Origin of the sequence: Bifidobacterium sp. UTCIF-38 (assembly GCF_006454495.1) — a bacterium.
In the GTDB taxonomy this organism is placed as follows: domain Bacteria; phylum Actinomycetota; class Actinomycetes; order Actinomycetales; family Bifidobacteriaceae; genus Bifidobacterium; species Bifidobacterium callitrichos.
Window position 1 is genome coordinate 1 of record NZ_JFAL01000029.1, and the last position, 42,010, is coordinate 42,010.

At 64.2% G+C, this 42,010-nt stretch carries 29 protein-coding genes; 23 read left to right on the top strand and 6 right to left on the bottom strand.

The features are described 5' to 3' along the window. Window positions 1-100 precede the first annotated feature (100 nt). The 6 genes from metG to BW11_RS10300 all read left to right on the top strand — a co-directional run bounded on the left by metG (window position 101) and on the right by BW11_RS10300 (window position 11,067). On the top strand, window positions 101-1,999 hold the full coding sequence (metG, locus tag BW11_RS10275) for a methionine--tRNA ligase (protein WP_140445674.1): 1,899 nt from the start codon (window positions 101-103) through the stop codon (window positions 1,997-1,999). Window positions 2,000-2,842: 843 nt separating this feature from the next. Then, a complete protein-coding gene (locus BW11_RS10280) occupies window positions 2,843-4,702 on the top strand; it encodes an ABC transporter ATP-binding protein (protein WP_181162599.1) in 1,860 nt (619 codons plus the stop codon). Window positions 4,703-4,719: 17 nt separating this feature from the next. Continuing rightward, complete coding sequence (locus BW11_RS10285; protein ID WP_140445673.1) at window positions 4,720-6,507, top strand: ABC transporter ATP-binding protein; 1,788 nt, start codon at window positions 4,720-4,722, stop codon at window positions 6,505-6,507. Window positions 6,508-6,833: 326 nt separating this feature from the next. Beyond that, window positions 6,834-9,065: a glycoside hydrolase family 127 protein gene (locus BW11_RS10290; RefSeq protein ID WP_140445672.1), complete on the top strand. Its 2,232-nt coding sequence runs from the start codon at window positions 6,834-6,836 to the stop codon at window positions 9,063-9,065. A 33-nt stretch (window positions 9,066-9,098) separates the two neighbouring features. Next, window positions 9,099-9,947 carry a hypothetical protein gene (locus BW11_RS10295; protein WP_140445671.1) on the top strand — a complete coding sequence of 283 codons (849 nt, stop codon included), beginning with the start codon at window positions 9,099-9,101 and terminating at the stop codon, window positions 9,945-9,947. Between the two features lie 10 nt (window positions 9,948-9,957). Next, window positions 9,958-11,067: a LacI family DNA-binding transcriptional regulator gene (locus tag BW11_RS10300; protein ID WP_140445670.1), complete on the top strand. Its 1,110-nt coding sequence runs from the start codon at window positions 9,958-9,960 to the stop codon at window positions 11,065-11,067. Here BW11_RS10300 and BW11_RS10305 read toward each other — a convergent pair. Beyond that, on the bottom strand, window positions 11,031-11,276 hold the full coding sequence (locus BW11_RS10305) for a hypothetical protein (protein WP_140445669.1): 246 nt from the start codon (window positions 11,274-11,276) through the stop codon (window positions 11,031-11,033). The genes BW11_RS10300 and BW11_RS10305 overlap by 37 nt on opposite strands. A gap of 246 nt (window positions 11,277-11,522) precedes the next feature. Here BW11_RS10305 and BW11_RS10310 point away from each other — a divergent pair, with 246 nt between their 5' ends. Next, a complete protein-coding gene (locus BW11_RS10310; protein ID WP_140445668.1) occupies window positions 11,523-13,649 on the top strand; it encodes a beta-galactosidase in 2,127 nt (708 codons plus the stop codon). Window positions 13,650-14,314: 665 nt separating this feature from the next. Here the strand turns inward: BW11_RS10310 and BW11_RS10315 are convergent. Continuing rightward, window positions 14,315-15,820 carry an alpha-L-fucosidase gene (locus BW11_RS10315; RefSeq protein WP_181162597.1) on the bottom strand — a complete coding sequence of 502 codons (1,506 nt, stop codon included), beginning with the start codon at window positions 15,818-15,820 and terminating at the stop codon, window positions 14,315-14,317. 199 nt (window positions 15,821-16,019) lie between these two features. On the opposite strand from BW11_RS10315, the gene BW11_RS10320 reads away from it, so the two are divergent. Continuing rightward, window positions 16,020-16,526, top strand: coding sequence for a hypothetical protein (locus BW11_RS10320; protein WP_140445667.1), 507 nt, complete (start codon window positions 16,020-16,022; stop codon window positions 16,524-16,526). A 223-nt stretch (window positions 16,527-16,749) separates the two neighbouring features. On the opposite strand, the gene BW11_RS10325 is transcribed toward BW11_RS10320, so the two are convergent. Next, complete coding sequence (locus tag BW11_RS10325) at window positions 16,750-17,838, bottom strand: Fic family protein (protein WP_140445666.1); 1,089 nt, start codon at window positions 17,836-17,838, stop codon at window positions 16,750-16,752. A gap of 487 nt (window positions 17,839-18,325) precedes the next feature. Here BW11_RS10325 and BW11_RS10330 point away from each other — a divergent pair, with 487 nt between their 5' ends. After that, a complete protein-coding gene (locus tag BW11_RS10330; protein WP_140445665.1) occupies window positions 18,326-19,216 on the top strand; it encodes a DUF4143 domain-containing protein in 891 nt (296 codons plus the stop codon). 11 nt (window positions 19,217-19,227) lie between these two features. Here the strand turns inward: BW11_RS10330 and BW11_RS10335 are convergent, their stop codons facing one another. After that, window positions 19,228-20,277 carry a LacI family DNA-binding transcriptional regulator gene (locus BW11_RS10335; protein ID WP_140445664.1) on the bottom strand — a complete coding sequence of 350 codons (1,050 nt, stop codon included), beginning with the start codon at window positions 20,275-20,277 and terminating at the stop codon, window positions 19,228-19,230. A 458-nt stretch (window positions 20,278-20,735) separates the two neighbouring features. Here BW11_RS10335 and BW11_RS10340 point away from each other — a divergent pair, with 458 nt between their 5' ends. From BW11_RS10340 to BW11_RS10385, 10 genes are all read left to right on the top strand, one after another. Beyond that, complete coding sequence (locus BW11_RS10340) at window positions 20,736-22,325, top strand: extracellular solute-binding protein (protein WP_181162596.1); 1,590 nt, start codon at window positions 20,736-20,738, stop codon at window positions 22,323-22,325. 92 nt (window positions 22,326-22,417) lie between these two features. Then, window positions 22,418-23,422, top strand: coding sequence for a sugar ABC transporter permease (locus tag BW11_RS10345; RefSeq protein ID WP_140445662.1), 1,005 nt, complete (start codon window positions 22,418-22,420; stop codon window positions 23,420-23,422). 16 nt (window positions 23,423-23,438) lie between these two features. Continuing rightward, a complete protein-coding gene (locus tag BW11_RS10350; protein WP_140445661.1) occupies window positions 23,439-24,404 on the top strand; it encodes a carbohydrate ABC transporter permease in 966 nt (321 codons plus the stop codon). Window positions 24,405-24,426: 22 nt separating this feature from the next. Then, entirely contained in the window at window positions 24,427-25,545 is a 1,119-nt protein-coding gene (locus tag BW11_RS10355) for a glycoside hydrolase family 43 protein (RefSeq protein WP_140445660.1), read from the top strand. Window positions 25,546-25,632: 87 nt separating this feature from the next. After that, the gene (locus BW11_RS10360; protein WP_258184669.1) at window positions 25,633-26,340 is read left to right on the top strand and encodes a YesL family protein; all 708 of its coding nucleotides are present in this window, start codon (window positions 25,633-25,635) and stop codon (window positions 26,338-26,340) included. Continuing rightward, entirely contained in the window at window positions 26,333-27,940 is a 1,608-nt protein-coding gene (locus BW11_RS10365) for an alpha-N-arabinofuranosidase (RefSeq protein ID WP_181162595.1), read from the top strand. Before BW11_RS10360 ends, BW11_RS10365 begins: the two co-directional genes overlap by 8 nt. Before the next feature lie 84 nt (window positions 27,941-28,024). Beyond that, window positions 28,025-29,170: a glycoside hydrolase family 43 protein gene (locus BW11_RS10370; protein ID WP_140445659.1), complete on the top strand. Its 1,146-nt coding sequence runs from the start codon at window positions 28,025-28,027 to the stop codon at window positions 29,168-29,170. 33 nt (window positions 29,171-29,203) lie between these two features. Continuing rightward, window positions 29,204-32,149, top strand: coding sequence for a family 78 glycoside hydrolase catalytic domain (locus tag BW11_RS10375; protein WP_140445658.1), 2,946 nt, complete (start codon window positions 29,204-29,206; stop codon window positions 32,147-32,149). Between the two features lie 183 nt (window positions 32,150-32,332). Further along, window positions 32,333-34,522 carry a glycoside hydrolase family 31 protein gene (locus BW11_RS10380; protein WP_258184668.1) on the top strand — a complete coding sequence of 730 codons (2,190 nt, stop codon included), beginning with the start codon at window positions 32,333-32,335 and terminating at the stop codon, window positions 34,520-34,522. Window positions 34,523-34,558: 36 nt separating this feature from the next. Then, window positions 34,559-35,659 carry a LacI family DNA-binding transcriptional regulator gene (locus BW11_RS10385; RefSeq protein ID WP_140445657.1) on the top strand — a complete coding sequence of 367 codons (1,101 nt, stop codon included), beginning with the start codon at window positions 34,559-34,561 and terminating at the stop codon, window positions 35,657-35,659. A gap of 121 nt (window positions 35,660-35,780) precedes the next feature. Here BW11_RS10385 and BW11_RS10390 read toward each other — a convergent pair whose 3' ends face one another. Further along, window positions 35,781-36,815 (bottom strand): LacI family DNA-binding transcriptional regulator, encoded by a 1,035-nt coding sequence (locus tag BW11_RS10390; RefSeq protein WP_181162594.1) that lies wholly within the window; start codon window positions 36,813-36,815, stop codon window positions 35,781-35,783. Between the two features lie 255 nt (window positions 36,816-37,070). Here BW11_RS10390 and BW11_RS10395 point away from each other — a divergent pair, with 255 nt between their 5' ends. The 4 genes from BW11_RS10395 (at window position 37,071) to BW11_RS10410 (ending at window position 41,471) form a co-directional block, all read left to right on the top strand. Continuing rightward, window positions 37,071-38,321, top strand: a complete 1,251-nt coding sequence (locus BW11_RS10395; protein ID WP_107042314.1) for an ABC transporter substrate-binding protein — start codon at window positions 37,071-37,073, stop codon at window positions 38,319-38,321. A 217-nt stretch (window positions 38,322-38,538) separates the two neighbouring features. Continuing rightward, window positions 38,539-39,492 carry a carbohydrate ABC transporter permease gene (locus BW11_RS10400; protein ID WP_140445655.1) on the top strand — a complete coding sequence of 318 codons (954 nt, stop codon included), beginning with the start codon at window positions 38,539-38,541 and terminating at the stop codon, window positions 39,490-39,492. A gap of 41 nt (window positions 39,493-39,533) precedes the next feature. Continuing rightward, window positions 39,534-40,367 carry a carbohydrate ABC transporter permease gene (locus BW11_RS10405; protein WP_181166144.1) on the top strand — a complete coding sequence of 278 codons (834 nt, stop codon included), beginning with the start codon at window positions 39,534-39,536 and terminating at the stop codon, window positions 40,365-40,367. A gap of 129 nt (window positions 40,368-40,496) precedes the next feature. Beyond that, the gene (locus BW11_RS10410) at window positions 40,497-41,471 is read left to right on the top strand and encodes a family 43 glycosylhydrolase (RefSeq protein ID WP_140476369.1); all 975 of its coding nucleotides are present in this window, start codon (window positions 40,497-40,499) and stop codon (window positions 41,469-41,471) included. Here the strand turns inward: BW11_RS10410 and BW11_RS10415 are convergent. Beyond that, the coding region (locus tag BW11_RS10415) for a DUF4143 domain-containing protein (RefSeq protein WP_140476370.1) at window positions 41,447-42,010 on the bottom strand (564 nt) is incomplete at its 5' end. The two genes, BW11_RS10410 and BW11_RS10415, sit on opposite strands and share 25 nt — an antisense overlap.

The window sequence follows — 42,010 nt, forward strand, 5'->3', positions numbered from 1 at the left end:
TTTTCATTTTGCGTTTGCCGGGTGATCGTGGCTGTGTGGCGTGAAGATGCGGGACATGCGCCGTCGGACACTTCCACAGCCGCGGTTAGTATCGAGCCTTATGAGTCATATTTTGGTCAATGTTGCATGGCCGTACGCGAACGGCCCCCGCCATATCGGTCACGTGGCCGGTTTCGGCGTTCCGTCGGACGTGTACGCGCGCTACGAACGCATGAAGGGCAACGACGTGCTGATGGTCTCCGGCACGGACGAGCACGGCACCCCGATCCTCGTCGAGGCGGAGAAGGAGGGCGTCACCGCGCAGGAGCTGGCGAACCGCTACAATCGCGTCATCGCCAAGGATCTGTGCGATCTCGGCCTGAGCTACGACCTGTTCACCCGCACCACCACGGGCAACCACGAACACGTCGTCCAGGAGCTGTTCAAGCAGTGCCTGAAGAACGGCTACATCTACAAGGGCACGCAGAAGGTCGCGATCTCCCCGTCGACCGGCCGCACCCTGCCCGACCGCTACATCGAGGGCGAATGCCCGATCTGCCACACCGAGGGCGCGCGCGGCGACCAGTGCGACGCCTGCGGCAACGAGCTCGACCCGGACGAGCTGATCAACCCCGTCTCCAAGATCAACGGCGAAACCCCGCGCTTCGAGGAGACCGAGCACTTCTTCCTCGACCTGCCGGCGCTCGCCGAGGCGAACCTCGCGTGGCTCAACACCCGCGAGGGCTGGCGCACCAACGTCATCAACTTCTCCAAGGGCCTGTTCAAGGAGGTCAAGCCGCGCGCCATCACGCGTGACATCGACTGGGGCATCCCGGTTCCGGTCGCCGGCTGGATCGACAACCCGAACAAGAAGCTGTACGTGTGGTTCGACGCCGTGATCGGCTACCTGTCGGCCTCGATCGAATGGGCCCGCCGCAAGGGCGACCCGGAGGCGTGGCGCGCATGGTGGAACGACCCGAAGACCCCGGGCTACTACTTCATGGGCAAGGACAACATCACGTTCCACTCCCAGATCTGGCCCTCCGAGATGCTGGCCTACAACGGCCAGGGCTCCAAGGGCGGCGAGACCGGCGAGCTCGGCCCGCTGAACCTGCCCGAGCAGGTCGTCGCCTCCGAGTTCATGACGATGGAGGGCAAGAAGTTCTCCTCCTCGCGCGGCATCGTCATCTACGTCAAGGACATCCTCTCGCGCTACCCGGTGGACGCGGTGCGCTACTACATCTCCATCGCCGGTCCGGAGAGCTCCGACTCCGACTTCACGTGGGCCGAGTTCGTGCGCCACAACAACGAGGAGCTCGCCTCCTCCTGGGGCAACCTGGTCAACCGCGTCGCCAACCTCATCGCCAAGAACTTCGGTCAGATCCCGGCGCTCGACGAGGATTCGATGACCGACGAGGACCGCGCGCTCCTGACGGAGACCCGCGGCGCCTTCGACTCGGTCGGCGGCTTCATCGAGAACCATCACCAGAAGGGCGCTCTCCTCGAGGCGATGCGCGTCGTCGGCGACATCAACAAGTACATCTCCGCCGAGGAGCCGTGGAAGATCAAGGACGACGACAAGCGTCTGGCCACCGTGCTGCACGTGGCCGCGCAGGCCGTCTCCGACGCGAACCACCTGCTCGCCCCGTTCCTGCCCCACTCCGCGCAGAAGGTGTGGGAGGCCCTGGGCGGCAAGGGCACGTTCTCGCCGCTGCCGCGTCTCGAGGAGGTCGAGGATCTCGACAAGCCGGGCTTCCACTACCCGATCATCACCGGCGACTACGTGATGGGCGAGACCGTCCACCCGTGGGAGAGCGAGCCGATCGAGGTCGGCGCGCCCATCGCCAAGCCGACGCCGATCTTCGCGAAGATCCCGAAGGAGGCCGTCGAGGAGGAGCTGGCTCGCTTCGACGAGGCGCTCGCCGCCCGTCGCGCCGCCGAGGCCGAGCGTCTCGCGGCGGCCAAGGCCGAGCTCGCGGATTCCGCAGACAAGGCCGAGGACAAGGCTGAGGACAAGTAGTTACAAACCTGTCACACAGTGTTGAGAGTTCTTTCAGGAACGCGCATCGTTCCTCTAAGAAACGGGCGGTTAACTAAAGACTGTCGGCGGATGAAGTTGAACCGCAGGCGAGGTTCTTCCGGACCCCATAACTGAACCCTTCTTCTCTCTTCTCTCTCACCCGGCGGCTTCTCACCGCCGGGTTTCTTTTTGCCCGTTTGCCCGTGTACGCGGCAACGGAGGCCGATTGCCGCGCGATGTAATGTGGCACCCCGATGTGGTGTCCCCGATGTGGTGTCCCATGGCGCAGTTGTCGGTGCCATCGCGCGGTGACTTTTACATGAAGTAGTGAAATCCCCATGACGCGGTGACGCAAAACGGCGGAATCATGCGGTTTGCAGAAAACGGCTCACCGCGTCATGGGAAAGTCACCGCGCGATGTGTACGCAGCCCGCGCGATGGAGAGGCATCGGAACCTCGCGGAGATGCATATGTCGCCGGAAGCCCGGCGTGTGCCGTTACGAACACCCCGAAACCTCCCCTCGGGCGCATCCCGGTTGCGTTTGTGGCGTCCCTTGTCGGCGAAACACGCGGAGGTTCGCGGATTGCGAACGGGGGAAGGCTGTCTAGACTGGTATGCGTTTGCGAAACGCGATGCGTTTGAGGGTGCGGGGCCGGTAAGGTTCCGCACGCCCAGCCGGTGAAGGAGAGCACCGGTCGGGCGCCGGCGATCGGAGGGTCAATCCGTCGGCGATGCCGGACGCGGGTGGTCGTGAATCGTGGCGGCAACGAATGCCGCGCGCGGCGATGGAGAGCGCCGTGCCAACCACAGGCAAACAATCCGAAGAAACGGTGACTTCCCCCATGTACGTCGATCCGGGAACCAACCAACAAGCCGGCAACATCCGCTGGATCCTGCCCTACTGCAAACCCGACCTGCCGCGCGTCATCGGCGCGCTGCTGCTGTTCATCGCGAACAACGCGATGGCCCTGACCATCCCCATCATCTCCGGTCTGATCGTCGACCGCGTCATCGTCGGCGGACACACCGACGAGCTGCTCAAGTTCTGCGGTCTGATGATCGCGATGACCGTCATCCGCGTCGGCGCGCGATACGGCTACCAGATGTGGATGGAGCGATTCGGCCAGAACTCCGTATACCGCCTCGTCTCCGACGAGTACGAGAAGCTGCACGAACTCGACTTTACCTACTTCAACCACACGCGCACCGGCGACATCATGAGCCGCCTGACCTCCGACACCGACGCGATCCGCCACTTCCTGAGCTGGGTGAGCTACCAGATCGCCGACTGCGTGGTCATGTTCATCGGCGCCCTGTGCGTGATGTTCGCGATCGACTGGCGACTGGCGATCGCGCTCGCCTGCGTCACCCCGTTCATCTTCATCCTCACGCGCGGACTGTCGACGCACGCGCACCCGCTGTTCTTCGCGATCCGCAACTCGCTGGCCGCGTTGAACTCGATGGTCGAGGAGAACATCGAAGGCAACCGCGTGGTCAAGGCGTTCGTCCGCGAACCCTACGAGACCAAACGATTCGACGAGCACAACGACGACTACATGCGCCGCAACATGGCGCTCGCCTACAACTCGCGCCGGTACATGCCCTGGCTCGACGGCCTCGGCTTCTCGCTGCAGCTCATCACGCTCGGCTTCGGCGGTTTCCTCGTCATCAAGGGGTACATGACGCTCGGCAACCTCGTGAGCTTCAACTCGTTCCTGTGGATGATCGACGGTCCGGTGCGCGCCTCCGGATGGCTCATCAACGACTGGCAGCGATTCAACGCCAGCTGCATCAAGATCAGGAGGCTGCTGACCGAGAAGTCACGCATCGTGGAGAAGCCCGACGCCGAACAGGCGGTCGCCGACGCGACTGCCGCATCGCCCGCAGCGCACATCAGGGGCGACATCCGCTTCGACCACGTCTCCTTCTCCTTCCCCGACGATCCCGCCACGCCGATCCTCGCCGACCTCGACTTCCACGTGCCCGCCGGCACGAAGCTCGGCATCCTCGGTGAGACCGGCGCCGGCAAATCCACGCTCGTCAGCCTCATCTCGCGCTTCTACGACCCGACCTCGGGCCGTGTGCTCATCGACGGCGTCGACGCGCGCGACTGGCCGCTGGCCACGCTGCGCTCGCAGGTGTGCATCGTCGCGCAGGACACGTTCCTGTTCTCCGACACGATCAGGGGCAACATCGGCTTCGGCGCCAATCGCCTTGAAAACGACGGCGACGGACGCCCGCGCACCGGATCCGGCGACGGTGCCGACGACGAGTTCATCCGTCGCATGGCGCAGATCGCCGGCGCCGACGGCTTCATCCGCTCGCTGCCCGACGGCTACGGCACGATCGTGGGCGAGCGCGGCGTCGGCCTGTCCGGCGGCCAGAAGCAGCGTCTGAGTCTGGCGCGTGCGCTGGCCGACGATCCGTCGATCCTCATCATGGACGACACGACCTCGGCCGTCGACATGGAGACCGAGGCGGAGATCCAGCGTCATCTGCGCGAGATGGACGGCGACAAGACGATCGTCACCATCGCGCATCGCATCTCGTCGGTGAAGGACTCCGACCTGATTCTCGTGCTCGAGCGCGGGCGGATCGTCGAGCGCGGCACGCACGCCGAGCTCGTGGCCGCGCACGGGCGCTACTGGAGCATCTACTCGAAGCAGCTCGGCGCCCAGTCCGGCGCCGCGCAGGGGTTCTAAAAGGGACTTAGGTTACCATGGCACAACGTAATACGTTCCGCGAGGATGAGGAACTCGAGGAAACCATCAACCTGCGCGACATCGCGCGCGTGGGCAAGTATCTCAAACCGTATCTGCCGCGTGTGGTGCGCATTCTGGCGGTCGTCATCTCGATGAGCTGCATCGTCGTGAGCGTGCCGTACCTGACCAAGATCATGATCGACGAGGCGATCCCGAACAAGGATCTGACCAAGCTGGGGCTGCTCGCCGGCGCGCTGGCGTGCCTGATCGTGCTCTACGAGCTGGCGCTGCGTTATCGCACCGTGTCGATCACGCGCGTCGGCCAGATGATGTTGAAGGACATGCGCCGCGATCTGTTCACGCACATCCAGACGCTGCCGTTCAGCTACTTCGACTCGCGTCCGCACGGCAAGATCCTGATCCGCGTGGTCAACTACGTGAACACCCTGTCGGACACGCTCTCGTCGGGTCTGATCAGCGTGTTCGCCGACGTGTTCACGTTCTTCGTCACGCTGATCGTGATGTTCGTCATCGACTGGCAGCTGGCGCTGTGGAGCCTCGTGCTCTTCCCGGTGCTGATCCTGTGGGTGCGCGTGCTGCAGCATTTCCAGCGCAAGGCGTATCAGAAGCTGTCGAACAAGCAGAGCAACCTGAACGCGTTCATCCACGAGTCGATCGCCGGCGTCAAGACCACGCAGACGTTCGCGCGCGAGAAGACCCAGTTCATGACGTTCCAGCAGCAGCAGGACGACGTGCGTACCGCGTGGATGGCGGCCAAGCACATCGAGTTCCTCATGTGGCCGGGCGTGCAGACGATCTCCGTGATGACGATCTCGTTCATCTACTTCGTCGGCATCACGGGCTTCGGAGGCGTGGACGTGACCACCGGCATGCTGATCGCGTTCGTCGGCTACGCGAACAACTTCTGGAACCCGGTCATCAACATCGGCAACTTCTACAACCAGCTGGTCACCTGCTCGGCGTACCTCGAGCGCATCTTCGAGACGCTCGACGTGGTCCCCGAGATCGAGGACAGGCCGGGCGCGCGCGATCTGCCGCAGATCGCCGGCCGCGTAGACTTCAACGACGTCGTCTTCCGCTACGAGGAGGGCGGGCGCAACATCCTCAATCTGGTCGACTTCCACGTCGAGCCGGGGCGCACGATCGCGCTCGTCGGTCCGACCGGCGCCGGCAAGACCACGATCGTGAGCCTGCTGTCGCGCTTCTATGACGTGTCCGAGGGATCGGTCGAGATCGACGGCCACGACGTGCGCGACGTGACGCTCGCCTCGCTGCGCCGGCAGATGGGCGTGATGCTGCAGGATACGTTCATCTTCTCCGGCAACGTGCGCGAGAACATCCGCTACGGACGGCTCGACGCGACGGACGAACAGATCGAGGCGGCGGCCCGCGCCGTGCATGCGCACGAGTTCATCATGGAGCTGCCCGACGGCTATGACACGGTGGTCGAGGAGCGCGGTTCGACGCTGTCGGCCGGCCAGAGGCAGCTCATCGCGTTCGCGCGCGTGCTGCTCGCCGACCCGCGCATCCTGATCCTCGACGAGGCGACCTCGAACATCGACACGCGTACCGAGGAGGCGCTGCAGGCGGGTCTGCGGCACCTGCTCAAGGGGCGCACGTCGTTCATCATCGCTCACCGTCTGTCGACGATCGAGAACGCGGACGAGATCTTCTACATCGACCACGGCCGGATCGTCGAGCACGGTTCGCACGCCGAGCTGCTGGCCGCGCGCGGCGCGTACTGGCGCCTCTACGAGTCGCAGTACGCGGCGATTCGCGCGTAGGGTGCGCGGGATCCGGGGGATCCGAGGGACTCAGCGTCGATTTCGTGTGTATTTGCGTTGAGTCCCGCGGATTCGTGGGACTCAGCGCGACTTCCCGCGATTTGCGCGTTGAGTCCCACTGGATCCCACCGAGTCCCGCGGCAGGCGCCGTTGTTCGCGCTCCGCGTGTCATGGATAAAAGTAGGTTAACGTTAAACATAAATGATGTGAGCGGTAACAAACCGCATCCGCCTACTGCGATCCTGTGGCGTCGTGCCGTGGGGTCGCTGGTCGGCGCGGTCCCCACGCACATGCGATTTTCATGGATGTCAAAGGAGCATACGAACATGACCGATTCCGCAACGACGCCCGAAGCCGTGCGCCACAGCACGCCGCTCAAGCTCAGGGACGTGACCGTCACCGACGCGTTCTGGCACGCCGAGCAGGAGCTCGTGCGCACGGCGGTGCTGCCGTTCCAGTGGAACGCCCTGAACGACAACGTGCCGGGCGCGGCCCCCAGCTACTGCATGCACAACTTCAAGGCCGCGGCCGCGCAGAACGCGCGCAAGGACACGGAAGGCAAGCAGTTCGTGCCGCCGGCCTACTCCTACCGCGGTTTCGAGTCCAAGCCGGAGGACCCGGCCCGCCCCGATCCGGACAAGTTCTACGGATTCGTGTTCCAGGACACCGACTTCTCCAAGTGGGTGGAGGCGGTCGGCTACAGCCTCGCGCATCACCCGGACGCCGAACTCGAGGCCACCGCCGACAAGGCGATCGACATCGTGTGCGCCGCCCAGCTCGACAACGGCTACCTCGACACCTACTACATCCTCAACGGCATGGACCGCGCGTTCCACAACCTGCGCTGGCACCACGAGCTGTACTGCCTCGGCCACCTCATCGAAGGCGCGATCGCCTACTACGAGGGCACCGGCAAGGACAAGCTGCTCAAGGCCGCCGAGCGCTTCGCCGACTACACCGCCGAATACTTCGGCCCGAACGAGGGCCAGTGCAAGGGCTACCCGGGCCACGAGATCGCCGAGATGGCGCTCGCCCGCCTCGCCGGAGTCACCGGCGATCGCAAGTACCTGGACCTCGCGAAGTTCTTCATCGACGAGCGCGGCACCGAGCCCAACTACTTCCGCTACGAGGGCGAGCGCGACAAGAAGGACGGCAGCGCCGACACCGACTGGCGGTTCGACTATCCGTACGCGCAGGCCCACGAGCCGGTGCGCGAGCAGACCGAGGCGGTCGGCCACGCGGTGCGCGCCGGATACCTGTACTCCGGCATGGCGGCCGTAGCGCGCATGACCGACGACTCGACGCTCGCCAAGGCGTGCGAGAACCTGTGGCGCAACATCGTCGACAAGAAGCTGTACGTGACCGGCGGCATCGGCGGCACGCGCGAGGGCGAGGCGTTCTCCTACAACTACGACCTGCCGAACGACTCCGCATACTCCGAATCCTGCGCGGCGATCTCGCTCGCGTTCTTCGCCCGTCGCATGCTCGAACTCGACCCGAAGGCCGAGTACGCGGACGTGATGGAGCTTGCCCTGTACAACACCACGCTCGCGGGCATGGCCCTCGACGGCAAGAGCTTCTTCTACGTGAATCCGCTGGAGGTCAACCCGTACGCCTGCCACAAGGATCGCAGACTCGGCCACGTCAAGCCGGTGCGCCAGAAGTGGTTCGGCTGCGCCTGCTGCCCGCCGAACATCGCCCGCATCGTCGAATCGGTGCAGGAGTATGCGTACACGGTCTCCGACGACGCGTCCACGCTGTACACGCACCTGTACATGGGCGGTGAGGCGAAGGCCGAGCTCGGCGGAGTGCCGGTGCGGCTGAGCGTCGACGCCGACCTGCCGTGGCACGGCGACGGCTCGGTGGTCGTGCACCTCGGCGAGGACTCGGACGGCGTGTCCGGCCGATTCACGCTCGCCTTCCGTCTGCCCGGCTGGGCCGGCGCGCAGGAGGCGACCGCCGCCGCGATCTCGGCGACCGGCGAATCGCCCGAAGCCGACGGATCGCCCCGCATCACGCGCGACGTGCGCGACGGCTACCTGTACCTCACCGGCGAATGGCGCGACGGCGACATCGTCTCCTTCGACTTCCTGATGCCGGTGCGCATGCTCAAGGCCAACCCGCTCGTGCGCGAGGACGTGGGCAAGGTCGCGTTCACGCGCGGTCCGATCACGTTCTGCGCCGAGGAGCGCGACAACGGCGCGAACCTGCACCTGCTGCACGCCGACGTGGACGCGATCCTCGCCGATCCTGGCTCTATCAAGGTCGAGGACTTCGACTTCCAGTCCGGCGCCGAGGGCATCGACGATCAGGGCCAGGGCGAGGTCGATCAGGTGACCCGTCACATGGTCAGGCTCGAAGTGCCCGCATGGCGCGAGGTCGTGCCCGCGGCGGTCGCCGACGCTCCGGCGGGCGATTCCGCGGACGCGCCCGCGTTCTCCCCGCTGTACGCGCAGTACGCGCCGGCCGAACGCGAGTCCGTCACCGCGACCCTCATCCCGTACTTCGCATGGGCCAACCGCGGCGAAAACGAGATGACCGTCTTCCTGCACGACTGATCGCTCGACTCCATTCCGACTAGACTGACCCGTATGACCGATGATCAGCAGAGTCAGACGAACGGCGGCGGAGCGCTGAGCGACGAGCAGCAAAGCTCGATCGCGGCGCTCGCCGCCGAGAACACCTATGTGAAGCAGTCGAAGTGGACGACGTTGCGTGAACTGCCGGCCGCCGACAAGTGGCCGTTCTTCGTGCAGCATTTCCTCGTCGGCACGATCGCGGTGGTGGTGGCGATCGCATTCGTCGTCTCGCTGGCGGTCACGTGGCTCACTAGGCCGCCGCAGACGGAACTGTCTGTCGCCGGCATCGGCATGGGGGAGTACTCCGCCCAGCTGGACGAGCTCAGGACCGGATTCGTCAAGGCGGAGAAGATCGACGACGACCGTCTGATCGACATCGACGGGTCGTTCACGCTCGCGGTGCAGGGCGGTTCGGGCACCGCCTCTCCGACCGGCTCGTCGAACGGCTCGACCAACTCGTACACGGACGACTCCTCGAAACTCATGACGATGGTCTCCGCCGGCGACGTCAACATGATCATCGCCGACAAGGCCACGTTCGCCGAACTCGTGCATCGCGGGCTGATCGGCAAGGTCTCCGACGTCGAGAAGGGCGATGCCGCGCTCGGCAAGCTGGCCGACGCCGGCGCGCTGGTCGACAAGAAGGGCGAGCCGATCGCGGGTGCGTCCTCTTCGGATGACGCCGCCGCGGCCGGCAAGGCGTACGGCCTTGCCTTGTCCAAGTCCGCCACATGGTCCGGTGCTGGTGTCGCAGGCGTCAAGGGCTTGCCCGACGACGCCGTCATCGGCTTCTCCAACGTGGTCGACGCCACCCACGCCTCCCGCGCCCGCGACTTCGTCACCTACCTCCGTTTCGAGTGACGGGCTGCACATGAGCAACAAGGGAAGGGTCACTGGCGGCAGGACGACGCTGCGGGACGTGGCGGCGGCGGCCGGCGTCTCCCCGATGACCGCGTCGAACGCACTGCACGGCAAGCCCGGCGTCAGGGAATCGACCCGGACCAAGGTGCTCGCCACCGCCGAGAGACTCGGCTACCGCATCAACCTGACGGCGAGCATGCTCAAATCGGGGCGCAGCAACATCATCCACATCATCGTCAACGCGTTCGACGCGCCGTTCTACTCGAAATTCGTGCAGTCGCTGACCGTCGCGACCGCCGAACGCGGGCTCACGCCGTTCGTCGAACAGACGCACTATTCGCCGGCCGAGGGACAGCGGGCACTCGCCTCCAACCCGTTCTCCGGGCAGCTGTTCGACGGGGAGATCATCAACGCGGCAGGCCTGGACGCGCCCGGGCTCGAATCGACGGGACTCGGTGCAGGCGCATCGCATCACGGTCGTCCGATCGTGCTCATCGAGGGCTGCGAGGAGACGCCCAGCGTCGACTCGGTGAACTTCCCCAACGAGGACGGTGCGCGCGCCGCCATACGCCATTTGATCGATCGCGGATGCCGGCGCATCGCCATCGCCGTGGGATGCGGGTACCTGTCTCGCGCGGATCTGACGCATGCCGAGGATCCGCAGCAGCTGCGACTGCGCGGAGCCGGCGCCGCGCTGCTCGACGCCGGACTGCCATGCGACGAGACGACAGTGTTCACCGCCTACAACGCCGCGACCGGCATCGAGGCGGGCCACGCCATCGCCGATGCGTCCGATTCGTCCGACTCATCTCAGGTGTTCGACGGCGTGTTCGCGGCCACCGACTATGCGGCGTTCGGCGTGCTGCGCGGTCTCGCCGATCGCGGGGTGCGCGTGCCTGACGACGTGAAGGTCATCGGCTTCGACGGCGTCACGGCCGGCGCGTACTGCGTGCCGACCCTGAGCACCATCCAGGTCGATTTCGACCAGCTCTCCCGGTTCGCCCTCGACATGATCGCCCGCCGTATCGAGGAACGCGGCGATTCGTCCACGCCCGCCGCGCCCCCGGAACGCGTCACCGTAGGCTACACGCTCGTCGCCCGCGAATCCACGGAGGTGTAGAGCGAGAAGCGATGCTCGCCGGTCTCCAGTGTGGTTCCGGCGGTGACGGCCTCATGCGTATCCTCATCGACGGTGCCGCCATCAAGCTCGCCAAGGCCGGGATCGAGGATCGCGCGCACACCCTCCGGCACGGTCACGACGAGGCTGCCAGCGTGCGGAGTCGGTGCCGGGGCCGACGGCGCGTGCGGGGCGATCGGTCCATCTGTCATGAGGTTCCCTTTCCGCTTCGGCCGTCAGTGGCCGTTGCAGAGACCTAGGTGTATGTAACGATACATATTGTACTGCGCAATCAGCAAAAGAGATAGTGAAGAAATGCCGTGTTGCATGTGGTTATGACTTCAATTACGATATGTATCGGTACATATAACAATGCTGTTCGTATACATATCAATGACTGGGATCCATGGATGGTCGGGACCCGTGGCGAACGGCGATGGAACGAAAGCGAGAGACATATGTCCGAGAACGCGTCAGCGTCCGCCGCATCCATCGATCGCATCCTGTTCGGATGCGCCTACTACGACGAATACATGCCCTACGACCGTCTCGACAGGGACATCGAGATGATGAAGGCCGCGCACATCAACGTCGTGCGCATCGCCGAATCGACCTGGTCCACCGAGGAACCGCAGCCGGGCGAATTCGACTTCCACCACGTCGACCGCGTGCTCGACGCCACCGAGCGCGCCGACATCAAGGTGATCATCGGCACGCCCACCTACGCCGTGCCTTCGTGGCTCGTCCGCCTCGACCCCACCGTGCTCGCCGACACCCCGAACGGCCACCGCGGCTACGGTCCGCGCCAGATCATGGACATCACCAACGCCACGTACCGATACTACGGCGAGCGCATCATCCGCCGGCTCGTCGCCCACGTCGCCGATCGCCCGAACGTCATCGGCTATCAGGTCGACAACGAAACCAAGTACTACGACGTCGTCTCGCCGAACGTGCGCCAGATGTTCGTGCGTCACGTGCGCGAGCTGTTCGACGGCGATCTCGACGCGCTCAACCGCGCGTGGGGACTCGACTACTGGTCGAACCGCATCGACGCGTGGGAGGACTTCCCCGACCCGACCAACTCGATCAACGGGTCGATGCGCGGCGAGTTCGACGCGTTCCGCCGTGGGCTCGTCAGCGAATACCTTGCCTGGCAGGCGTCGATCGTACGCGAATACGCGCGCTACGACCAGTTCGTCACCCAGAACTTCGACTTCGGCTGGAAGGGCGGATCGTACGGCGTGCAGCCGGCCGTCGACCACTTCGAGGCGGCCCGCGCGCTCGACATCGCCGGCGCCGACGTGTACTTCCCGACGCAGGACGAGCTCGACGGGCGGCGCATCGCGTTCGCCGGCGACCTGACCCGCGGACTCAAGGGCGGACGCAACTATCTGACGCTCGAAACCGAGGCGCAGGGCAACATGGGCTGGCTGCCGTACCCCGGCCAGCTGCGATTGCAGGCGTACGGCAACCTCGCCTCAGGCTCCGATTCGGTCATGTACTGGCATTGGCATTCGATCCACAACTCGTGGGAGACGTACTGGAAGGGCATTCTCTCGCACGATTTCGAGCCCGGTCGCACGTATCGCGACGTCGCGGCGATCGGCGCCGAACTCGAGGCGCACGGCGATCGGCTGCTGCATCTGACGAAGCGCAATCGTGCGGCCGTGATCGTGAGCAATCGGTCGCTCACCGCGCTCGAGCAGTTCTCGCTGGAAGGCGGATTCCGCCGCGGCGGATCCCAGACCGATTACAACGACGTGGTGCGATGGATGTACGACGCGCTCTACGAGCTCAACATCGAATGCGACGTGATCGACGGCGACCGGCTGGGGGAGAGCGGCGTCACCTCCAGCGGACGGGCGCTGAACGAATACGACCTCGTGCTGGTCCCGGCCATGTACTGCGCGTCCGATGCCGCGCTGGAGGCGCTGCGCGCGTACGTCGACGGCGGCGGTCATCTGGTCGCCTCGTTCAAGTCGTTCTTCGCCGACCCGCAGATGAAGGTGCGGTGTGATCGCCAGCCGCACGCCATGACCGACGTGTTCGGCATGTGGTACAACGAATTCACTCCGCCGCACAACGTGGGCCTCGACTTCGCGCAGGCGGCAGCCTCTTACGTCGACGCTGACGCTGAATCCCAAGTGTTCATGGAACTGCTCATGCCCGTGTCCGCAGACGCGTCCGCAGGCACCGAGATCCTCGCGCGCTACCGTCACCCCGCATGGGGCGACTACGCTGCGATCACGCGTCACATGTTCGGAGGCAACGGCGGCTGGGCGGAATACATCGGCACGATGACCTCGCCCGAGGTCATGCGCGGCCTCATCGATGAGGCGGCCGACGCTGCCGGACTGACCGGCGCCGACGACTGGCCACGCGCGCTCGCCGGCACGGTTGACGTGCGCCGCGGCGTCAACGCCACAGGCGAACGCATCGACTACTTCCTCAACTACTCCGCCGACCCGGTGACGTTCACCCTGCCCGTATCCGGCGAGGACGTATTGTCCGGAGACGCCCATTCCGCCGGATCGCAGGTCACTCTGGCTCCCTGGGATCTCCTCATCCTCGCCGAGTCGTGAAGATGAGGTCGACCTCTAGCATCTCGCGCCGTTAATTCGTTTGTCCCACTCTCGGCTCCCTCCTTGTCGGGGGAGCTGGCGATGGCGAAGCCGAGTCTAGATACTCGGTTGCGCCGCCGCAGACCGACTCGATTGCGTTGCCTGGCTGTGCGCCTTAGCCGTGTTGCTCGGCTGTGTGCCACTCAACGCAATTTTCGGCGATTTTGGCGTTGAGTGGCACGACGATGCGTCATCACCGCCTTGCCGTCTTTTTGACATGTTGTCAAAAGGGCCATTTTCCAACGATTCTGCGATAGTCGATATTGCAAGGGCTGTCCCTGCCGACGATGTGTCTGCCACTCAACGCGAAAAATCACCAAAAACGCGTTGAGTGGCGCGGTTTTCTGCCACTCGGCGAACACCAAACGATTGACATGCGCTGAGTGGCAGACTCGTCACGCTGCCATCCCCGATCCGCCCCGATCACCGTATCGGATCCTACGGGATCGGATGTTTTTCGCAACCTCGCAACCCCCAATAACGTTGGATCCTACGGGATCGAACGTAATGGAACGAGAAATGGGGGTTCTCGTAGTGGATCCTATAGGATCGGACGCAATGTGCCTAGACCGGGGCTAGACACTCAGGTCTGATTTGTTTAGCGAGCGGATAGTTGAAGTCGGTCGTTAGCCGATGACGATGCGGAAGGTGATCGGGGCGTCGCCCGGGACGGCAGGCGCGTGGACCTCGAGCGCGTGCTCGTCACGCGTCCACTTCAGGCCCTCGCCCTCGCCATCGCCATCGGTCGGCCCGCCCAGCAGGTCGATGCGGCTGATGAAGCCGTGGAAGTCCGCGTTGTGTGCGGCATCGCCCTTCCTGAGCCGTTCGAACCGGTACACGCCGTCGTCCGACGGGCGCATGACGATGGCGTACAGGTTGCCGCCGTTGACCGTGTAGCGTACGTCGCGCGAGGTGAAACCCTTCTTCGTGCCGTCCGTGAACTGGCCTTCGACGATCTGCGTGGGGCCTTCGCCGAAGCGCTTCCACGGCTTCGACCCGTAGATCGCCTCGCCGTTGGCCTTGAGCCAGTCGCCGATCGCGGTCAGCACCGCGCGATCCTCGTCGCCGATCGTGCCGTCCGGCTTCGGGCCGACGTTGAGCAGCAGATTGCCGTTCTTGCTGATGATGTCGACCATGTCCTGCAGGATCTCGCCGGCCGGACGGTAGCGGTTGTTCTCGGTGTAGCCCCACGAGTTCAGTGCGATCGCCGTGTCCGTCTGCCAGTGGTACGGCTTGGCCTCGGCGAGCTGGCCTCGTTCGACGTCCGGCACGGCGGTGCCGAACATCATCGAATCCTGCTTGTAGCAGACCGTGACCTCCTCGCCCCATTCGTCGGCGCGGTCGTAGTAGTAGGCGACGAATCGCCTGAGATACGGCTGGACCGCCTCATGCAGGATCCACCAGTCGAAGTACAGCACCTTCGGGCGGTAGCGGTCCACGATCTCGCAGCAACGCAGCAGCCAGTCATCGAGGTACTCGTGGGTGGGCTCGGGCTTGCTGTGCTGGTCCCAGTGATCCGGTTCGGGCATGGCCGGCCAGTAGAAGTCGCCGCGTTTGAGCGGCTCGTGGATGTCGCTGTCGAAATCCTTGCCGTGCCCCATGAAGAACCAGTGCTCGACGCGATGCGAGGAGGCGCCGTTGACGAGCCCGCGGCGGTGGAACGCCTTGGTCAGCTCGCCGAGCACGTCGCGCTTCGGCCCCATCTCGGCCGCGTTCCAGTGCGACAGGCGACTGGCGTACATCTGGAATCCGTCGTGATGCTCGGCGACGGGCACGACGTACCGGGCTCCGGCGTGCGCGAACAGGTCCGCCCACGCGTCCGGATCGAATCGTTCGGCCTTGAACATGGGGATGAAGTCCTTGTATCCGAAGTCCTTCTGCGGACCATAGGTCTTCACGTGATGCTCGAATTCGGGCGATCCCTGGACGTACATGTTGCGCGAGTACCATTCGCTGCCGAACGCCGGCACCGAGTACACGCCCCAGTGGATGAAGATGCCGAACTTGGCCTCCTCGAACCATCGCGGCGTGCGATGCTGCTGCAGCGACTCCCAATCCGGTTTGAACCGCCCTCGTTCGATCACCTCGTCGATCGCCGCGAGATCGCGTCGCATATCCTCATCGGTCTCCATCGTCCCGTTCCTTTCACTGTGCCGTGCGGCCTTCCGCACGCGTCGTACGTCGGTACGCTGTCCACGATACGACGGCCGGGCACACTACACGACGACATGAGGCGGCGTGAGGTTGTGGTGCGTCGCCGTTTGCGGGACACTGGGAATACACAGGGAAGTGGGGGCGATGGTGCGTGATTCAGGACAGGTTCCATTCGATATGACGCCGGTCGAGGAGCCGGATCTCGCCCGATACCATATCGGCGGATTGACCAAGCCGGCCGAGTGCTCGGAGGATCTGGTGCTGCCGGGGCGGTCGCGTGCCGACGAGCAGACGCTGCGCGATGATATCGCCCGATTGCGGACCAGTCTGAATGAAGCCGTTCAGGCCGAGCAGGCAGCGAGCCAGACCGAGGAGGCCGATCGGTCCGTCGAACAGCAGAACGTCGAGGAGGAAGAGGAGGACTCCACAGGTCAGGCCGGCATCCTCAGCAGGATGGGCTATATGAAAATAGAGGCTTCCTTGTTGTTGGATGGCGATTCATTGCATCCGGCTCCGAACACCCCGGCAAGGGCCCGGTTGCAGGCTGCATACGACAAAGCCGTAGCGGCGGGCAAGACCGGCGAGCGGGATGTGGTGTTCATCGAGGAGCTTGAGAACGCCTATGTCGCGTATTTCGGCGATCGTTATCCGGGCAAGCAGCCGACGCTACGGAAATGGGATTGAGTCCTCCGTCTCAGCGGCCCGCGGGGGACTCAGCGCGGTCAAGGCCGATTCCGGCGTTGAGTCCCGCGAATCTGTGGGACTCAACACGAATCCCCACGTTTTTCACGCTGAGTCCCCCGCGAGTCAGGCGGACAAGGCGAACAGGAGGCGCGACAGGGACGGGCAGCTCAAGGAACTCTTGCGTTGGTATGCGCCATCGTCCACGACGTACGGATGCTGCCGCTCAGCGGATGCGGACGTAACGCGTGGCGCGTCCGGAACCGATCTTGCGGATGGTGCCGTCGTTCTGCAACGTCTTGAGTGCGCGTTCGATGGTGGTCAGGCTGATGTCCGGCAGCTTGGCGTGGACGTCGGCCTTGGATATCGGCACAAGTGTGTCGTTGAACAGAGAGGCGATGCGCTGCGCTTTGGTCGCCCGTTCGCGGGTCGTCACGGTGCCGTCACCGCTCGGGCCTGTCTCTCCGACTACGTATCCGATGCGGTCGTCGAAGTCCCTGTACGCGGTGAGGATCATGCCGAGCAGGTAGTTCGTGAACGGCTCGTAGTCGTTCTCTCCCTCGTTCCATCCGACGGTGCTCGCCGCCAGGGCGTCGTAGTAGGTGTCCTTGCTGCCTTCGATGAGATGTTCGATGCTCACGTATTTGCCCACTTGGTAGTCGTTGCGGTAGAGCAGCAGCAGTGTCAGCAGTCGACTCATGCGCCCGTTGCCGTCGTTGAATGGGTGGATGCAGGTGAAGTCGAGTGTGAACATGGCGATGGTGAGCAGAGGATCGGTATGCCCATCCTGAATCGCCTCCGCGTATGCGTTGCAGATGCGCCCCACCAGTTCCGGCGTGGCCAGTGCCGATGGCGGGGCGAAACGTACGCGCCGATTGCTGTCGGTGTCCCGCTCGATGATGACGTTGTCGCTGTCCTTGAAGCGTCCGCCGAAGGTCAGCGGCGTGTGGCGGAACAGATCCCGATGCAGTTGGAGTATGACGTTGGGCGTGGGCGGGATGTAATCGTGGCTTTCGTGGATGATGGCGAGCACGTCGCGATATCCGGCGATCTCCTCTTCGGCGCGATTGCGCGGGGTGGCCTTTTCGGCGACCAATGCGTTGAGTCGTTTGTCACTGGTCGCGATGCCCTCGATGCGATTCGAGGCGTCGGTGCTTTGAATGCGCGCGATGTTCGTCAGCGTGGTGAGTACGTCCGGCCGGATGCCGGTTCTGGCGTTCTGCCGTCCTCGTTCCTCGTGGATGGCGGTGAGTAGGCTCGTCGTGCGTGTGGTGAGCAGCCCGCCCGCCGAGGCGATGTAATCGAAGTCCCGCATGCGGCGCCTTCCTTCTGCATCATCGGCTTTATCTGCATCATGTTTTCTGCATCATATGATACCAAAATGATGCAGAAAACAGGGGGGCGAAAATCGAGAAGGACAAGACTGATCCCGTCCGTATCCCACCGTATCCCGCTGGGGAAGGTCAACTTCTTGCGGGAATCGGACACTGACCGTGCGCTGGGCGTCTGATCCCTGATAATAGAGGGCGATTTCCGGCGAGAAACGGACCCTAACAACGCGAATCGCGTCCGATGCCCGCGAGGAGTTCGGTTGCTCTATCGGCTAACGGACGCCGGGATGCCGGGATGCCGGAGCGTGCGACTTACCGCGGGCGATGCAGAACCTCGATGGTCATGGTGCCAAGTGTGGTTCGAAGAGGTCTCTCCGCACGCTGACCGTTGATTTTGTGAGTATCGAGGTCTTTGTAACTGTTGATTTTGTGATTTTAGACTAGACTGTAACCGTTGAGTTCCTTTGGGCGATGGGTGAGGAGCCATTGTCCCGTGCGATCGCGGATTCGTATGCGCGGCTGCGGCCGCTGCCGGATTCCCTGCATCGCAAGGCGATGCGTTTGTTCCGGGAATACATGCTTGTTGGAGGCATGCCCCAGGCGGTCGAGACGTATATCCGTACTCGTGACTTTCACCGAGTGGATGAAGTCAAACGGGACATTCTGAAGCTATATCGCGACGATATCGCCAAGCATGCCGGTTCGGCCCGACGTCGTGTCACGCTGTTGTTTGATGGGCTGGTTTCGCAGCTGTCGCAGCATGAGAAGAAATACCGTGTGTCGTCGTTGGAGCCTAACGCGCGGATGCGTGAATACGATGAGGCGTTCTTCTGGCTTGCCGATGCGTGTGTCGTCAATGATTGCGTCAACTCGACTGATCCGACTGTAGGCTTGAGCGCCTATGCGGATCGGGCGACGATCAAATGCTACATGGTGGATACCGGGCTGCTGGTCACTCAGGCGCTCGCCGATTCGAACGTCACCGAGGATGACATCTATCGGGATGTCCTGTTGGGGAAAATCTCCATCAACGAGGGAATGCTGACCGAGAACGTCGTGGCGCAGCTCCTTCATTCCAGTGGACATGCCCTGTACTTCTATTCTCGCAATGACCGTGATGACGCCTCGAGGACCATGGAAATCGACTTCCTGATCGTTTCCCGTTACCCGAATGCGGCGATGAAGCCGCGCGTCAGTCCGATTGAGGTCAAATCGAGCAACCGATACCGTACGTCGTCCCTTGACAAGTTCAAGGAACGGTTTTCCGGGCGTGTGGGGCTGGAGTACGTGCTCCACCCAAAGCCATTGGAAGTCAGAGGTGACAGGCGCTATCTGCCGTTGTATATGGCGGGATTGCTGTGACGGTGCCTCGCTCACCGCACGGCGGTGGATTCGCGTTCGATGAGGGTGAATCCGACGGTCGTGGTGGTGGGCGTGGGGCGATCGTCGTCGTCTGCGTCGATCTGCTGTCGCAGGTTCATCACGGCGAGCGCGGCGAGCTGATCCATGTCCACGCTGATCGTGGAGACCGAGGGTACGGTGAACGCGCCGACGCCCACGCCGTCGAAGCCGATGACCTTGACGTCCTCCGGCACGCGCAGGCCCACGTCGGCGAGTCCGCGGATGGTGCCGATGGCCGTCGAGTCGTTGAGGCAGAACAGGCCGTCGAACGGCAGCCCGTCGCGGCCGCGCGAGCTGATGGTCTCGCGGGCGTACTCCTCGTTCATGCCCTTGAGCGGGATGACGATCGACTCGTCGTACGGCAGTCCCAGGTTGATCAGCGCCGACTTCGCGCCAAGCAGGCGCAGCTTGCGCGGGGTGAGCGTGGTGAGCAGGTCGTCGTTGTCCATGAACGGCGGGCCGACGATGCCGATGTGCGTGCAGCCGCGCGACGCGAGGTGCTGGATCGCCGCCCGCGCGCCGGACTCGTTGGGGAACATGACGCTGGAGACCAGCATCTTCCTTTCGACGGTGTCGATGAACAGCGCCGGCCGCCCGTGCTTGATCGAGTCGACGAGCTCGCCGGTCAGGCCGGAGGCGTGGATGATGACGCCGTCGGCCAGCGTGCCGGAGAACAGCGAGTTCGACAGGGCCGTGGCCGCGCTTTCCGGCAGGTACTTGGTCTGCTGGAGGAACGGCACCATGCCGTGCGAGACGACCGCGTTGGACAGCGCGTCGATGAGCTTCGAGTAGAACGGGACGTCGTATTCGTTGACGATGATCTGGATGATCCCGCTTCGGCCCGACTTGAGCATGCTGGCCGACGCGTTGGCGGTGTAGCCCATCTCCTTGGCGATGGCGATCACGCGCTCGCGTGTGGCCTCGCTGACGCCGGGGGCGTTGCGCATCGCCTTTGACGCGGTCATGGCCGAGACGCCTGCGGAGGCGGCGATGTCCTTGAGCGTTACGGCTGATTTCTTCATGGGGCTCCTTTGATGCTGCTTGACGAGCATACACGGTAACTCGGCGCCGGGTTACCGTTCACTATTGCTTATCGTTAATTATATTCGAGAGTTAGATGTTTGCATGTATGGCAGACGTGGGCGTGGCGCTTTGCTTGCGATGTCGTATGCGCAATGCGGACATTGGGCGTCGCGACACGCCGGTGCAAGAAAATCTTAGCGCAAAAAATATCGCTAAAACGCTGGAATTACATCGCTTTTAGCGATATTAGCAGTACTGTGAAGCGCTGCCGGCCTCGACGGCCTTGCGTGAGGGGTGTGGCGGCTTTATCATAGTTATCGTTAACCCCCACGAAGAGGTGAACCGATAACCCTGCCGGCGAGGACATACCTCTCCTTCCTGCCTTCGCCGGCAGCTTCATCGCTTAACAGTGCGCGCGGGCGCACACGAGAAAGGACTCAGGATGTCGAACAAGGGTGTGACTAAGAAACTGGTCGCCGCCGTCGCCGCCGTCGGTGCGCTGTCCATGGTGCTTGCCGGCTGCGGTTCCGACAGCAACAAGGCGCAGGTCGACGAGAACGGCAAGCCGATCATCAATGTGGCGTACAACAACGGCTCCAATCAGGACGTGACCAAGATGCCGTGGACCAAGGATCTGGAGGCCGCCTGCGACTGCACCATCAAGTGGACTCAGATCTCCGACGCCCAGGGCGCCCAGCAGAAGTCCGCGACCCTGACCGCCGGCAACCCGGCGGACGTCTCCATCCGCATGTACCACCCGCGCGACGCCCAGAAGTACCCGTTCTTCGAGGATCTGAAGCCGCATCTCGACAAGATGCCGAACGTCAAGGCGTTCTTCGAGGAGCAGCCGGACGCCGAGGGCATCGTCACCACCCCCGACGGCAAGATCTACTCGCTGCCGCGCTACCAGGGCAAGATCTACAAGGCCTCCGGCCAGCACCTGTTCATCAACAAGGCGTGGCTCGACAAGCTGGGCCTGCAGGTGCCGCAGACCTGGGACGAGCTGTTCAAGGTGATGGACGCCTTCAAGAACGACGATCCGAACGGCAACGGACAGAAGGACGAGATCCCGTACGCGATGCGTAACCTTGACATGACCGGCATCGGCTGGTGGAGCCCGTTCCTGTTCCTCAACTCCACCGGCATCGTCACCCAGTTAAACGGCTCCGCGCCCTCCGGTTCCGGCTTCTACGTCAAGGACGGCAAGGTCAAGGACTACCTGACCTCCGATGAGTACCGCCAGGTCATCGAATTCCTCCACACGATGATCGAGAAGGGCTACAGTCCGAAGGACTCCCTGACCCAGGACTCCTCCAAGTACTACGCCTCGCTGACCGGCTCCTCCGATGGCAAGACCGCCACCGTCGGCCTTGCCATCACCAACCTGCCCTCCTCGTTCGGTGACGTCGCGGACCAGTACGAGGCCATCCCGTGGCCTGCGTCCGAGCCCGGTGTGACCGCCGTCGCCGACCGCTCGCAGGAAGCTGGCGCCATCGACGACTATGGTCTGGCCGTCTCCAAGAACGCCCAGAACAAGGACGCCATCTACAAGCTGATCGACACCCTGTACAGCAAGAAGTTCTCCATCGTGCAGCGGTACGGCCAGATCGGCGACTGGATCAGCGACGACGGCAACGACACCTACACGGTCAACCAGAAGGTCTTCGAGCTCGGTGCCAACGACAAGGCCCCGATGTTCCAGGATCGTCTCGCCGGCTGGATCCCGGATTCCGTCACCATCAAGGGCGACACCGCCGCCGAGGATCTGCTCGCGGCCGACAAGGTCTACGAGGAGCAGCTCAAGAACGTCGGTGATGATGACTACTTCCCGCTCTCCATCGTGCCGAGCGACGCCGACGCCACCACGCTCTCCAACGACCGCGCCAACATCATGAACGCCGCGCTCGTGCAGGTCGCCAAGTGGATCCAGGACGGCGGCCCGAGCGACTCCGCCTGGAAGTCCTACTCCGACGGCCTGAAGGGCCTGAACCTCGACCAGGATACCCAGCTGTGGCAGAAGTGGTACGACGAGGCCAAGAAGAAGTGACCTCGCCCTATCCCGCCGGCGGTGGCTTCCAGCCGGGACGCACCGCCGGCGGGATTTTCCATGCCTGATCCCATTGATAGGAACGTGAAACTATGACACAAGCACAAGTCCAAGTCGCAGGTGACCCCACCTCGCGGACGTCCACGGCGTCAACGGGTCCCGTGGAGGTCGTCGACAACATCGCCGCCCGCAGGCACCAGCCGCTGCCCAAGCGCATCGGACGACACTTCCGCCTCTATTGGCAGCTGTGGACCTTCGTCCTGCCGGCCATGGCGTTCGTGGCCCTGTTCGCCTACGTGCCGATGTACGGCCTCGGACTGGCGTTCAAGGACTACGACCCGACCAAGGGCCTGATCGGCGGCCAGTTCGTCGGCCTCAAGTACTTCGAGATGTTCTTCCGCAGCCCGAACTTCGGTCCGGTCATCCGCAACACCATCAACATCGCGTTGCAGACCGTGGTCTTCGGCTTCATCTTCCCGATCATCCTCGCGCTGCTCATCAACCAGATCCACTCGATGAAGGTCAAGGGCTTCGTGCAGACGATCACCTACATGCCGCACTTCATCTCCACGGTGGTCATGGTCTCCCTGATCAACATCTTCCTGTCCCCGGGCACCGGCATGATCGGCCGCTTCTTCGGTGAGCAGAGCCTCTTGGCGAACCCGAACCTGTTCGCGCCGATCTACTGGATCTCCGAGGTCTGGCAGCACTGCGGCTGGAACTGCATCATCTACCTGGCGGCCCTCTCTGCGGTGGATACCTCGCTGTACGAGGCCGCGAAGATCGACGGCGCCGGCCGACTCCAGCTCATCCGCCACATCGACCTGCCGACCATCATGCCGACCTGCGTGATCATGCTGATCCTCAACATGGGCGGCATCCTCAGCGTCGGCTTCGACAAGACCTTCCTGATGCAGAACGGGCTGAACCTGCCCGGCTCCGAGGTGCTTTCCACCTTCATCTACAAGATGGGTATCCTCAACGGACAGATCTCGCTGTCCACGGCCGTGACGCTGTTCAACACGCTCATCAACTTCTTCTTCCTCGTCCTGACCAACTTCATCTCGAAGAAGGTCTCGGACACGAGCATCTTCTAAGGGCAGGTGAATCGCAATGTCTCAAGCAACCGTCAATCCCGAAGGCGCGACCGGTCTCGCGCCGAAGACCTCCGCCGATGAGGTCCCGTGGAACCCGAAGGTGCATCAGCAGCGCACGCCCGGCGACTGGGTCGTCGACATCGTGATCTGGGTCGTGCTGGCCCTGGTCGTGCTCGCGGTGCTCTATCCGATCTGGTTCGTCGTCATCGCCTCGTTCTCCGATCAGACGCTCGTCGCGTCCGGCAAGGTGACCTTCTGGCCGCTCGGCTTCAACCTCAAGGGCTATGAGATGGTCTTCGCCGACGACCGCGTGTGGCAGGGCTACTGGAACACGATCGTGTACTCGGTGGTCGGCACCGCGCTCAACGTGGCCATCACCATCCCCGCCGCGTTCGCGCTGTCCCGCCGCGAGTTCAAGCCGCGTCGTATCATCATGTTCTTCTTCACGTTCACGATGTTCTTCTCCGGCGGCATGATCCCGAACTACCTGCTGTTCCGCTCCCTCGGCCTGCTCGATTCGATGTGGGTGTTCATCCTGCCGTCCGCCGTCAACGTGTTCAATCTGATCGTCGCGCGCTCGTTCTTCGAGTCCTCGATCCCCGAGGAGCTGCACGAGGCCGCCCAGTTGGACGGCGAGAGCTATTACGGCTTCTTCTTCAAGATCGTGATCCCGCTGTCCGCCGCCATCATGGCCGTGATCATGCTGTACTACTTCGTGCAGCACTGGAACGACTTCGGCACTGGTCTTGTGTACATTCAGGACACGCACAAGCAGCCGTTGCAGAACGTGTTGCGCGACATCCTGCTGGCGAATATGTCGCAGACCGGCAGCGCCACGATGAGCGTCGGTCAGCAGCAGCTCTTCGCCGACCAGATCAAGTACGGCATCATCATCATCTCCTCCATCCCGCTCCTGATCCTCTACCCCTTCCTCCAGAAGTACTTCAACAAGGGCGTGATGATCGGCGCGGTCAAGGGCTGATCCGCAAGAAAGGCGCATTTCCATGGCAACCACACGATTGCCCCAACCGCAGGCGCCGGCCGACCCGTACGGCTACCTGCTGGTCCATTTCATCGAGGATCCGGAAGGATATGCCGAGCGCATCTACCTCGACCTTTCCGACGGCGACGACCCGGAACGCTGGATCCCGCTCAACGGCGGCCGTCCGATCCTCACGTCGGACCTCGGCACGACCGGCGTGCGCGACCCGTACCTGACACGTGACCCGAACACCGGCCGCGTCTACATCATCGCGACCGACCTGCGCGTGTTCGACGGCTCGGGCCGTGGTTCCGACTCCGGCTCCCCGTGGTACGACTTCTCGCACCACGGCAGCACGAACCTCATCATCTGGCATTCCGACGATCTGGTCCACTGGAGCGAGCCTCACACGCTCGACGTCTCCCGCCGCCCCGACGGCACGCACGCCCAGCTCGGCTGTGCGTGGGCCCCCGAGGCGCTGTGGGTGCCGGACTACTATCCGGTCGATTCCGAGGCCGCCCATACGTATGGTGATCGAGGTGCGTTCGTCCTGTACTGGTCGAGCAAGCTGTTCGCCGACGACGATCCCGAACACGGGGACGGCCACGTCTACGACCGTGTCCTGTGGGGCGCGACCCGCGACTTCACCGATGCGACGTTCACCTATGGCGGCCTGTTCATCGACCGGAATCGCCCGACCATCGACACGACGATGCTGCAGCGTGCGCTGCCCGATGGCACGATCCGCACGTATCGCGCCACCAAGGCGAACGGCGCGGACCCGGTCGGCGCCGGCATCTGGCTCGACGCGACCGACGCGCCGCGCTGGTGGGAGCCGGATACGCGCTGGACCACGATCCAGGAGGGCATCGGCGCCGACTGGGTGCCGAACCACAATCCGGCCGGCGTCGAAGGCCCGGCCCTGTTCGCCTCGCACACCGATGATCGCGTGTACCTGTACGTCGACGTGATCCCGTCGATCGGCTACCGGCCGATGGTCACGACCGATCCGGACAAGGGCTTCGACTACCTGCGTTCCGACGGTTTCTATATGGCTCCGCACACCAAGCACGGCGGTGTCCTGTCACTGTCGCGCGACGAGTACGAGCGGCTCAAGGCGGCCGACGGCGCGATCGGCTAACCGGCCGATCACCGACTTGCAGGCGGCCGGGTTGCAGCCCGGCCGCCTCGCATTATCATTCGAAATCAACGAACAGCGAGGACGATCATGGGCGAAGGGACGACGATGCAACGGTTCGCGGTCGGATACGAGTTCCTGTGCCGCATCATCATGATGCTGATGGTGTGCCAGGTGGCGTTCATCGTGCACACGGTGATGGGTCTGGTGGTCGGCGGGTTCTTCCCGTCGGTGGCCGCCCTGTACGCCACGTTCCGCACATGGCTGCTCGATGTCAAGGACCGATCCTGGACCATCAGACAGACCTGGACGACGTTCCACCGCGCGTGGAAGTCCGAACTGGCGTCCGCGAACCTGTTCGGCTGGCCGCAGACCATCGTCTGGGCGCTGCTGGTCTGGGACTACTACCTCGTCAACTGGAACGACATGGGTGTGGTCGGCTATGCGGTCTCCGGCGTGCTGCTCCTCGTCAATGTGCTGTACGGCCTGTTCGTGCTCGTCTCGTGGACGATCCGCGCGAACTTCGACGAAGGCCCGTGGTGGGTGGTGCGCACGTCCGTCTCGATGGTGATCGCCCGTCCGTGGTGCTCGTGCATGGTCGTCGCCCTGCTCGTCGCCACGGTCTGGCTGTACCACACCTGGCCGGGGCTCGGTGTCGCGCTCGGCGTCACGGCCCCGGTGTTCGCCGTGATGATGGCGATCTATTCCTACGGGCGGTTGCCCGGCATGGACATCCACGTCCTCGAACCGGTCGAGGAGCACAGAAAACGCAAGCAGAAACGGAACGATCATGAGTGAGATGAAGAATCAGAATGTGAACGATGAAGGTCGCTACGGTCGCGGAACCGATGCCGTCATCAACCTCAACGGGGCGGACCGTGTCGCGGATGTCCCGCCACGGTTGTTCGGCTCGTTCGTCGAGCATCTGGGCCGGTGCGTATACGGGGGCATCTACGAACCGGGCCATCCGAACGCCGACGAGGACGGCTTCCGCACCGACGTGCTCGACCTCGTGCGCGAGCTCGGCGTCACCTGCGTGCGCTACCCGGGCGGCAACTTCGTCTCCGGATACAAGTGGGAGGACGGCACCGGTCCGCGCGACAAGCGTCCGGTGCGGCGCGACCTCGCATGGCACTGCACCGAGACCAACGAGATCGGCATCGACGATTTCTACCGTTGGAGCGTGAAGGCCGGCACCGAGATCATGCTCGCGGTCAACATGGGCACGCGCGGGCTGGAATCGGCCCTGGAGGAGCTTGAATACGTCAACGGCGCGCCCGGCACCGAGATTGCCGACCGCCGTGTGGCCAACGGCATCCCCGAGCCGATGGGTGTGAGGATGTGGTGCATCGGCAATGAGATGGACGGCCACTGGCAGATCGGGCACATGGATCCCGACGAGTATGCGGCGGCCGCCGATCGCGTCGCCCATGCGATGAAACTCGCCGAATCGAGCCTCGAACTGGTCGCATGCGGATCCTCGCACGCGCACATGCCCACGTTCGGCGAGTGGGAGCGCAAGGTGCTTACCAAGTCGTACCGCGTCGTCGATTTCGTCTCCTGCCATGCCTACTACTACGATCACGGCCACGTCGCGCGAGACGCCGCGCAACTGCAGGATTTCCTCGCCTCGGCCGAGGACATGACCTACTTCATCGACACCGTCGTGAAGCAGGCCGACACCGCGCGGGAGGCGAATCACGGGACGCGCGACATCGCTCTGTCGTTCGACGAGTGGGGCGTATGGTACTCCGACATCAAGGATGGCGCGGGTGAAGGCGGCGCATGGCCGATCGCGCCGCACAAGCTCGAGAACATCTACTCGGCGGCCGATGCGGTCGTCGAAGGCTCCCTGATGATCACGCTGCTCAAGCACTGCGACCGCGTGCGTTCCGCATCTCGCGCGCAGCTCGTCAACGCGATCGCGCCGATCATGACGGAGCCTGACGGTCCGGCATGGAAACAGACCACGTTCTATCCGTTCGCCGAGGCCGCGAACCACGCCAAAGGCGTCGTATACGCGCCGTCGATCGATTCGCCGACCGTGGCGACGGCGACCTATGGTGAGGTCGCGGCGGTCGATGCGGTCGTCACCTGGGACGAGGAGACACGACACGGACTGCTGCTTGCGGTCAACCGCGATCTTGGCGCCGCGCACGGGGTGACGGTGTCGCTGGCCGGGTTGGGCGATGACGAGTCGGGTTCCGGGGTCACGGGAACGCCGACGGTCGTGCGTGCGCAGCTGCTGCACGACGACGATCCGTACCGCCACAACACTGCGGACGAGCCGGACACGGTTGTGCCGCAGACGCTTCGGGTCGCGGCGTCCGGGGCGGGCGGATCGCTCTCCTTCGCCTTGCCGGCCGTCTCCTGGGCGGCGGTCGAATTCACTCTGTGAAACCGCCTGTGAGTCGTGTGTCGTCCCATCCGCTGGGTGGGTGGCATACGACTGGTCATCGGTCGGGCATGCGACGGAAGGGGAATGATGACGACGAACGAGCCGTATGAGGCCTACGTGTGGGCGTACTTCACCGGCGACACCGGCAGCAGCGAGCGCGTGAGCCTCGCCGTGTCGAACGGCAACGACGCGCTCTCATGGCGGGTGCTGAACGGCGGCGAGCCGCTGTTCGTCTCGCAGTACGGCACACGCGGATTGCGTGATCCGTTCATCATGCGATTGCACGGCGATTCACTCAGCGATGCCGGCTTTGCGATCATCGCCACCGACTTGAACGTGGCGGCCCTGCACGGCGACTTCAGTAAGGCGCAGCGCGAGGGATCGCGATATCTGGAGATCTGGGAGTCGAACGATCTCGTGCATTGGGGGCAGCAGCGTCACACGCTGGTGTCCGGTCCCGAGGCCGGCAATTCGTGGGCACCCGAGGCCCACTGGGTCGAGGAGACCGGCGAATACGCGGTCTACTGGTCGTCGAACCTGTACGGTGGCGAGAACGGTGGCGAGATCTCTCCGGACCGGCGCACCCACCCCACGTACGGGCGCATGATGATCGCCACCACCAAGGACTTCCGCACGTTCTCGCGCCCGCAGGTGTGGATGGACGTGTGCCGGGGCAACGGTTCCGACGGTTTCGGCCTGATCGACGCGACCGTCGCCCGCGACGGCGATCGCTGGTACCGGTTCGTCAAGGATGAGAAGACGATGACCGTGCGCGAGGAATGGTCGCACGACCTGTTCGCGCCGGTCGTCGGAAGCCTGCCGGGGGAGTCGGGCTCCCCGTCGGACGCCACTCATGATTCGACCTCCGACTGGCACCTCGTACGCGAGGACGTCGGCGTAGGCCTTCCCAACGGCGAACACGATGAGACCACCGGCGAGCCGAAGCTCTTCACGCGTGGCGAAGGCCCGTGCGTCTTCCGTGCGAACCCGGGCGACGTGAACGGTTTCAACTGGTTCCTGTTCATCGACCAGCCCAGCTATCACGGCGGCCCGAACCACTACATCGGCTTCGCCACGCAGAACCTCGATGACCCCGATGGCTGGACGCCGGTCAGCGATAAGCTGCGCGAGGGCCTTCCGGCCAACGCTGATGGCGGCAAGCCGCGCCACGGCACGGTGATGCCGATCACCGCCGCCGAACGCGCCCGCCTTCTTGCCGCATTCGGCTGATTCGGATTCCCGCCGCAGATTGAAGGTTGCATCATGTTGCTGATCAATGACCGTAGAGCTCCCATCGACCTGGAACCCGGCTGCGTGCCAGTACTGCGTTGGCGGGATGATGATGCCGTCACCGTCGCTGCGGATCCTGCACACGGCGGCGATCCGGTCGCCTATCAGATCGTCGTCGACGAGACGCCGGCCGACGCGGTCGCCGGTCGCGGCGCGATCTGGGCGTCCTGGAATCAATCGCCGGCGTCGTCCGAGTCGTCCGACATCTGGACGGACGGCGACGCATGGGGTGGCGTCGCCCTGGACGGCCTCGACACCGGTCCTTCACGCCGCTACTGGGCCTCTCTGCGCTGGCGATACGCCGACGGCACTCACGGCGCGTGGGCCGAACCGGTCATGTTCGGCACCGGCGCGGGCCGCGCATGGCGGGCCGCCCCCATCTGGGGGCCCGACCCCGACGACCTTGGCAACGCCTCCGGCTGGGCGTTTCTGCGCGGCTCCCTTCGGCTCCCCGACAGGCCCATCCGCTGGGCCACGCTCAATGCGACCGCCGCATCGACCCATCCGGCGCGTCAGTTCGTCTATCGCATGTGGGTCAACGGCACGTTCGTCGGCGTCGGTCCGACCTTCCCGATCGGCGACGAAACCCGATACGACGGCTACGACGTCACCGGATTGCTGCGCCCCGGCGGCGACAACGCGATCGGCGTCATCGCGTACACGATGGACGATCGCCGCTTCCTCGCACAACTCGACGTGTGCTACGAGGACGGCGCGATCGAACACTACGGCACGGGCGGCGCTGCCACTGATCCTGCGACCGCCGAGAACGCCCCGCGTGCGATGGCCTGGCGCGCACTGCCCGAGCCTTGGGCCGTGTACCCGCCGTCCGCGTCAATCGGCACCCAATACTTCGAGGCGCCCGCCGAGAACCTCAATGCGGACCGCTTCCCGCGCGGCTTCAGCGGACCCGACTTCGACGATTCCGCATGGGCGCCGGTGCAGGTGCGGCCCGCGTTCGAGCGGCTGGAGGCCACTCCAACAGACAAGATGATCGCCGTGGACGTGCATCCTGCGATGCTGCGATGCGTGACCCGCGCACTTGATGCCGACGACACCGCACCGCGACTCGTCGGCGTCGTCGCGGACTTCGGTGCGGGCTACATGGGCGGCATCAGGCTGGACCTCGACCCACGTGAGCCGATCGACGTCACCATCCGATACGGCGAGACCCTGAACGTCGACGGATCGGTGCGTTATCACCTCTCCGCCGGCAACGTGTACGAGGAGCACTGGCATGTGACGCCGGGCAGCGGGCCGCTGGAAACATGGGGATTGCGCGTGTTTCGCTACGTCGAGATCGACGTCGCGCAGCCGCCCGCGCAACCCTCCTCATGGGACGTGCCCACGCCGACCGGACTTGATGAACGCGCCGCGGCGATCGGGCGCATCATGTCGCGCGGCATCGGCCCGGACGGTGCGATCAGCGCGATCGCGCTCGTCTATCCGTCGGTGGCGGAGCGTCCGAGCCCGCTCGCATACCCCGGGTCGTTCCACTCCTCCGATCCGGCGCTCGACAATATCTGGCGACTCTCCGCGCACACCATCGAAGCGTTCAACGGCAACATCTACGCCGATTCGTGGACGCGCGAACGCGCCCCGTACGAGGCCGACACGTGGATCCAGCAGCGCGCTCACCTCGCGCTCGACGCCGCCCCATCGCTCGCCGAATACACGATCGACTGGCTCGCCGCAAATCGCACCTGGCCCACCGAATGGCCGCTGTACCTGATCCTCGCCGCGCACGACGCGTGGATGTACTCCGGTTCAGCCGAGTTCGTCGGGCGACTGTACGACCGGCTCGTCGCCCTGCTGCCCGAGCGGTACGTCGACGATGAAAGCGGTTTGGTCGTCAAGGAACCCGGCGAATCAAGCCATATGGACGGCGATCTGGTCGACTGGCCGCCGTCCGAACGCGACGGCTTCGCCTTCGGCGAGGTCAACACGGTGGTCAACGCGCTCGCATCACAGGCGTACGCCGACATGGCCGAACTCGCCGGCGTTCTGGGGCGGGGGAGCGACGCATCGCGATTCGCCCGTGTCGCCGCGCGCATGCGCTCGGCCATACACGAACGGCTTTACGACGCCGATCTCGGCGCGTACCGTGACGGACTCAACAGACTCGACAGGGGTGTGCTGCAACCCATCGATCACGCCTCGTTGCATGCGTCGGCGTTCGCGCTCGCCTTCGCCGAAGTGCCGCAGTCGCGGGTCGATCGGGTTGCCGCGTTCCTGCGCGGCAGGGGCATGGCGTGCAGCGTGTACTCGGCCGCCGCGTATCTGCTCGGGCTGTATCGCAATGGATTCGGCGCCGACGCGACCGCGATGATCACGGATCCGCGCACCACGCACTCGTGGGCGTACATGCTTGTGCAGGATGCGGGCGGGGCGATGGAGGCGTGGGACATCGCGCGCAAACCCAACACGACCTACTCGCATCCGTGGGGTGCCTCGCCGGCGTTCCTGCTGTCCGAGGGGCTGATGGGCGTGCGTCCTCTCGAACCCGGCTATCGCCGCTTCGAGGTTGCGCCCCAGCCGTGGGCCGGGAAGCGTGTCGGCGGCGTGGGCGTCGTCGGCGACGCGGCTGCCGGTATGGGTGCTGTCGACTGCATTCGCGAGGCCTCCGTGGTCGTGCCCACTCCCGCGGGCGACATCAGCGTCTCGTATCGGGTGCTTGCCGGCGAATCGTCGGCATCATCGGCATGCCTTGACGGGGAATCCGCCGCGCGCGCGAATGACCAATCCGGCGCGCAGAGGCATGACGGGCTCAGGGTGCCCGAGGAGGTCGTGCACTGTGTCTCGCCTGCGCCTGTCCTCGAACTTGATCTGACCGTCCCCTCGCGCACCCGCGCGGATGTGGTCCTGCCGACCGCCAGCTACCGGGAGCTCGGCCCCGGGCATCATCATCTCATCGGCTGAAGTTGTGCCGTTGGTTGGCCAGTACTGATTGGGCGGTGCTGGTCGGCCGGTGCTGGTCGGTGTTGGTTATCGGCGTCGGTAGGCGTTGTGTCTCGTGCGTGGTGGGTTGCCGACTTGTTGTTGTAGCGCTATAATTATAGCGCTACAACAATGCAGTGCATGCGAAGAAGCGAGGTAGGCATCATGAGCGCAGCAACCGTGTCCGGCAACGCCGGCAATGGCGCCGAGGACAACGAAACCAACAAGAAGACCGCGGCCGCCGACGTCAGCGTCGAGAACTCCGGCGCGAACGCCAAGAAGTCGGACCCGGACGCCATCGCGGCGCAGATGTTCCGCGTCGACGAGTCCGGCACCGCCGTCGAATGGACCGGCGACGGCGAATACATGCGTGTCGAGGCGTGGGGCGCGGACAGCGTGCGTGTGCGCTCGCGCCTGATGAACCGCCCGCTCGACACCGACTGGGCGCTACTCAAGCCTGATCCCGCCGCTTCCGACGCCTCGGGTGCAAAGCCGACGATCACCATCGACGGCACGGGCGCGGTGCTCGTCAATGGCAACATCACCGTCCGACTCGCCATCTACGGATGGCAGCACGACCACATCCGCCTCTCCTTCGAGAACACCGCCACCGGCAAGACCCTGTTCAAGGAGGCATCCGACGGCGGCGCGCTGCGCCTCAGGGCCCGGGCTCATCGCCCGCTCGAATCCGGTGCCGAATCGCCGATCGCCTCCTTCGAGGCGCCGGCCGGCGAGCACCTCTACGGCATGGGCGAATACCAGCAGAGCGTGCTCGACCTGAAGGGCTCCACGCTCGAACTCGCGCACCGCAACTCGCAGTGCTCGGTGCCGTTCGTCATCTCCTCCGCCGGATACGGCTTCCTGTGGAACAACCCGTCGATCGGCCACGTCACGTTCGGCCTCAATCGCACCGAATGGCACGCCGACTACTGCGACCAGATCGACTACTGGGTCACCGCCGGCGACAGCCCGGCCGAAATCGAACGCCACTACGCGGACGCAACCGGCCACGCGCCGGTCATGCCCGAATGGGGCATGGGCTTCTGGCAGTGCAAGCTGCGCTACTGGAACCAGGAGCAGCTGCTCGAGGTCGCGCGCGGCTTCAAGGAGCGCAACATCCCGATCGACCTGATCGTCATCGACTTCTTCCACTGGCCGCTCATGGGCGACTTCCGCTTCGACGAGGAGTTCTGGCCGGACGCCAAGGCGATGACCGACGAACTGCACCGCATGGGCATCAAGCTCATGGTCTCCATCTGGCCGCAGATCGACCTCGAATCCGAGAACTACGACGAAATGCGCCGCCGCAACTTCCTCGCCAAGACCCGCACCGGCAAGGACGTGGGTATGTGGTGGCCGCGCGACAGCCAGTTCTTCGACGCCACCAACCCCGAGGCCCGCGCATGGGTCTGGTCCAAGATCAAGCAGAACTACACCGACCTCGGCGTCGACGCGTTCTGGCTCGACGAAGCCGAACCGGAGTGGGGCGGCGACTACGACTACGCGCACTACCTGTTCCACTTGGGACCGGTCGGCAAGGTCGGCAACATCTACCCGGCCCTGTACAACAAGACCTTCTACGACGGCCAGCTCTCCATCGGGCGCGAAGGCAACACCGTCAACCTCTCGCGCGCGGCATGGGCCGGCGCCCAGCGCTACGGCGCCCTCGTATGGTCGGGCGACGTGCACTCCACGTTCGACGACCTGAAATCGCAGATCACCTGCGCGATCCACATGGGCGCGGCCGGCATCCCGTGGTTCACCACCGACATGGGCGGCTTCGCCGGCTCCGACATCACCACGGACGAGTTCAAGGAGCTGTTCGTGCGCTGGTGCCAGTTCTCCACGTTCCTGCCCGTCATGCGCAACCACGGCGACCGCGGACCGAACAACCACCAGGTGCTCGACAATCGCGGCAACAAGATCACCCACGTGCACACCGGCGACAACAACGAGCCGTGGAGCTTCGGACCGCAAGTCGAAGCGACCATGGTCAAGTACATCAACCTGCGCGAGGCCATGCGCCCGTACACGCGCGAACTGTTCCGCGAGGCCCACGAGAACGGCCAGCCGCTCGTGCGCGGCCTGTTCTACGAGTTCCCCGGCGAGGAGGCGGCCGCCGACATCGCCGACGAGTACACGTTCGGCCCCGACCTGCTCGTCGCGCCCGTCACCGAACTCGGCGCCCGTTCGCGTGAGGTCTACCTGCCCGGCGGCGAGACGACCACATGGACGAACCTGCACGACGGCGAAACGTACGCCGGCGGGCAGACCATCGACGTCGACGCGCCGCTCGACGTGGTGCCCGTATTCGCGCGCGACGGCCGTGACCATGGTCTTGCCGGTCGCATCTGAGTCCGCCCCCGTCTCAGGTAGGTAGAATCGACAGCTATGGTCACACTGGATGATGTCGCGGCGAAGGCCGGAGTCTCGCGCATGACCGCGTCGAACGCGCTGCGCGGCAAATCGGTCGTCAAGGCGTCGACCGCGCAGCGCGTGCTCGCCGCCGCCGCCGAACTCGGCTACCGGCCGAACCTCGCCGCCCGCCAGCTGAGCTCCGGGCGCACGCACATCATCGGCCTGTCCGTGGCCGACCTCGATTTCATCTTCCCCGCCGCGCTCGCCGCCGACCTGTCCGACGAGGCGGCGCGGCGGGGCTACCAGCTCATCACCCAGCAGACGCGCATGTCGTCCGACTACGAGCGCGCGATGATGAACTCGGCCAGCGCGCAGATCTGCGACGGCACGATCGTGTGCTGGCCGAGCTCCGACCTCGATGCGATGGCCGATTTCGCCGCTACCCATCCGCTGGTCGTTCTGGACGGGCATGGCCTCGAAGGGCGTGTGGACACCGTGTTCACGCCCAATCGCGATGGCGCCCGGTCCGCGGTGACGCATCTCATCGAGCAGGGCGCGCGGCGGGTGCTGATGCTGGGCACGCGGTATCTCCCGCCGGAGGAACTCGCGCGGATGCGGGACTGCGATGGCACGCAGATCGGCAACGCGAGCTTGCGCCTGTGTGGTGCATGGGAGGCGATGAGCGAGCATGGCGGCGTTCCGTACGAGTCGGACGACGTGTATCTGTGCGGCTGGGATCGCCGATCCGGGTATGAGATGATGCGGCGGATCCTATCCGAACGCTCGCCGCGCGACTTCGACGCCGTGTTCGCGCTGACCGATTCGATCGCGATCGGCGCGCTGAAGGCCCTGACCGAAGCGGGCGTGCATGTGCCCGAGGACGTGATGGTCATCGGCTTCGACGGCGTCACGGACGGCGCATACACCAATCCGGGGCTCACCAGCGTGGCCATCGACACCAAGGAGATCGCGACGGTCTGCCTCGACCTGCTCATCGACCGCATCGAGGGTGTGCATGGCGGCGCGCATGCGGATGCCATGGATCCCCACTGTGCAGATCGACGCGTTCCGGCCTCTCGTACCCGCGTCCTTTCCTGCCGCATAGTCGCCCGAGGCAGCGCCGAGCGGCGTTAAGCGCGGAGAGACGCGGCACCTGCATTATGCGTATGTCTGTCACGTTTTTCCTTGATTTTTGGGGTGTGTTTGTCACGTTTTGCGTCACGTTTTGCGTGCTCGCGATGCCGGTCGGGAATGGCTACCGGCGGGTGGACTCGCGCTGGATGAGATGGTATCCGGCGGTGAGGCGGCGTACCGGCGCGCGTTGATCGCGCGGCAGGTTGCAGGCGTCCTCGTCAAGACGTTCGAGGAGCAGTCCGACGGCCTTGCGCGCCAGATCGGGCATGTCGGTGGCGATGGTGGTCAGCGACGGCACCGAGTAGGTGCCCTCGTTGATGCCGTCGAAGCCGATGATGGCCACGTCGTCGGGCACACGCACGCCCCGGTCGGCGAATCCTCGGATCACGCCGAGCGCCAGTGAGTCGGTCATGCAGAAGATGCCGTCGAACGGCATGCCCTCGTCGGCGATCTTTTGCGCGACCTGCCGCGCGGTTTCCGTGTTCCAATAATCGACCGGAACGAAGTCGTGTTCGTCCACGTCGATGCCGGCTTCGTCGAACGCCTGCAATGCCCCGGCGAGGCGTCTGCCGGATACGGTCGTCGACTGGCGGTCGTCGACCAGCGCGTTGTAGTCGACGCCGAATACGCCGATGCGCTTGCAACCGATGTCGATGAGGTGGTTGATGGCGGCCTTGGCGCCGTCCTCGCAGGGGGTGAAGACGCAGTCGAAGAGCGGGTCGTCGGAGATGTCGTCGAGCAGGATCAGCGGTTTGCCGCCGTACAGCGCGCTGATCTCCTCGGGGGAGATGTTGCCGGGGCTGAAGATTGTGCCGTCGCACAGCTGGCTGGTGACCTTGCGCAGGATCGAGATCTCGCGCTCTTTCGAGTTGGAGGTCTGCTGCACGATGGCCTCGAGATCGAACTTCGTGGCCTCGCGCGCCACGGCTGCGCTCATCTCGGAGGGGTAGGGCTTGTCGAGCTCGAAGATGGCCACGCCGATGACGCCGGAGCGCCCGGAGCGCAGCGACCGCGCCGAGAGGTTGGCGGTGTAGTGGAGCCGCTCGGCGGCCCGGCGCACCTTCTCGGTGGTGTCGGGGGTGATGCGTGGGTCGCCGCGCAGCGCATAGGAGGCCGTTGCCCGCGACACGCCGGCGGCCTTCGCGACATCACTCATCGTTGCCATTCTCAAACTCCCGTGTGATTCGTCGTAATCGGCTTCGTGAAGCCGTTTTCATGTTATCGCTCCCACGTCGTCTCCGCCGTGGACGAAGCCAGCGTACCTCATTGATTTGACACGATTCAACGGCCGGGTGTATAACGTAAACATCCGAATTGAATCGTGTCAAATAATCGATTCAACGACGAGATACATGGTGAAGTTGCCATCAACCGACTTCGGGCGCAGCAGCTCGGAGGCAAGGAGGAAGACATGAAGTTCAACAGGACGATCAAGACGGCGCTTGCCGCGATCGCCGCGGGCGCAATGCTGATCCCGCTGGCGGCGTGCGGAGGCAGCGCCGATTCCGGCAAGATCAAGCTCAGCTACCTGAGCTGGAACAACGAGCAGATGTCCAAGCCCTACATCGACGCGTTCGAGAAGGAAAACCCGGACATCGAGATCGACTTCAGCTACTCGCCGCCGACCCCGGAGTACATCCAGACCCTGCAGACCCGACTGGTCGGCAACCAGGCACCCGACGTCTTCGTCATCACCTCGGAGAACAAGACCGACCTGATGGACAACGGCTACGTCAAGGATCTCACCGACGAGCCGTTCATGAAGAACATCTCGCAGGCCAACAAGGACTTCGTCTCCCGTGATGGCAAGGTCTACGGCATGTCCACCAGCTCCTGGGCCTCCGGCATCGTCTACAACAAGGACCTGCTCAAGAAGGTCGGCGTCGACGAGGTCCCGGGCACATGGGACGAGTTCCTCGCGCTGTGCAAGAAGCTCAAGAACGCCGGCATCACCCCGTACCTCGAGACCGTCGCCGACGGCCTGAGCCGCATCCCGGATTCGTTCCAGGGATCGATCTTCGCCAAGGAGGGCACCGACATCACCAAGCTCGCCACCGAGAGCAAGCAGACCCCGGGCGAGAACGAGAAGGAGGCCGTCAAGGCCTGGATGAAGCTGTACGACCAGGATCTCGTCACCCGTGACACCGTCGGCATCAGCGGCGACGACATGAAGACCCAGTTCGTCAACGGCCAGGTCGCGATGATCTGCACCGGCCCGTGGGACTTCGGCACCTTCCAGGAGGCGTCCGGCCTCAACTGGGGCTACGCCCAGATGCCGGCCCTCGACAAGGACCACGAGAACTACGCGCAGGGCTCCCCGTCCCCGGGCCTCGCCATCTACTCCAAGCTCGAGGGTGACAAGCTCAAGGCCGCCGAGAAGTTCCTGACCTTCATGTCCAGCAAGACCGCGCTCGACATGGACTCCAAGAATGGCAACGCCGTGACCGTCGAAGGCTACAACTCCTCCGTCATCGACCAGTTCAAGGACGTCTACGAGAAGAACGTGCAGACCGGCAAGTACTTCCTCATGACCAACTTCTACAAGAACCCCGACGTGCTGTCCACCGCCACGCAGGCCGAGACCCAACAGCTGGTCCAGGGCCAGATCACGGTCGACCAGTGGGCCAAGAACGTCGACGAGAAGATGGCCTCCGCCCAGTGATCCCGCCGGTCCCGCCGGACCTGCGGGACCGTGCATCGAAACCGGATGACCGCATGGCCATCGAATAACTGAATAACTGAATAATCGAATAGCCGCACTTGGCGGGCGGAACTCTCCTCCCGCCCGCCAACCTTATGCTTTCCGACGATTTTCCAGTCATTTCCAATCATTCCCAACTCTTTCCCAACCAAATCTCGAATGAACAAGGAGGATGTTCATGAGCGAGTCGATCGCGGCGGTGAAGAACCTGCCGCCGCTGGATGAACGGGCGTATCGCAAGCGCCGCAGGATGAAGGGCCTGCGTGACGATCTGACGTCGTTCTGGTTTTTGCTGCCGATTCTGGCTGTGTTCGTGGTGCTGTTCCTGGTGCCGCTGGTGCAGACGCTGATGTTCTCGTTCACTGATTTCAACGGCTACAGCATGGATATGAACTGGGTCGGTCTGGATAACTACAGGAAGGTGTTCTCCGACTCGTCGACCCTGCAGGGTCTCGGGTTCACGATCCTGTACGCGATCGTGGTGATGGTCGGTGTGACCGTGATCGCGATCCCGCTGGCCGTGGTGTTGAACCGCAAGTTCATCGGACGTAATTTCGTGCGTTCGCTGTTCTTCTTCTTCTCGGTGCCGTCGCTGGCGATCATGGGCATGGTGTGGAAGTACATCTTCTCCCCGATGAAGACCGGCGTGGTCAATTCCGTCCTGTCGATCTTCGGTGTGGACCCGGTCCCGTGGCTGAGCAATTCGAAGCTCGCCCAGTTCTGCGTGATCTTCATCGCGATCTGGGCCCAGATCGGCTGGCACGCGACCCTGTACCTCGCGTTCCTGCAGGCGATCCCGGCGGACCTGTACGAGCAGGCCACCGTGGACGGCGCCAACAGGTTCCAGCAGTTCGTGCACATCACCCTGCCCCAATTGATGCCGGGCATCGTGACCTCCACGTTCCTGCTGATGAGCGGCGGTCTGAAGGTGTACGACCTGCCGTTCACGATGACCAAGGGCGGTCCGGGCTATTCGACGTACACGGTGACCCAGTCGATCATCCAGCAGGGCATCGGGCAGTCCCAGTACGGCATCGGATCCGCGCTGGCGGTGCTGTTCTTCATCGCCACCGGCGTGGTGGTGTTCCTGCAGATGGGCATTTCGAACCTGATCTCGAGGAGGTTCCAGTGATGAGCAACGCAAACGACAAGACGACCGAGAAGTCGGGCGGCATGGATTTCACCACCCGCAGGCGCATCGGCTCGGCCGTCACCAGCGTGGTGATGATCGTGGTCGCGCTGATCTGCGCGGTGCCGCTGTGGTACATCTTCATCAACACGTTCAAGACGATCCCCGACATGGCCGCCAACCCGCTGGGCCTGCCGAAGGAATGGACGTTCGCGAACTACGCCAAGGCGTTCGAGACCGTGCCGATCGTGCGCTCCCTGATCAACACCGTGATCGTCACGTTCTTCGGCGTCGCGATCCAGGTGATCGTGGGCGCCCTGGCCGCGTACGGCATGATCCTGCGCAAGTCGGTGTTCACCGCCGGCGTGGGCGCGATCCTGATGGTCGCGTTCGTGGTGCCGGCCCAGTCCACGCTGATCCCGCTGTACCGCATGGAGGCGCAGGCCGGTCTGGTCAACACGCTCGCCGGTCTGGTCATCATCTACCTGGGCGGCGCCGTGTTCTGCTACTTCCTGACCGTGGGCTACATGAGGAGCCTGCCGTTCGAGCTGATCGAGGCGGCGCGCATCGACGGCGCGGGCCCCCTGCGCATCTTCTGGAGCATCGTGATGCCGCTGATCCGCCCGATCCTGACGACCGTGGTCGTGTTCCAGACGATGGGCACGTGGAACGACTTCATGAACGCGAACGTGTTCCTGTCCTCCTCGGACCTGCGGACGATCGTCTTGCAGGTGTACAACGCGGTGGGCCAGTTCTCGACCGACTGGCCGAGCTTCATGACCATCACCGTGCTCGCCCTGCTGCCCGTGCTCATCTTCTTCGTGTTCTGCCAGAAGTGGATCGTCTCCGGCCTCGTCGCCGGATCAGTCAAAGGCTGACGGGCGTCGCAAGACAGACAAGACAAGCAAGATCGGCCTATCCGTCCCCGTGCGAGGCAGCGCAAATCCTCCTTCCCGCGGCCTTGCACGGGGATTTTTGACGGATTTTGAAGAGAAAGACGTACTACCATGACATCCGTTCTTGAACCGACGATCGCTGCGGCCTCCCGCGTCGCGCGTGAAGAGCTCCCTCACCGCGTCAACGACACGACGCTGGCCACCAACCCGCTCCACCGCTACTGCGCCGACCCGAACCTCGCGATCTTCGACGGCCGCTACTTCCTGTACTGCACCGACGATGGCGTCGACGACTGGGGCACCACTTGCTTCAGCGTGTACGTCTCCGACGACCTCGACACCTGGGAGCGCCACCCCGCGCTCGACCTGCGCGACGTGCCGTGGTGGAACGGCGACGACGGCGCGTGGGCGCCGACCATCGTGCGCCGCGCGGACGGCAAGTACGTGTTCTACTTCGTGGCCGCGTCCGCGATCGGCGCCGCCGTCGGCGACAGCCCCTACGGTCCGTTCACGCCGGAGCCCGAGCCGATCGTGCGCAAGGGAACCTTCGACTGCCACACCATCGACCCCGGCGTCTACGTCGAGGACGACGGCACCCGCTACTTCCTGTGGGGCAACGGCAAGGCATGGGCCGCGCCGCTGAACGACGACTGCCTGTCGTTCGACGAGTCGAAGGCCTTCCACTGGATCCCGGGCGACTTCCGCGAGGCCATCTGGATCCACAAGCGCAACGGCCTCTACTACGCGAGCTGGTCGGAGAACGACGCGCGTGACCCGGAATACTGCGTCAAGTACGCGACTTCCCGTTCGCTCCGCGGCCCGTGGAGCGAGCCGCGTACGCTGCTCGAGCAGGATCCGGGTCACCACCTGTACGCCACCGGACACCACAACATCGTGAATATCCCCGGCACCGACGAGTGGATCATCGCCTACCACCGCTTCGCCTACAACCCGGCCGGCCGCTGGTCCGGCGGCGACGGATGCCACCGTGAGGTAGTGTTCGCGCCGCTCACGTACGCGGCGGACGGCTCGATCGATCAGGTGCGCCCGCAGGTCGGCTCCTACATCCGCTCGCTCGCGTTCTGACCGGCCCCGGCCGGGGCCGATGCGTGCAGCGCGCTGAGATCCACTGTGAACGGCATGGACCCGGGCAGGCGTTCCGGTCGCAGGAACATGGCCATGTACAGGGGCAGATACGTGACCGGACCGTCCTGTGCGATGTTTCCCTTGCATAACACATACGCCTGCCCGAGGTTCCAGTCCTCGACGCGCAGCATATTGTCGAGCGCCTTGTGGCGGGTCCAGTCGTTCCCCGATTTCACTTCCACCGGTATGATTCGCGAACCGGATTGGACGACGAAATCGACTTCCCCGTACCGCTTCGAATCGAAGTAGTGAGGCGTGAACCCCTGCGCGGTCAGTTCCTGCGCGACGATGTTCTCGGTGATGCTGCCGAGGTTCACCTCGAGATCGCCCTGCAGCAGGGCGAATTGGGCGTTGCCCATCGCGGCCGAGCACAGCAGCCCGGTGTCGCCCATGAACAGTTTGAGCAGGCTGCGCTTCTCGTTCGCCGCAAGGGGTGCGACCGGGGATTGCACGTTGTAGCAGGGCAAGGCCACTCCTGC

Bases quoted from the DNA above. Each gene is read 5' to 3' on its own strand.
- metG (WP_140445674.1), top strand. From the start codon at position 101: ATGAGTCATATTTTGGTCAATGTTGCATGGCCGTACGCGAACGGCCCC.
- BW11_RS10280 (WP_181162599.1), top strand. From the start codon at position 2,843: ATGTACGTCGATCCGGGAACCAACCAACAAGCCGGCAACATCCGCTGG.
- BW11_RS10285 (WP_140445673.1), top strand. From the start codon at position 4,720: ATGGCACAACGTAATACGTTCCGCGAGGATGAGGAACTCGAGGAAACC.
- BW11_RS10290 (WP_140445672.1), top strand. From the start codon at position 6,834: ATGACCGATTCCGCAACGACGCCCGAAGCCGTGCGCCACAGCACGCCG.
- BW11_RS10295 (WP_140445671.1), top strand. From the start codon at position 9,099: ATGACCGATGATCAGCAGAGTCAGACGAACGGCGGCGGAGCGCTGAGC.
- BW11_RS10300 (WP_140445670.1), top strand. From the start codon at position 9,958: ATGAGCAACAAGGGAAGGGTCACTGGCGGCAGGACGACGCTGCGGGAC.
- BW11_RS10305 (WP_140445669.1), bottom strand. From the start codon at position 11,276: ATGACAGATGGACCGATCGCCCCGCACGCGCCGTCGGCCCCGGCACCG.
- BW11_RS10310 (WP_140445668.1), top strand. From the start codon at position 11,523: ATGTCCGAGAACGCGTCAGCGTCCGCCGCATCCATCGATCGCATCCTG.
- BW11_RS10315 (WP_181162597.1), bottom strand. From the start codon at position 15,820: ATGGAGACCGATGAGGATATGCGACGCGATCTCGCGGCGATCGACGAG.
- BW11_RS10320 (WP_140445667.1), top strand. From the start codon at position 16,020: ATGACGCCGGTCGAGGAGCCGGATCTCGCCCGATACCATATCGGCGGA.
- BW11_RS10325 (WP_140445666.1), bottom strand. From the start codon at position 17,838: ATGCGGGACTTCGATTACATCGCCTCGGCGGGCGGGCTGCTCACCACA.
- BW11_RS10330 (WP_140445665.1), top strand. From the start codon at position 18,326: ATGGGTGAGGAGCCATTGTCCCGTGCGATCGCGGATTCGTATGCGCGG.
- BW11_RS10335 (WP_140445664.1), bottom strand. From the start codon at position 20,277: ATGAAGAAATCAGCCGTAACGCTCAAGGACATCGCCGCCTCCGCAGGC.
- BW11_RS10345 (WP_140445662.1), top strand. From the start codon at position 22,418: ATGACACAAGCACAAGTCCAAGTCGCAGGTGACCCCACCTCGCGGACG.
- BW11_RS10350 (WP_140445661.1), top strand. From the start codon at position 23,439: ATGTCTCAAGCAACCGTCAATCCCGAAGGCGCGACCGGTCTCGCGCCG.
- BW11_RS10355 (WP_140445660.1), top strand. From the start codon at position 24,427: ATGGCAACCACACGATTGCCCCAACCGCAGGCGCCGGCCGACCCGTAC.
- BW11_RS10360 (WP_258184669.1), top strand. From the start codon at position 25,633: ATGGGCGAAGGGACGACGATGCAACGGTTCGCGGTCGGATACGAGTTC.
- BW11_RS10365 (WP_181162595.1), top strand. From the start codon at position 26,333: ATGAGTGAGATGAAGAATCAGAATGTGAACGATGAAGGTCGCTACGGT.
- BW11_RS10370 (WP_140445659.1), top strand. From the start codon at position 28,025: ATGATGACGACGAACGAGCCGTATGAGGCCTACGTGTGGGCGTACTTC.
- BW11_RS10375 (WP_140445658.1), top strand. From the start codon at position 29,204: ATGTTGCTGATCAATGACCGTAGAGCTCCCATCGACCTGGAACCCGGC.
- BW11_RS10380 (WP_258184668.1), top strand. From the start codon at position 32,333: ATGAGCGCAGCAACCGTGTCCGGCAACGCCGGCAATGGCGCCGAGGAC.
- BW11_RS10385 (WP_140445657.1), top strand. From the start codon at position 34,559: ATGGTCACACTGGATGATGTCGCGGCGAAGGCCGGAGTCTCGCGCATG.
- BW11_RS10390 (WP_181162594.1), bottom strand. From the start codon at position 36,815: ATGAGTGATGTCGCGAAGGCCGCCGGCGTGTCGCGGGCAACGGCCTCC.
- BW11_RS10395 (WP_107042314.1), top strand. From the start codon at position 37,071: ATGAAGTTCAACAGGACGATCAAGACGGCGCTTGCCGCGATCGCCGCG.
- BW11_RS10400 (WP_140445655.1), top strand. From the start codon at position 38,539: ATGAGCGAGTCGATCGCGGCGGTGAAGAACCTGCCGCCGCTGGATGAA.
- BW11_RS10405 (WP_181166144.1), top strand. From the start codon at position 39,534: ATGGATTTCACCACCCGCAGGCGCATCGGCTCGGCCGTCACCAGCGTG.
- BW11_RS10410 (WP_140476369.1), top strand. From the start codon at position 40,497: ATGACATCCGTTCTTGAACCGACGATCGCTGCGGCCTCCCGCGTCGCG.